Consider the following 57671-nt stretch of genomic DNA (forward strand, 5'->3'; position numbering starts at 1 on the left):
CGCAGCTTGCAGGCGTGGAGCTCGTGGGGATTTGCCTTTACCCGATTATTGACCGACCCGACTGGGAGAACAGCACGCTCTGGCACCACTCGGGCTTATGGGATTTGTCGCCAGAAAAAGAGAGGCAGCTTAATGCCGTTTATGCCCGTGCGCTTAAACAAACCCAGTCCCGACTGGAACACTTTCAACACTTAACTGGCGTCAATATTTGCACCAGCAAAGAGGTATCAGGCATGGAAAAAATTTATGTTTTTAGTCACCTGCGCTGGGATTTTGTTTTTCAGCGCCCGCAGCATCTGCTGACGCGGCTTGCTGAGCACTATCAGATTGTATTTATCGAAGAGCCGCTCTGGTCAGCGGGTAAAGCGGAGCTGAAGATGACCCAGCCCGCGCCTAACGTGACCGTCATCCAGCCGCATACGCCGTCTACAGAACCGGGTTTTCACGATGAGCAAATCGCCTGGCTGGAAACGCTGCTGTCAGAGATCCGCGATGAAGGTGAAACCCCGGTCGTCTGGTTCTACACGCCGATGGCGCTCCCCCTGCTGAAAGTCTTTACCCCGGCCGTCGTGGTGTACGACTGTATGGATGAACTGGCCGCCTTTGAGAAAGCGCCCCGACAGCTTCTGCAGCGTGAATCAGCCCTGCTGACGCGCGCGGATATCGTCTTTACCGGCGGGCCGAGTCTGTATGCCGCCAGGAAAGATCGCCATCCGAACATTCACTGTTTTGCCAGTAGCGTGGATGCGGTGCATTTTGAACAGGCGCTGGATCGCACGAATCACCATCCGCTGCAGGATGACATTCCCCACCCGCGGCTGGGCTATTACGGCGTGATTGACGAGCGGATGGATTTAGGGCTTATCGCAACGCTCGCGGATGCGCATCCTGAGTGGCAAATCGTGATGGTCGGGCCGGTGGTAAAGATCGACCCGTCGACCCTGCCGCAAAGAAGCAATATTCACTATCCCGGCATGCAGCCTTACCAGGCCCTGCCCCACTTCCTTGCCGGCTGGGACGTCTGCCTGATGCCGTTTGCGCTGAATGAGTCCACGCGCTTTATAAGCCCAACGAAAGTGCTGGAATACATGGCCGCGCAGCTGCCGGTAGTCAGTACCGCCATTGCCGATGTCGAAAAACCTTATGGCCACGTGGTTGCCGTCGCCCGGGATCATGCTGCCTTTGTCGTGGCCTGCGAACAGGCACTGGCGTTATCAGAGGAAGAACGCGCCTCGCAGCGCGAGATCATGCAAGAGATTATCGCCAGTACCTCCTGGGATAAAACCGTGCAGAACATGCATGAGCTGATTGAACAGGCGTTTGCCCGCCATCAGGCCCGGTCGACAGTCGCAGCGGAGGCCGCCAGCGACGACCTTTCTTCCCCGCCGGTTTTACGGCTGATCCCACCGGCCAGAAGCGGTGCAGAAGCCGAACGCTGTTTAATTCTGGGAGCCGGGCCGACGGGTCTTAGCGCGGCCTACCATTTTGGCGAAGGGGCAACCTTGCTGGAGCGCAATGAAACAGTGGGAGGCCTGTGCCGCTCGGTTCAGGACAAAGGATTTACCTTCGACTATGCGGGGCACATTATGTTTTCCGCCGATGAGGAGGTGCTGGCGCTGTACAACATCCTGCTGGGTGACAATATCCACTGGCAGATCCGCGAAGCCTGGGTCTATACCGACGGCGTGTATACCCGCTACCCCTTCCAGGGATCGCTTTACGGCCTGCCCGCGCCGGTGATTAAAGAGTGCATTCTGGGTGCCATCGAGGCGCGATATGGCACGGGTTCTGAGGTGAAAAGCATGGCCCCGACCTGCAGTAATAGCGCCCGTCACCATCATGACTGCTGTGCCGATGGCGCAGTGCCAGACTACACCAGCACAGGCCAGCAGACGCCGCCAGAAGGCAGCTTTGAAGCTTTCATCTATGAAACCTGGGGCAAAGGGATCGCCCGCCATTTTGCTATTCCCTACAACAAAAAATTATGGACGGTGCCGCTCTCGGAAATGGAGACCTCGTGGCTGGGTGGACGCGTCCCCCTGCCGGATCTGGATCAGATTATCGAGGGTGCGCTGGGTGAAACCGCGAAGCCAATGGGGCCCAATGCGCGTTTCGGCTATCCCCTGAAAGGCGGTTTCCAGGCGCTGATGTCCGGGTTTGTGCCGCATATTAAGGGCCGCATCGAGACGGGCGCGGAGGTCAGCAAAATCTACGTTAACCAGCATATCGTGGTGCTCTCTGACGGCAGACAGTATCGCTATGAACAGATGATCAGCACCCTGGTGTTGCCGGAACTTATCCGCCTGATGGGCGACGAAGTGCCCCCGGATGTTCGCAAAGCCGTAAAAGGGCTGCGTCATGTCTCTGTGCGCTGCGTCAACCTGGGGATTAATCGCGACAATCTGACCGATAAACACTGGATCTACTACGCCGGTAAGACGGTATTTCATCGTATTTTTGTGCAGGGCAACGCCAGCCCGTTCTGTAGCCCGGCGGGCGCATGCGGCCTGACCTGTGAGATCAGCTACTCCCCGGATAAGCCTCTGCCAGCCGACGGCCAGGCGCTGATCGACAGATGCATTCAGGAGTGCATCGACGTGGGGATCATCTCGCAGAACGATGAGATCGTCACCACCAATCAAATCGACATCCCTTACGCCTACGTTATCTATGACCAGCAGCGCAAAGAGAATGTCGAAACGATCAGGAAATGGCTGTTGCTGCACGGCATTACCCTTGCCGGACGATACAGCGAATGGGAGTACTACAATTCTGACCATGCATTTATCGCCGGAAAAGTGGCGGTGGAGAAGGTCAGGCAGTCTGCGTACCGGCACTCCGTTTCGTAGTGGTCTACACTCTCGTGCATAAAAAACAAAGAGCGCGGGATAAATGGAGAGTGTTTTGAACGATCGCGAGCTGAACCTGTTCTCGCAGCTCGTATGGCAACTCGGTGCTGGCCAGGGCAGCAACGTCCTGCGCCAGCAGACGCTTGAGAATGTGTGCGCCCTGCTGCAGGCCGACTTTGCGGCGTCGTGCATCTGGTCTCCCGCCTCTAATACGTCCTCCCATGGCGTCAGCTGGAACATTGATGAACGGGCAATGCGGGAACATGCCAGCACCTGGCAGTACATCGACCCCATCACGCCGCTGCTGCGGGCAAAACAGCGTCCCACCCTGGTGGACGAGGTAATGAGTGCGCGCGAGCTTAAAAAGAGCGCCTTTTATAATGAGTTCCTGAAACCCTGTGGCATGCATCACGGGGTGAACGTCTACTTTTTACGTGACGGCGAAGATGTGGGGGATCTGCGCATCTGGCGAGCTAAAGGCGCCGCACCGTTCGGGCAACGGGAGTTGCACCTTCTGCACTTGCTGGAGCCCTGGTTCGCCAGAGCCTTACCGAAACGGGATAAAACGCCGCTGCTCACCGCCCGGGAGCAGGAGGTGGTTGATCTGGTCTGCAAAGGACTGGGTGATAAAGAGGTTGCCCGGCTGCTGAACATCGGGTTTACCACCGTGCGCACGCATCTCAATCACGCCCTGAAAAAGCTCGACTGCGCCAACCGGACGGAGCTGGCCTCCAGACTTAAGCATTAATCTCTCCTCAATCCTGAGGATGGCGCGCTAATTGCCGATTTGCCTAAATGTTCCGGACTACCACCGTCCGGAAATAGCCTAATGAAAACAATAAACGACCTGACACAACTGCACACCCTTACCGCCACCGACGCGGCACAACTCATTCAGGAACAGAAGGTGTCGAGCGAACAGCTTGTTCGCGCCTGTTTAGCCCGTATAGACGCCCAGCCTCACCTCAACGCCTTTATTACGGTGAACGCGCAGCAGGCGTTAGCCCAAGCCAGAGCCTGGGACCAGCATCTCGCCGACGGCGGCGCACCGTTGCCTCTCGGCGGTGTACCTATTGCGGTGAAAGATAATATTCACGTGGCCGGATTGCCCAATACCGCCGGTACACCTGCCCTGAAGGACTTCGTGCCCACCACCACCGCGCCGGTGATCCAACGGCTGATCGACGCGGGGGCCATCGTGATTGGCAAATGCAATATGCACGAGCTGGCCTTTGGCGTAACCGGCTATAACGCGGCATATCACTCCCCGGACGTTAAAGGGGTGCGCAACGCCTGGGATGCCAGCCGGATTGCGGGCGGTTCGTCGTCGGGCAGCGCAGTGGCCGTTGCCGCCGGAATGGTACCGGTGGCGATGGGCACCGATACCGGGGCGTCGGTTCGCCAGCCCTGCGCCCTGAACGGCTGCGTCGGTTTTCGGCCTACCACGGGCCGCTACTCTCAGGCGGCGATCACCCCGATTTCCCACACCCGGGATACCGCAGGCCCGATGGCCCACAGCGTGGCCGATATCACTCTTCTCGACAGCCTGATTACCGGTGCCGCGATATTGCCCGCCAAACCCGCCAGTGAGATCCGCTTAGGGCTGGCGGACTATTTCTGGCAAACGCTGGATGACGAAGTCAGCGAGGAAGCCCACGTCGCGCTCGCCAGGCTGCGCGCCGCCGGGGTGACGCTGGTGCCCGTTGAGATGCCCGGGCTTGAAGAGGCCAACGCCGCCGTCTCGTTTCCGGTGGTGATGCACGAGGGGAAAGAGGATTTGCAGGCTTACCTGGAAGCGCACAACACGCAGGTGAGCCTGGAGGAGGTTGTCTGGCACATCGCCAGCCCGGACGTGCGCGCCATCTTTGAGCACGGCATTGTGCCGGGGCTGATCCCCGATCGCGATGGCAACCCTGTTCCACTCCAGCCGCTCTACGACCGGGCACTGTCTGAAGGGCTTCCGCGCCTGCTGAACGTCTATGAACAGACGTTCCGGGAGAATCAGCTGGATGCTTTAATCTTCTCGACCTCACCGGTGGTCGCCCCGCTGGCCAATGATGAGGTGAGTTCGGCGGAGAACTTTGCCCGCCTGATCCGCAATGTCGATCCGGGCAGTAACGCCCGCCTGCCGGGGCTGACATTGCCGGTCGGTTATGGCGCCACCAGCCAGCTGCCGGTGGGGCTGGAGATCGACGGCCTGCCGGGCAGCGACGCATTGATTCTGGCGATTGGCGCGACGCTGGAGCAGATCCTGACGCGTTAACGGATCTTGCCGCTGAATAACCGAAATCCCCAGGTGTTATACAGCAGCGTCACCGGGGCCAGCAGCGCAAAGCTTATCAACAGAAACTGTTGCGTCTCCGGGGGCGCTGCCGCCTGATGAACCGTTAGCGTGGTCGGCACAATCCACGGATAGAGGGTAAAAACCAGCGCGCCAAACGCGGAACTCACCAGCAGGAGGATCGCCGCCAACGGTAAAAAGTCATAGTGCCGCACCAGGCTGAACCACAATAAAACAGAGCCTGCCGCCACTGCCCCCGCAAACGGCAACCACACCCGGGGGTTTTGCAGATGCTGGCGCCAGGCCTCCTGTAACTGCATGCTCCAGAAGAGCAGCCCAAGCAATAACACCAGCGCTACCCCTGCCAGCCAGGGGATCGCCCGTCGTGCCCGGGACGCCAGCGCCCCGGTCCCCCGCCAGTTCAGCCAGCCCTGCCCCATCAGGCAATACGCGACCACCAGCGTCAGCGCGCAAAATAGCGGGAACGGGCTGAACCACTCCCATCCGGTACCGGTAAACTGTTGACCATCACTGGGGATCGTCTGGATCAGACTGCCGACAATCACCCCCTGCGCAAGGGTGGCTAACAACGACCCGACTATCAGTAGCCTGTCGAACAGGTGCGGAGCGTAATGACGATACTCAATTGCCATCCCGCGCACGACAAGCGCCAGTATCAGGGTAAACACCGGCACATATAACGCGCTCAGAATAATGGCATACGCCACGGGAAACAGGCCAAAAAGGCTGCCCGCCGCCAGCACCAGCCAGGTTTCATTGCCATCCCAGATGGGTAATAGCGACAGCACAATCTTATGCCGGGACGCCTCATCGCGCTGAAAGGCGCATAACATACCGCTCCCCAGATCCGTCCCGTCCAGCAGAACATAGATCCACAGGCTCAGCACCAGAGACGCCGCCGACAACGCCTGTAAGATCGGCAACCCCATCACTTCATGCATCCTGTTCCCCTTTGCCCGTCCGGCGGGCCACATCAGGTTCTGCCCCCTCTTCGTCTGGTGCTGGCGGTCTGGCGAGCAGACGCAGCAAAAACCACAGACCCAGCCCGAACAGCGCCAGATAAAGCGTGACGACCAGGATAAACGAGCCGAGAACGAATTGCGGTCCCAGAGGAGAGAGGCTCTCTGTGGTACGCAGCAGGCCGTAGACCGTCCAGGGCTGCCGCCCGGCTTCGGTAATCACCCACCCGGCCAGCATGGCAACAAAACCGGCGGGCGCCATCAGCACCATCAGACGCAAAAGCCAGCGTGTCTGCCATAATCCTCCCCGCAGCCGCACGACCAGCCCACCGACACCTGCCGCCAGCATCAGCAGTCCAAGCCCGACCATGATACGAAACGCCCAGAACACCAGCGGCACCCACGGCAATTCATCCGGCGGATATTGATTAAGACTGTGGATAGTCCCCTGCAGGTTATGGCGTAGATAAAGAGAGCCGATATCCGGGATCGCCAGCTCATAGTGATTACGGTGCTGCGCCATATCGGGGATCGCAAAGAGGCGCAAGGGTTCGCCATGACCCGGTGGCGGCGGATCCCAGCTTCCCTCCATCGCGGCCAGCTTCACCGGCTGGTGATCGCGGGTATTTTCCCCATGCAGATCCCCCAGCACGATTTGCAGCGGGGCCATTATTACCAGCGCCCACATTGCCAGCGAAAACATACGCCGTGCCGCCGGATGCCGGGGATCGCGCAGCAGATGCCATGCCCCGCAGGCCGCCACCAGACAGGCGGTACCCAGCATCGCCGCTCCGACCATATGTGCCATCCGCCACGGGAAAGAGGGATTGACGATCGCCGCCCACCAGTCGACGGGACGAAAGCGGCCGTCGGCGGCAATCAGATAACCATCCGGCGTCTGCATCCATGAATTAGCGGCGAGGATCCAGAAGGCGCTAAAAAACGAGCCCAGCGCCACGATACAGGTCGCCATAAAGTGAATGCCCGGACGCACCTTGTTCATCCCGAACAGCATCACCCCCATAAAACCCGCTTCCAGAAAGAAGGCCACCAGCACTTCCATATACAGCATCGGCCCCAGTACCGCACCGGTGCGGCCAGCAAGACTGCTCCAGTTGGTACCGAACGAGAACTCCATCACTACCCCGGTCACCACGCCCACCGCCACATTCAGGGCAAACACCTTGCTCCAGTAGCGCCAGAGGCTGAGCCAGACCTGCTGCTTACGCCATAGCCAGAGCCCTTCCAGCACCATCAGAAACTGCGCCAGCCCAAGGGTGAACGCCGCCAGCACGATGTGAAAACTGATGGTAAACGCAAACTGACTGCGCGCCAGCAAAAGCGCGGTCTCCGGACTCATGGCAACGCGTACGCCATCAATGAATCACCGGAACGGGTACCGAGCCCGCCATGACCGCCAGCGGCAATGACAACGTATTGCTTGCCGTCTCCGGCCTGATAGGTCATTGGCGTGGCCTGCCCGCCTGCAGGCAGTCGGGCGCGCCAGAGCTCCTGGCCGCTGGCCTCATCAAAGGCTCGCAGGTAGTCATCCGCCGTGGCCCCGGTGAAGATCAGCCCGCTTTGGGTGATCACATTTCCGCCCATCATAAAAATGCCCGTTGGCAGCGGCACGTTGGTATGGGTGCCGAAAATGTTCATATCCCGGGTGGTGCCCGCCGGGCGCTCCCAGATGATTTTTTTACTCACCAGATCGATGGCATAGATTTTCCCCCACGGCGGTGCATTACAGGGGGCATCCAGCACGCTTAGCCAGGGTTTGACGATGGCCGCCCAGGGCGTGCCGTATTGCGGCCCGACGGCGAACTCTTTTGGTTTTGGATAGGGTTGTCCGCTCTGCCAGCCCGCCCACGTTTTCATGAGTCCTTTCTGAATAGCCTCTTCGCTTTTCATGATCTGCATGGTGAAGGGGATATAGCTGGTGTTGGCAATCAGCACGTGGTGAAGCGGATCGACAGAAGCGCCGTACCAGTCAATCACCCCATCAAAGGCAGGATAAGCAATAGAGGTTCCCTCGGCGGGTGGGGTAAATTTCCCCTGATAGCGATACTGGTGAAACTGGATCCGGCACAGGAGCTGGTCAAACGCGGTGGCACCCCACATATCCGTTTCCCGCAGATCGGCAGGGGAAAGATCCGGCATGCCAGCAGAATCTGGCTGAACGGGGGAAAGCCTTTCCCCGGGAAGTGACGGCGTCACAGCAACCGATTTTTCATTGACGGCGGCAAGGGGTTTTCCGCTTCGCCGATCCAGCAAAAACAGTTGCCCCATCTTGGTGGTTTGCACCAGCGCCGGGGTTATCCCCCCATTACCATCGGGCAGATCGACAAGCGTGGGGCCGATGGGAACGTCATAGTCCCAGACGTCGTGATGCACGGTCTGATAGTGCCAGCGCTCTGCGCCGGTCCGGACATCCAGCGCCACAACCGCACTGGAGTAAGTTTCGTCAAAGGGACGCCGCTGCGCCCCGTAATAGTCCGGCGTGGCATTGCCAAGAGGAATGTAAACCAGCCCCAGCGCGGGATCGGCGGTATAGGTTCCCCAGCCGTTAGGGGTACCCCGCGTATACTCTTCGCCGGGTTTCAGCGGCGCATTGGCGGGATTGCGCCCCATGTCCCAGGCCCATGCCAGGTTACCGCTTTTGGTGTCATACGCCCGCACCACGCCAGAGGGTTCGCCAGTGGACTGGTTATCATAGATCCAGCCCCCAAGGATGATACGTCCGTCCATGACCATCGGCTGTGAGGTGATGAAATGGAAACCCGGGGGAACCTCGCCCATATGGTCCGTGAGGCTGACAAATCCCTGCTTACCAAAGCTGGCGCAGGGTTTGCCCGTCTCCGCATTCAGCGCCACCAGCCGGGCATCTGCGGTGGTGGTGATCACTTTTTGCGGACAGTCCTTGTCAGTGGCGTCGTCGCTCCAGGCCACACCCCGGCAGGCCAGATACTCGTTCGCCGAGGTATCGTTTTGCGGATCGAATGTCCACAGCGCTTTACCGGAGGTGGCGTTCAGGGCGATAACCTGACGATGCGGGGTGCAGATATAAAGCACATCGCCCACCTTCACCGGCGTGACTTCGAGGTTAAATTCACGCCCGGCTTTGTCCTCCCCCTCGCGTTTCACATCACCTGAATCAAAACGCCAGGCCAGTTTCAGTTGGCTGACGTTCTGGGGAGTGATTTGCATCAGCGGCGAAAAACGCTGCCCGTCGGCGGTACGGCCATAATATTTCCAGTCACCATCGCTTTGCGGCATTTGCGCCGCCTGCGCAGGTGGGAATGGCTGATGATGGATAAACCGCGTGCCGGAGATATGCCAGCCAAAGAAAAGCATTGCCGCAATAGCCACGACGTAGATCCCGCCTGCGGCCACTCCCTTCCGCCTGGCTGAGGGAACCAGGGTCAGCTGGCGGATCACCCACGGCATGCTGATCCATACACCCAGCACCGCGACCACCAGCAGGCGGGGCATCAGTTGCCAGCCATCCAGGCCGACCTCATACAGCGCCCAGCCAGCGCAGGCCAGGAACATCAGCAGATAAAGCCAGACGCCGGAAAGCCGCTGGCGGAACAGCAGTATACCGCTGATAAAAAAGCCGACGCCCAGCAGGATAAAGACAAAGGTCCCCCTGACGAATGCCAGCCAGCCGCCCAGAACACAATATGCAATCCCCACCAGCGCGACCAGCAAGCCAGTTAACACGGCCCAGAGACGAGATGTTATCTGTGGCATAACCCACCCTTTTGTAAAGACACGTCAATAAAGTTTAAGAAACCTTTGGGATGACGCCTTAAGAAAGTGGCTATAAAGACAGCCCGGGAAAGGGAATGAGACGTAACAGGATAAACAAAGCGTAGTTCGTCACGATATGGCTTTTGTATGATGCCTTTGTCGTCATTAAAACCTTACTGACGAGATTGACTTACCTCCGAATAGAACGACAATAAATGTTCCCGGCGAAAATTGTATAACTGGAGCTTATCATCATCGCCTGTTCACCTCCTTCTCAGCCAGCCACCCACCTTAAACGTTCCGGCATGCTTATCGCATGGGCGCTTTTACTGGTCAGTTGCAGCTCAACCCCACCCAAATCCCTGGTCACCCCGCTGCCGCCCGTAGCGAAACAGCCGCTGCCTGAAAAAAACGCGCGCCACCAGCCGGTGCGCGGCGTCTGGCTGACGACCGTTTCTCGTCTCGACTGGCCGCCGCAGGCATCCGTGAACGGCCGTAGCGCCGAATCGCGGATCGCCATGCAGCAAAAAGCCCTGACCGACAAGCTGGATAACCTGAAAAGCCTCGGCATCAATACCGTGTTTTTCCAGGTGAAACCGGACGGCACGGCGCTGTGGCCGTCAAAAATACTACCGTGGTCAGATATGCTGACCGGCAAAATAGGTGAAGATCCGGGCTACGATCCGCTGCAGTTTATGCTTGATGAAGCGCACAAGCGCGGGATGAAAGTTCACGCCTGGTTTAACCCGTACCGCGTGTCGACCAATACCCGCCCCGGCACGGTCGCAGAGCTGAATCGTACCCTGACGCTGCATCCGCCGAGCGTTTACGTCCTGCATCGGGAGTGGATCCGCACCGCGAGCGATCGTTTTGTTCTCGACCCCGGTATTCCGGAAGCCCGGGACTGGATCACCAGCATCGTGGCGGAAGTGGTGTCGCGCTACCCGGTCGACGGGGTGCAGTTTGATGACTACTTCTATGCCGAGTCCGCGGGTTCGAAGCTGAACGACAATCAGACGTACCGCCAGTATGGTCAGGGATTTGACTCAAAAGCCGACTGGCGACGCAACAACACCCAGCAGCTGATTACCCAGGTATCGCGCACCATTAAGCAGTTAAACCCGAACGTGGAGTTTGGCGTGAGCCCGGCAGGCGTCTGGCGTAACCGCTCTCACGATCCGGCCGGCTCCGAAACCCGGGGCGCGGCGGCATACGACGAGTCCTTCGCCGATACCCGTCGATGGGTGCAGCAGGGTTTGCTGGACTACATCGCCCCTCAGCTGTACTGGACTTTTGCCCGGGATGCGGCGCGCTATGACGTGCTGGCAAAATGGTGGGCCGACGTGGTGAAGCCGACCCATACGCGCCTCTATATTGGCGTGGCGCTGTATAAAGTGGGCGAACCCTCGAGCAAAGAGCCCGACTGGACGGTAAACGGCGGCGTGCCGGAGCTGAAAAAACAGCTCGATCTGAACGAATCCGATCCGCATATTGACGGCACGATTTTGTTCCGCGAGGACAACCTGAACCAGCCCCGGGCGCAGGATGCGGTGCGGTATTTGCGCACGCGCTGGGGGTCGTAAAGGGAAACGCTCACTGTTTCAGAAAGAGCTGCAGCCTGGGATAACGTTCCAGCCATCGCTTTGAGTCGATACGTTGTTTAAACACATTCAATTTATCGCGCTCAAATGCAGGTGTTGGACGCAGGCGCAGCTCGAACAGATCGCCGAGCCCATAGGGTGCAATTATCTCAATACGTTGATTATCACCTAATCTGACCGCTACAGCCGTAGCGGTTTCAGGCCAGTGCCGCAAGGCGTGTTCTGTCGAGAGGTAGGGATTATCACCGTTTCGCAGATGCATTCTGGCTTGATTCTTTACCGACCAGTCGAAGGAAGGCATTTGTTGTCTGAGTCTCTCTTCCAGAAAACCATCATGTTCCGGACTGCAACGTTCTGAATCGAACCAGACCACATCCACATCACCCGAAACAGGGCGTTGACCCGAACCGTGTAAATGATCCCATACGGCATCTCGTACAAACCCCGCCCCGATCCAGCCGTCATTGAGTTTTAGTGCCCTCACTGCGAAGAGCACATCCATTCTGCCAGGATCATCAGACACTATTTTCTGCAATGACGTTAAATATTCCACAGGTGCCTCTGTCAGAAAACGAATTAAAGGAGTTCAACCACCTCAAACTCTTCCGCAATCAGCTCCATATCATCAGAAAAAGTCCCTTCCTGGGTAAAGAATCGCTGATGCTCTTTGCGCCAGTGTTCGAGGCTTAAATCACCTTCACCCTCTTTGCGGGCAAACTCAGCGGTGACATCACAAAAGCGCACCAGACGCGCCGAAACCACCCTGACTACGCATGCCGGTACCTCCTGCCCGTCAAGAACGATGACGTAACCGCCAATTCTGGATGCGGCACCTTCTTGTTGGTAAGAGGCTAAGGAACCACAGGTGGCTGTTTTAATTCCTTTTCTGATCAGGTCCGCAAGCTCGCTTGCCAGCGCCGGGCTGTCCCCCATCTGCCAGACATCCGCACCGGGAAACTTCATTTTTAATCCATCAAGCGTATGCATAAAAAACCTTATAAATTGTTATACGCAAAATGCCGGGGGCGCTTCGCTTGCCCGGCCTACATTCTCTTACCTGTAATACTTATCTGGTAGTAGCAACAAGGGTATCGTTCATTTAATGTGGATGAAATAACAATCCTGCAGGAATAATGCGCTATGGATAATGCCTTACTTCAAAAAGCCGTTGTTGCTTTTATTGTGGTGCTGTGGGTAATAAGTGAATTCAGGACCAGGGCAAAAAAACAACATGCTGACCCCGCAATTGCAGCAGCAGACGCCAGAGAACGACATGCATGGCGCTACGTCAGATGGGGCTACCGGGCACTACAGATTACAATAATGGTGTATCTGTTCAAATCGCTGATTCAATATTTAGTGGCATAGCTCCAGCACAAAGGTAAACATCCAGAAGGGTTTTCAACATGAGTGAACTGGTAAGAAAGAACTATCCGGAGTTAGGGGAAGTGAAAGCCCCGTATGTCCATTCAGTCAGGCATGGAAACACGCTCTACATTTCCGGGTTAACCGCGTTTGGCACACCCGCGCAACACCAAGGCATCGCGGAGCAGGCCGAAGAGATATTCAGTCAGATACGGAAAATTATCGCAGCAGAAGGCGCTGATTTTTCGTCACTCATCAAAGTGACTATCTTTATCACCTCGTTCGCGGAGATCAACGCGCTGCGGGAGGTGCTGTACCGTAATTACGGGAACCATTTGCCTGCCAGTTCGCTGGTAGAGGTCAGCCGCCTCTTTTCGCCGGACCTCTCTGTCGAAATTGAGACGATTTTTGCCCTGTAATATCGACGGGTAACGTTGCTGGCCCCTGGCTTTTCTTGTAACCTTCCCCGCTTCCAACACTGGCCTGATAATACGGACGCTTATGACCGCTCACCCTTCCAAAGATCCTCTGCATGGCGTCACGCTTGAAATGATGGTTAACGCCCTGGTGGCGCGCTACGGCTGGGCGCAGCTGGGAAAGCTGATTAAAAATAACTGCTTTAACAGCGATCCCAGCGTGAAATCCAGCCTGAAGTTTTTGCGCCGCACGCCCTGGGCCCGTGCCGAGGTCGAAGCCCTGTATCTGGACTCGCTGGAGGAGACCGCGCCGGACAATGCCGACGACGACTCCACCAGCCCGTGGGCCAGAGCGCGAGCCAACCGTTAAGGTCGGCGTAACAGCACGATACTGCGGCCCGCCAGCGGGAAGTCCGTGTCCGGGGTAACGGCCCGGGCCAGGTTGTCATCCTCCACCGTACTCAGCTCCAGCACCCAGCCACCTTCCCCGCATTCCGGGATACGGAACGGGACGGCGGCCTCGTACGGGTTGATCAGCAGCAGCACCTCCTGCCACACCCCGTGTTGACCCTGCAGATCGGCCCGGGTGAGATAGAGCCCCAGCGTGGTGCCCTCATCCCAGTGCTCCGGCAGCTGAGGTCCACCGCCCGCGTTGTACCACTGGATCTCCATACCGTCGCGCCAGCTTTCACGGCGTAACAGCGGCTGACTGGCCCGCAGCTTGATAAGATGACGGGTGAAGTTGCGCAGCGCGTCAGCGCTGGCGGGCAGATTCTCCCAGTGCACCCAGCTGATCTCGCTGTCCTGGCAGTAGCCGTTATTGTTCCCCAGCTGGCTGCGGCCAAACTCATCCCCGGCCAGCAGCATTGGCGTCCCGTGTGAGAAGAGCAGCGTGGTCAGGAAGTTGCGCTTCTGCTGTTCGCGCAGAGCATTAATCTGCTCGTCGTCGGTCGGCCCTTCAGCACCATAATTTGATGAACGGTTATCATTGTGGCCGTCGTTATTATCCTCGCCGTTAGCCTCGTTATGCTTCTCGTTGTAAGAGACCAGGTCGTTTAGGGTGAAACCGTCGTGAGCGGTAATAAAGTTGATGCTGGCCCACGGGCGGCGACCGCGCTGATCGTACAGGTCGCCGGAGCCGAGCAGTCGCGCGGCAAAGTCCGATGAGACGTTATCCCCGCGCCAGTATTCACGCACGGTGTCGCGGTATTTATCGTTCCACTCGCCCCAGCCGGGCGGGAATCCCCCCACCTGATAACCGCCGGGGCCGATATCCCAGGGTTCACCGATCAGTTTCAGCCGTGAGAGCAGCGGGTCCTGCATCATGGCGTCGAAAAAGCCGCCGCGCTGGTCGAACCCTTCCGGCTCGCGCCCGAGAATGGTGCCGAGATCAAAGCGGAAGCCGTCGATATGCATTGATTCAGCCCAGTAGCGCAGGGAGTCCATCACCATCTGCAGCACCCGGGGATGCGAGGTATTCACGGTATTGCCAGTGCCGGTGTCATTTACATAGTAGCGGTGCTGACCGGCAATAGTGCGGTAGTACGAGAAGTTGTCGATGCCTTTGAAGGACAGGGTCGGGCCGAGCTCGTTACCCTCGGCGGTGTGGTTATAGACCACGTCGAGGATCACTTCGATACCCGCATCGTGGAAGGCGCGCACCATGTCGCGAAACCCCTGAATGCCGTTCGGGCCGTAATAGCGCGACGCCGGAGAGAAGAAGTTCAGGGTGTTATAGCCCCAGAAGTTTTTCAGGCCTCTGTCCAGCAGATGCTGATCGTCCGGGAAAGCGTGCACCGGCAGCAGTTCCACCGAGGTGATGCCGAGGCTTTTGATGTAATCGACAATCGCTTTATGCCCCATCCCTTCAAAAGTGCCGCGTAACTCAGGCGGGATCGCCGGGTGAAGCTGGGTAAAGCCCTTCACGTGGGTTTCATAGAGAATGGTTTCAGACCAGGGCACCGTCGGGCGATGCGGATCCTGTCCGTCGAACACCCGCGGGTCGATCACCCGGCATTTCGGCGTGAAAGGCGCGCTGTCGCGGGTATCAAAGCTGAGATCGAGGTCGTCATGCCCCAGTTCATAACCAAAATGGGCAGCGTTCCACTTCAGCTCTCCGGTCAGGGCGCGGGCATAGGGATCGAGCAGCAGTTTATGCGGGTTAAAGCGATGGCCGTTTTCCGGATCGTAAGGGCCATAAACGCGATAGCCGTACAGGGCACCCGGTTTCAGATCCGGAACGTAGCCGTGCCACACTTCGTCGGTGTACTCCGGCAGCTCCAGGCGGGCGATTTCATGCTGACCCGTCGGGTCAAAAAGGCACAGCTCAACGCGCTCAGCGCAGGCTGAAAAGAGCGCAAAGTTAACGCCCTTGTCGTCGTAGTTTGCGCCGAGCGGGTAGCTCTGCCCCGACTGAATTTCATAGGATTTTGCATTTGCCATAAAAGTCTTTCCCTCGAACGTTAATCATTAGCTGCAGGCGATTAACACCCGCCAGCAATCCTGTGCATCATGTAATCTCAGGCTTTCGCCTGGCATAACGATTTCACCGCTAAAACAGTCCTGATAGCGGCGTCCAGCCAGTTCGGCAGGCAGAACGACCTCTGTCTCCCCCCACAGGGCCGCTCCGTTCACCGGGAACGCATCCGCAGCGCTGGCAAACGCCAGTCGCGGCGCCACCACAATCAAGGCGTCATCATCATCCATGCGGGCAAAGGCGATCGCCTTATCCGCCCTTTCGCCACGGGTCAGCAACGCCACATAGCTCCCCCAGCGGAACAGCGCCGGTTTGCGCTGGCGCAGGTGCAGCAGCGTGCTGGTCACATAGACCTTTAGCTGTCCGTCCAGCCAGCTTGCCTCCCGGGAGGCGGTGTGGTGGTCGGCGCTCTGGAGCTGCTGGCTCAGCTGCGTGAAATCCGGCTCGCGACGGTTATCCGGATCGACGAGGCTGAAGTTGAGCCCTTCGCTGCCCTGATAAACATCCGGCACGCCAGGCGCCGTCAGTTTGATCACGGTCTGGCTCAGGCTGTTCACCAGGCCTGCACGGATAAACGGGCGTAACGAGCGGGTAAAGTCGCGCAAGAAATCCTGATTTTCCGGCGACAGCAGATGGCGGGCGTACTCCAGCACCACCGTCTCGTAGGCTTCGTTGCTGTCCACCCAGTCGGTACGCAGCTTGGCTTCGCGCAGGGCTTTCTCCACGAAGGCGAGGAAACGCTCTTCCAGCGCCTTTAGTCCCGCCGCGTCCTCAGGTCCAAGCTCAGGTGGCCAGACCCCCGCCAGCGCCTGATACAGCATCCAGGTGTCGGCGCCTCTTGGTGCCGTACCGTCGTTCAGAAAACGGACATGGGTCTGATTAAGCTGCTGCCAGCGGGCCACGCACTCCGCCCACATCTCCGGGGCTTCGGTCAGGGTGTAGAGCCGGGCGCGGGCATCTTCCCCGCGCTTGGTGTCGTGGGTGGAGGTGCCGGAGAGCGCATCCGGCTGACGCTCACGCCGGGCCGCCATTTCGCTGTGAAAACGCGTCAACGAGAAGGCGCGCGGCACCGGCTCGGCTCCCACCTCGTTGAGCGCCAGATCCATGTGCTGGCGGAAGAACAGCGTGTCTTCGACCGATTTCGCCATCAGCGGTCCGGTCAGCTGCTGGAAGCGGGTGCGGAACTGGCTGGCGGCGTCGCGGGCCGCATCGCAGACCTCGCCGGTCAGAATGCGGGTCAGCAACTCAAGAGACGGCTGGTCGGCACTGACGTGCGCCAGCACGTTCTGGAGCAGGCGCACGTCCGCCGGGGACATCCCCTGCTGCGTACCGTAGGTGCGATACACCGGGAAGGCCACCAGCAGTTCGCGCAGCGCCAGGCGCAGCGGCTCTTCTTCAAGGGCAATGCCTTCCGTCTGCGCAAGGTCTGTTGCCAGCTTCACCAGGGTAGAAAACTCTCCGGCGAAATTGCGATCCACCATCAGCAGGCGCGCCGCCCGCAGTTCGGCATCCATATCCACCGGGCTGCCGATCACCGTGTCGTAGGCCTGGCGCAGACGGTCAATTTTGTCGTCATCCACCAGCACTTCAGAGAGCGAGGCGATAAATTCGTACCCGGTGGTGCCGGAGATCGGCCAGTCTTTGGGAAGGTTCTCGCCTTTGCTGAGGATCTTCTCGACGGTGATATAGCACTCGGGGCCAGCCTCCTGGCGCAGACGCTGCAGATAGGTGCGCGGGTCGGCCAGGCCATCCACGTGGTCGATTCGCAGCCCGTCCACCGCCCCGGAACGCACCAGCTCCAGGATCAGCGCATGGCTGTCATCAAAGACCGCGTCATCCTCAACCCGCACGCCCACCAGGCCGGTGATCTCGAAGAAGCGCCGCCAGGAGAGGTCGTGCGGAGCATCGCGCCAGCTGGTAAGACGCCACGGCTGCTGGTCATGCAGACGGGTTATCGCGGCGGGCTCGCGCAGGCTCAGCACCTCCTCTTCGCGTCCCATCCAGCTGTCGGGGGTGAGCGGATAAAAATTATCGTAAACGGCCAGCGCCGGTTTGCCGGTATCGGGATCGCGCTGCACGCTGATGTCGCCGTTTGCCAGCACCACCTCAAAGTCATCGCCTAAAAACGGCAGCGTCAGGCGGCGCGACCAGTCGATATCAAAATGGCGGGCATAGCGGCTCTTCTCGCCGTGTTCAATCACATCCCGCCACCAGGCGTTTTCCAGCGAGGTGGACATGTGGTTGGGGACGATATCGAGGATCAGCCCCAGGCCAGCCGCCTTCAGGGCGCTGACCATGCGTTCAAATCCAGCGCGACCGCCAATAGTCGGGTCGATCTCATTGGCATCGGTCACGTCGTAACCGTGGGTCGAATCACGGGCAGCGGTAAAAATCGGCGAGGCATACAGATGGCTGATGCCGAGCTGTTGCAGATAAGGCACCAGACTGGCGGCACGATCGAAGGTCATGCCATTACGAAACTGAATACGCCAGGTCGCTGTGGGGATCATTAATGTGTTTCTCCAGGGGCAAGTCGGACAATAAGGGTGTCGGGCCGTAATTCGGTGTGGATCTCAGGCCAGGCAAAGAGGGTTTCTCCCGGCAGGTCGGGCATCTCCTCCGTATGGCCGCCGACGTTAAACGCCAGCGACAACGTCCCCCGAGGAAACGTCCAGGTCACTGCCACGCAGCCGGGTCCTGTTTCCAGCACTTTGCCCCCGCCGCTGCGCGCCGTAGCCAGCAGCGGCACAATCGCCTGCTGACGCAGCTCCAGCAGATGACGGGTAAAGTTCAGCCAGCTCTCGCCCTCCGGCTGGTTGAGTTTGTCCCAGTCGAGTTTCGACCGATTGAAGGTCTCCGGCGAATTCGGATCGGGCACCCCTTCTTCCTGATGGCTGGCATGATCGGCAAACTCTTTCGCCCGTCCTTCCCGTACTGCGCGGGCCAGCTCGCCGTGGAAATCGGTAAAGAAGAGGAACGGCCGGGTTTCGCCATACTCTTCGCCCATGAACAGCAGCGGAATGTGCGGCGACAGCAGCAGCGCGGCCAGCAGCACTTTGGTGCGCTTCTCCCCGATAAGGGAGAGCAGACGATCCCCGTGGGCCCGGTTGCCCACCTGATCGTGGTTCTGGATAAAGTCGACAAAGGCCACCGGCGGCTGGTCGATACTTTTCACCCCGCGCGGCTCGCGGTGCCGGGGCGTGATTTCCCCCTGATAGGAGAACCCTTCCGCCAGCGCCCGGGCGACCCATTTCTCCGGCTGATGCGCGAAGTCGCGGTACCAGGCGTGGGTTTCGCCACTCGCCAGCACGTGAATGGCGTTGTGCAGATCGTCATTCCATTCGGCGGTGAACAGCTCCGGCGTGCCGTCCTCCCGGTAAGGATGCAGGGAAATAATGTTACGACTGTCTTCGGTGGTGAGATGCACCGGACGGTCGGTAATCTCCTCCCGAATGCGTTCAGCAATTTCTTCCAGAACGTGTTTTTCAGACGAATCTGTAATGTGATCGATAGCGTCGAAGCGCAATCCGTCGAAGCGGAACTCTTTCAGCCAGTACAGCGGCACGTCGGTAATAAACTGGCGCACGGGAGCCACATCATAAGCAATCCCGTTCCCCCAGGGGGTCATCCGCTCAGGATGGAAAAAGTCCGGCGACAGGCGCGGGAGGTAGTTTCCTTCCGGGCCGAAATGGTTCAGCACGATGTCCAGCACCACCGACAGCCCCAGCCCGTGGGCGGCATCGACGAAGGCCTTCAGCTCGTCCGGCGTGCCGTAGGCGCTGTGCGGGGCATAGAGCAGAACACCATCGTAGCCCCAGCCGCGATTGCCCCCGGCCTGCGACACGGGCATCAGCTCAATCATGGTGATGCCCAACGACGCCAGATACGGCAGCCTCTCGGTGGCCGCGCGGAATGTGCCCTCAGGGGTGAAGGTCCCGATATGCAGCTCATAGACCACGCTCTCTTCCCAGCGTCGGCCTCGCCACTGGGTATTGCGCCAGACATAGCTGTCGGGATCGCACACCAGCGATGGGCCATTCACATCCCCTTGCTGGGCGCGGGAAGCGGGATCCGGCACGGCGGTGCCGTCAGACAGGATATAACTGTAGGTCGAACCGGGTTTGACGTAATCAACCGTCAGGTCGAAGCCGCCGTCACCGGTCGGGTGCATCGCCAGGGTTTCGTCGTTCAGGCGCAGGGAAACCTGCTCCTGGCCGCTGGCCCATAAATGAAAGCGAACCGTGTTCGCATCAACGTGTTCACAACCCCAATACGTAATAGATTTTGCTGTCATTCCACCACCTCGTTTGACCCGTGTTCCTCGGGTTGCTTAACGTTGAACGTTACGCAGAGGGAAAAAGAGAAAGTGCGGCGGCAATCCACCGCGCATGAACATCAAGCATAGACCAGGAAATTTAATGTGAGATGGGTCACGACGAAGCGGTTGAGGGGAGTAACGGTGCGGGGTTGCCGGGTGGCGGCTGCGCCTTACCCGGCCTACGGATGGATGCTGCGTTCGGCATTGCCGGGTGGCGGCTGCGCCTTACCCGGCCTACCGTAGGCCCGGCAAGCGGAGCGCCGCCGGGCAAGCAAACGGTACCCGTTCTTACGCCGGTTCCGGCAGGCGGAAGCTGGCGATACTTTGTGTGAGGTGTCTGGCCTGCTCTTCCAGCGACGCCGCCGCTGCCGCTGACTCCTGAACCAGAGCGGCGTTCTGCTGGGTCACGCCGTCCATCTCGGTCACCGCCTGCCCGACCTGCCCAATGCCGCGGCTCTGCTCTTCGGAGGCGACCTGGATCTGCTCCATCAGCGCATTCACCTTATTCACCGACGCGATGATGGCATTGATCACCTCACCCGAACGGTTCACCAGCTGCGAACCGTTTTTCACGCTGGAGACCGACTGGGCGATCAGGTTCTCAATGTCCTTCGCCGCTACGGCGCTTTTCTGCGCCAGGGTACGAACTTCGGTCGCCACCACCGCAAATCCACGACCCTGCGTCCCGGCGCGGGCGGCTTCAACGGCGGCGTTCAGCGCCAGAATATTGGTCTGGAACGCGATGCTGTTAATCACGCTGGTGATATCTTCGATGCGCTGGGAGTTAGCGGCAATGGTGTTCATGGTCTCGATCACCTCGCGGGTCACCGCCTCCCCGGTGCGGGCATTGGTCACCGCATCCTGCACCAGCTTACCGGCCTGGTTGACGTTATCGGTGTTGTTGGCAACCGTGGCGCTCAGCTGTTCCATGCTGGCAGCGGTTTCCGTCAGGGCCGACGCCTGCTGTTCAGTGCGGGACGCCAGGTCGATATTGCCGGAAGCAATCTCCTGCGAGGCGTAGTTCACGGTACGACAGGCTTCACGCACCTGAGAGATGGTATCCAGCAGGGCCAGACGCATCTGCTCCATCGAGCCCATCAGCAGGTCGATCTCATTTTTCGACCCGGCTTTCTGCGGCACCGCTTCCGTCAACTGACCGGCGGCAATCTGGCTGCAGTGCTCGCGCGCCAGATTAATCGGGGCGAACACGAAGCGCTTCATCAGGACGCTGACCCCGATAATCACCACCACAAACAGCGCGGCAAAGGCGGCAATAATGATTAAGCCAGAGGCAAAGTGGGAACGCGCATCGTCGTTGAGCTGTTTCGCGTATTTCTGGTGCACAGAGAGCACCTGGTCGAGGATGATTTCATACTGACGGTCGAGACCGGAGATCTGCGGGATCAGGGCATCAAACTTTGCCTTGTCGTGGGCGGCGGCCGCGTCAATCAGCGGGGCCAGGCCGCGATCGCGGTAGGCCAGCCAGGCCTCGTCGTAGTCTTTCACTAACGGCGCTTCATCCGCCAGACGCGGTGCAGCATTAAACGTCGCAAACGCCCCGTCCGCTTTGGTCAGCGCCAACTTAACGGAGGCCAGCTTTTCGTCGAGACCGGTGGTATCCCCGCTCTCCACCTGCTTCATATACTCCATGACCCGCACCCGCAGGGTACGGCTGTGGTTGATAGGATCGATAATGGATAACACCACCTGAATCTCTTTATTGACGTTATCCAGGGAGTTATTGCTCTTAATCGCCAGCCAGACGTTGGTTGCGGCACTGGCGACAAAGAAGAACAACAGGGCAAGAAGAATCGCAAGGGAAGATTTTTTTAACGACATAAATACCTCAGAAACAATACGGTCTGAGGTATTATCGGCAGCGAAAATTTAAGATTGAGTTAAAGTTATTTATTTATAATAAACCCACACAATAATTAAATTTATTAAAATCACGGCATTACAAAATTATTGCTAATATTTTAACCCGTGATGCATTGAAAATATTCAACTATTTATTCGAATCTGCTTGCCGACTATTTAATCGCTCAAATAAGCAGCGCTGGAAAATTGCGGCCAGTGAATATCGCCCACCCCGTTTAATTTAGGTCGGGAGAAGAGAAAACCCTGAAAACGCTTGATGCCTGCCGATTCCAGCCAGCACCACTCCTCGATTTTCTCGATGCCTTCGGCCACCAGCGCAATCTCCAGATCGGTGCAGCAGCTGACTATCGACTTAACAATCGCCTGCTTGGGGCCGCTCAGGTGAATATTGCTGACAATCTCGCGATCGATTTTAAGTTTATCCGGCTGGAAACGCGTCAATAACGAGAGCCCGGCATAGCCTGAGCCAAAATCATCAATCGCCAGACCAATACCCGCCGCCCGCAACTGCTTGATGGCGCTGTTAAACTGGTTGAAGCCGGAGATCATTTCGTTTTCGGTCACTTCAATCACCACCTGCTCCGGCTGCAGGCCATGGATAAGGATCTGGTCCATCAGATAATCGACGGCGCCCGGGACGTTCACCAGCGACATCGGCAGCAGGTTAATGGCGATTTTATGATCGCCAATGCCGATTTTCTCGGCCAGCGCAAAGGCGTAGGCCTTGGTCTGTAGATCCACTTCGTACACTTTGTCCTGATCGATGGCATTAAAGAATCGCTCCGGGCTTCCGCCGTCGTTACCGCGGATCAGCGCCTCGAGCGAGGAGATTTTCCCTTCGCCAGGCTGCACAATCGGCTGCAGGGCAAACTGACAGACCTGGTTATCAATCAGCCCGTTGATGGAATTACCAAATGGGGCATGTTCCGGGGTCAGGGTCCATTTATCCGGCAGGAAGGCCGAGCCATTGCTCGTCTGTTTCTGCTGGGTAATAAACGACTGAATAAATTTAAATACCCTGTCTTCCGCCGCCAGATAATTATCCAGCTTGCTGTAGCGCAGGACGGACGACCGCACCGATTTTGCCGTATCGATCCGCAGATCGAACAGCAGCATGCCGACGTTCTCGAAGCGGCGGCGCGGGGCGTAATCCCGCATCAGCTCCACCACGCCGAAGTGGCGCTTGTCCTGGCCTATCTTCACGAACAGATTTTCAATGACCTCTTCCGACCCTTCGAGGATCTGCAAAAAATCAAGGCCGTTAAACAGCAGAATGCCCGTCACATCCAGCGCGGCATTGCTGTATTTGGCTTTTTCAACAAGTGAGAGAAGGGATAAAGATTTGCAGGATGGATTTAACTGGCTTTTGTAAATGAGAGTTGTCAGCACAGCCATTGTTCTCGGTCGAATGTGAAGTCTTATAAGCTATTGTTTAGCATAAATTACATTTGTCGACTAATAGTATTAAAAGGATATATCAGGAAAGAAGCGATTCGGCTCAAAAATAAGCTGGATGAATGTTTACGCACAGGCAGCTGAAACGTCCATGTTGCTGTGAGCTATCCAGCCGTCCGTGGCAGAATTTAGATTAAATCTGCGCCATCCCGCCATCGACAAACAGCTCAACAGCGTTAATAAAGCTGGCAGCATCTGAGGCGAGGAACGCAACCGCTTTGCCCACCTCTTCCGGTTCACCGATGCGGCCCAGCGGTACCGTGGCGGCTAACGCATCGAACAGACCCTGACGCTGATCTTCCGGCACCAGCTCGCCCAGCCCTGGCGTTTTAATCGGGCCCGGGCTGACCACGTTCACCCGGATGCCGCGCCCCTGTAAATCCAGCGCCCAGGAGCGGGCAAAGTTTCTTACTGCCGCCTTGCTGGCGCTGTAGACGCTAAAGTTGGCGGTGCCTTTAACCGAGACCGTGGAGCCGGTCAGGATCACCGAGGCTTTATCCGCCAGCAGCGGCAGCGCCTTCTGCACCGTAAACAGCACGCCGCGCACGTTGGTGGCAAAAATACGGTCGAAGTGCTCTTCGGTAATCGCCCCCAGGGGCTGCATGTCGCCGCCACCGGCGTTAGCGAACAGCACGTCCAGCCGCCCGGACTGTTCGGCGATTTGCGCATAGACCGTATCAAGATCCGCCAGTACCGAGGCGTCGGCGCGAATGCCGGTGACCTGCCCGCCGAGGGTGGCGACGGCCTTGTCCAGCTCCGCCTGACGGCGACCGGTGATATAGACCTTCGCCCCCTGATCCTGCAGCTCTTTAGCCGTTGCCAGACCGATACCGCTGGTGCCGCCGGTAACCAGAGCGACCTTACCTGTTAATGTTGTATTCACGTGATTTTCCTTCCGCGTTGTGGGTGTGGATGCACTGTAGCGCTTGCGGGATTACGGAAAAATCAGCAAAAATGGAAATCACTTTTTCTCTGGGGAAATAATCCCCGTTTCGCTGAGTGCCTCTATGGATCAATTACTGGCCATGCGCGCCTATACCCGCGTAGTGGAAACCGGCAGTTTTACCCGGGCGGCGGACTCGCTCAACATGCCCATCGCCACCCTCAGCAAGCTGGTCAAGGCGCTGGAGGCGCATCTCGACGTACGCCTGTTGCAGCGCACCACCCGGCGGGTGACGGCAACCCCGGAGGGACAGGAGTATTACGAAAAGGCCCGCCGGGTGCTGATTGATATCGAAGATATCGACACCTCGTTCAGCTCGGTAAAACAGCAGCCCCAGGGGCATCTGCGCATTGACGTCGGCGGCTCAACGGCGCGGGACGTGCTGATCCCGGCCCTGCCGGATTTTATGCGCCGTTACCCTGAAATCCGTATCGATCTCGGCGTGGCCGACCGGCCGGTGGATTTAATCAGCGGCAATGTGGATTGCGTTATCCGCGGCGGCGCGCTGGAGGACTCCTCCCTGATTGCCCGGCACATCGGCAATGCGGAGATGGTCACCTGCGCCACGCCGGGCTATCTGAAGCAGTACGGCCTTCCCGCCTACCCTGAAGAGCTTCGCAACGGCCATAAGCTGGTCTGTTATCTCTTGCCGGTGACCGGGCGCGCCGTGCCGTTTCGCTTTACCCAGGAGGGTGAGATCCGCGAGATTAACCTGGTGCATCGTATCGGGGTAAACGAGAGCAACGCGCACCTGGCGGCCGCGGTAGCTGGAATGGGGATTGTTCAGACGTTTCGGTACTCCGCAGGCGCCCTGCTGGAAGCGGGAACGCTGGTAGAGATCCTCGATAAATGGCGTCCGCCACACTACCCGTTTTACGTGGTTTATCCGCAAAACCGGCATATGACGCATCGTCTGAAGGTGTTTATCGCGTGGCTGGCGGAGGTGTTTCCGGACGCGGTGAAGGGATAGCCGGGCGTAGCGCCCGGCTGGACGGTCAGTTCAGCTTATAGTCGAGGGTGATTTCAGCTTTCAGCAGCTGTGACACCGGACACCCGGCTTTCGCTTTCTGAATGATGCCGTCGAACTGCTGCGGGTCGATCCCCGGAACGGTCACTTTGCTCTGCAGGGCCACTTTGCTGATGGCAAAGCCGCTGTCGGTTTTATCCAGCGAAACATCCGCCGTGGTATCGATAGAATCCGCGGTATAACCTGCTTCACCCAGCATCAACGACAGCGCCATGGAGAAACATGCCGCATGCGCCGCACCGATCAACTCTTCCGGGTTGGTACCCTTCTCCCCTTCAAACCGGGTATTGAAGCCGTAGGGTTGCTGATTAAGAACGCCGCTCTCGGTAGAAACCGTCCCCTTGCCGCGCTTGATATCGCCAGACCAGTGTGCTGAACCGTGCTTATGAATTGTCATTATTGCTCTCCTTTTGGCTTACAAAGCCTTCAGTATAGACCACGCAGCGAGGGCAGCCCGAAATAGTGAAATAACAAGAAAATTCTGTGACGCCAGAGAGGTTAGACGTATTGCAAATCCTTTTTTTCCGTGTAATTTAAATTCGTCTTCGGCAATATTTATTTTCGGGTAACCGAATGGCATAAAGATATATTCAAAGGTTATGGAGAATATATTCTGCTTTTTAAGATCATGAAAAAGCATGATTTTATGACACTAATATTTCTGAGACGATTCTTAAACACAGCGGCATAAATATTTGCCATTCTGAATACCACTGATGTTTTTGCGAGCCGGACCATTAAACAGAAAACGACACGGAGGCAACATGTTTAATTATTATTCTGCAAATACAACATCCGCACAGCCGGAGCTGGTTAACGCTATTGCACAGGGTCTGCGCGCTGAAATGGGCGCTGTCACTGAAGATGACATTTTGATGGAACTGACAAAGTGGGTGGAAGCCTCAGATAATGACATCCTCAGTGATATCTACCAGCAGACCATTAACTACGTTGTCAGCGGCCAACACGCCAGTTTCTGAAAACCTGCTATGCTGGATCAGCAACCTAAGGGGTTACATTTCGTTCGCCTTATCAACATCAACAGGATGGAGGAGTCAATATGAAATCGAACCGTCAGGCACGCCATATTCTGGGACTGAACTACAAGCTGTCTAACCAGCGCAAAGTGGTGATTGAGGGTGACAGCGAAACGCAGGTCACCAATGCCACCGGCAGAAAACGCCACGAACCGAAGTAAGTTCGCCAGTGAGATACCGACACCACCGCTTAGCCGGTGGTGTTTTTGTTTGTATGTTGCGGTATTTAACATTCACCTCATTTATACTACCCGCCTGACCCCCCCTAAGGGCACGACAGCAACGATGATTAACAACAGTGCCAGGGACGGATATGCACAAATTAAGTGAGTAACATGGACAACAAAGCCAAAAAACATCGCTCCCTCTATATTCCTTACGCCGGTCCGGTTCTGCTGGAATTCCCTCTCCTGAACAAGGGCAGCGCCTTCAGTATGGAAGAGCGCAGCAGTTTCAACCTGCTGGGTCTGTTGCCAGAAGTGGTCGAAACCATCGAAGAGCAGGCCGAACGCGCGTGGATCCAGTATCAGGGATTCAAAACCGAGATCGACAAGCACATCTACCTGCGCAACATCCAGGACACTAACGAAACCCTCTTCTACCGCCTGGTGCAAAACCACCTCGACGAGATGATGCCGGTGATTTACACCCCAACCGTCGGTGCCGCCTGCGAACGTTTCTCGGAAATTTATCGCCGTTCCCGGGGCGTGTTTATCTCGTATCAGAACCGTCACAACATGGACGACATCCTGCAGAACGTCTCCAACCACAACATCAAAGTGATCGTGGTGACCGACGGCGAGCGTATTCTCGGTCTTGGCGACCAGGGGATCGGCGGGATGGGAATTCCAATCGGTAAACTGTCGCTGTACACCGCCTGCGGCGGCATCAGCCCGGCGTACACCCTGCCGGTGGTGCTGGATGTCGGGACCAACAACCAGCAGCTGCTCAACGATCCGCTCTATATGGGCTGGCGTCACCCGCGCATCACCGACGACGAGTACTATCAGTTCGTGGATGATTTCATCCAGGCGGTGAAGCATCGCTGGCCGGACGTGCTGCTGCAGTTCGAAGATTTCGCCCAGAAAAACGCCATGCCGCTGCTGAATCGCTATCGCGATGAAATCTGCTCCTTTAACGACGACATTCAGGGCACTGCGGCGGTCACGGTCGGCACGCTGATTGCGGCCAGCCGCGCGGCAGGCAACCAGTTAAGCTACCAGAAAATCGTCTTCCTCGGTGCAGGCTCCGCCGGGTGCGGTATCGCCGAGCAGATCATCGCCCAGACCCAGCGCGAAGGCTTAAGCGAAGAGCTGGCCCGTTCCCGCGTCTTTATGGTGGATCGCTTTGGCCTGCTGACCGACGCCATGCCGAACCTGCTGCCGTTCCAGACCAAACTGGTGCAAAAGCGCGAGAACCTGAAAAACTGGGATACCGACAGTGAAGTGCTCTCCCTGCTGGATGTGGTGCGTAACGTGAAGCCGGATATTCTGATTGGCGTCTCCGGCCAGACCGGGCTGTTCACCGAAGAGATCATCCGCGAGATGCATAAATACTGCGCGCGTCCGATCGTGATGCCGCTCTCTAACCCGACCTCGCGTGTGGAAGCGACCCCGCAGGACATCATCGCGTGGACCGAAGGTAACGCCCTGGTCGCCACCGGCAGCCCGTTTGCACCTGTGGTCTGGAAGGACAAAATCTATCCGATTGCCCAGTGCAACAACTCCTATATCTTCCCGGGTATCGGCCTTGGGGTTATCGCCTCCGGCGCGTCGCGCATCACCGATGAGATGCTGATGTCCGCCAGCGAAACTCTGGCGAAGCACTCTCCGCTGGTGAACAACGGCGAAGGGCTGGTCCTGCCGGAGCTGAAGGATATCCATGTGGTGTCGAAAGCCATCGCCTTTGCGGTGGGGAAAATGGCCCAGCAGCAAGGCGTGGCGGTAAAAACCTCTGCCGACGCCCTGCAGCAGGCAATCGACGAGAACTTCTGGAAGCCGGAATACCGCAGCTACCGCCGGACGTCTATTTAACTCCTGCAACGCCGGGCGGCGCTCGCGCTTGCCCGGCCTACAAAATCGTCACGCCAGGCCGGGTAAGGCGAAGCCGCCACCCGGCAACACCGCACCGAACCCGTAGGCCGGGTAAGTCAAAGCCGCCACCCGGCAAAACACCGCATCGAACCCGTAGGCCGGGTAAGGCAAAGCCGCCACCCGGCAAAAAACCGCATCGAATCCGTAGACCGGGTAAGGCGCAGCCGCCACCCGACAACACCGCACCGAACCCGTAGGCCGGGTAAGGCGAAACCGCCACCCGGCAAGACCGCACCGAACCCGTAGGCCGGGTAAGGCGCAGCCGCCACCCGGCAACACCGCACCGAACCCGTAGGCCGGGTAAGGCGCAGCCGCCACCCGGCAACACCGCACCGACCCCGTAGGCCGGGTAAGGCAAAGCCGCCATCCGGCAAGACCGCACCGAACCCGTAGGCCGGGTAAGGCAAAGCCGCCACCCGGCAAAACACCGCACCTTACCTCCCCCGCGTCGCCCACCAGAACACCAGCGCCAACAGGCTGACAGACGATCCCAGCAGGCACACCCCCTGCCAGCCGAAATGGGCATAGGTTATGGTCGTACCGATCGCCCCCAGCCCGCTGCCCACCGCGTAAAACAGCATATACAGCCCCACCAACCGGCTATGTGCCTCTGGTCGGGTGCGGAAAATCAGGCTCTGGTTTGTAACATGCAACGCCTGGCCGCCAAGATCGAGCAGCACGATGCCGATCGCCAGCGCCCACAGCGACACGTCCATCAGCGACAGCGGCCACCAGGCCAGCAGCAGCATCGCCAACGCCATTGCGCTGGTGCGTTGCGCCAGCCCCTGGTCCGCCCACTGCCCGGCCCGTGATGCGGCCAGGGCGCCAATGACCCCCACCATCCCGAATGCGCCAATAGCGGTATGGGAAAAGTTATAGGGTGGCGCGCTCAGGGGCAGCACCAACGCGCTCCAGAAAATATTAAAGGCAGCAAACATCAGCAGCGCGAGCGTGCCCCTGACCTGGAGCACCTTTTCCTCCCTCAGTAGCGTCAGCATTGAAGCGAGCAGGCGCGGATAAGTGAGCGAACCGGCAGGCGGCAAGGCAGGCAGTCGTCGCCAGAGCGGGATCGCTATCCCCAGCATCAGAAATGCGGCGCAGAAATAGACCCCGCGCCAGCCCGCCAGATCGCTGACGCCCCCGGCAAACACTCTCGCCAGCAGCAATCCGATAAAGACCCCGCCCTGCGCCACTCCTACCACCCGCCCCTGTTCATGAGGGGCAGCGGCGCTTGCCGCGCAGGCTATCAGCCCCTGGGTCATCGCCGTACCGAGCAGGCCAACGGCAAGCATACCCGCCAGCAGCACCGGGGCGGATTGCGCCGTCCCCACCACCATCAGCGCGGCAACCAGCGCCAGTAGCTGTATCGCCATCAGTCGACGACGATCGACCCTGTCTCCCAGCGGCACCAGACACAGCAGAGCCAGCGCACATCCGATTTGGGTTGCGGTAACAACGCCGCCGATTGCCGCCTGACTGATGGCAAAATCCTGCGCCAGCGCATCAAGCAGCGGCTGCGCGAAATAGACATTTGCCACGCTCATGCCGCTGGCGATGGCGAAGAGCCACACCAGGCTGCGTGACAGACCTGCGGATATCGCCTGGTCAGGCAGTAACGTCAGTTGTGCTTTCATGCTCCCAAAACTCCTGTGACGGTTTCAAAATAAAACCACTTTAAGGCTAGGTCAGGTAGTTTTAAAATGCAACCAAATAGCTTACCTTGCTGAAAGCGCGCTTCCCCGCTAAACTCGCTTCATCCATCAACCTACTGAATACTAAGGAGGCTAATTATGCTGTGCTGTGAAATTTTTGATATTTCACTTCACCTTGGTGATCGCATCTGCTCAAGCGTTATCGGTTTCGTGCTGCGATAACTTCGGCTTGAGCGAAGACACCTAAGACAATCCCTTCTCTCGGGCTTACCGGGTTATCGTCAGCGTTGATTGACGAGGCGTTTTTACGTCTGTAACTCTTGAGTAAGCAAATGAGCACATTACTGACTGCACAATTTTTACGTGTTGATACCGCCTTCGACACCCTGTACGACAACCTCTCCTTTAGCCTGAAAAAAGGGGACCGCATCGGTCTGCTGGGCGATAACGGCTGCGGCAAAAGTACCCTGCTGAAGATCCTCGACGGCACCGATACGCCCCTTTCCGGCACGGTGGCGCTGGCCGGTCATTGCCTGATGGCGCGGGTGGAGCAGCATCTTCCTCCTGAGATCTACCCGTTGACCATGCTCGACGCGGTTCTGGCGCAGCTGCCGGTTGCCGAGCGTGAGAGCCAGCGCTGGCGGGCGGAGACCCTGCTGGCGAACATGGGTTTTACCCCGGAAGACACTGCCCTGCAATCGGCCACCCTCAGCGGCGGGCAGCACACGCGACTTTTACTGGCGCGGGCGCTGATTAGCGAGCCGGATCTGTTGCTGCTGGATGAACCCAGCAACCACCTGGATCTGCCCACGCTGCTGTGGCTGGAGCAGTTTTTACAGAGCTGGTCCGGCAGCTTTGTGCTGGTGTCCCACGACAGGCAGCTGCTGGATGCCGTCACCAACGGCAGCTGGATCCTGCGCGACAAAACGCTGCACTACTTCGCCCTTCCCTGCACCCGGGCGCGTCAGGCCCTGGCGGAGAAAGACGAGAGCGACGCGCTGCGTCATAAAGCTGAGCAAAAGGAGATCGACCGGGTCACCGCCAGTGCAAAACGGCTGGCGACCTGGGGAAAGGTCTACGACAACGAGGATCTGGCCCGTAAAGCTAAGCAGATGGAGCGCCAGGTGGAACGTCTGAAGGAGAGCCAGACGTCGCTGACGGCGGGCAGCCCTGGACCTTAACCCTGCGCGGCGATGCCCTGCGGGCCGACCGGTTGCTGGAGATCGCGTCGCTCGACGTGGCCCCAGCCCCGGGCCTGCCGCCGTTGTTCTCGGCGGAAAACGTCCGTCTAAAAAGCGGCGACCGGGTGGCCATCGTCGGGCGCAACGGCTGCGGCAAATCCTCGCTAATGCGGCTTATCTGGCAGCAGTTTATTGCCGCGGAAAGCCACGCCGGATTAACCCTCCACCCTCGCGTCGCGCCTGGCTACTACGACCAGACGCTGCACCAGCTGGCGGATGAAGCCACGATGATCGACGCCCTGGAGCCGTTCGCCCCGAACATCCAGGATCGCAAGATGGCGCTGATCTCCGCCGGGTTCGCCTGGGCGCGGCACGGTCAAAAGGTCAGCACCCTGAGCGGCGGCGAGCGTTCGCGGCTGCTGTTTATTGGCCTGACGCTGGCGCGCTTCAGCCTGCTGATGCTTGATGAGCCAACTAACCATCTGGATATGGAAGGCAAAGAAGCGCTGGCGGAAACGTTACAACAGTTTGAGGGCGGCGTGCTGCTGGTCAGCCACGATCGGCAGTTAATCAGCCAGAGCTGCAACCGCTTCTGGCTGATTGACAATGGCGTGCTGAGCGAATGGCATGACGCGGATTCGGTATTTGCCCGCCTGCGCGATGACAGCGATTTGCGTGACCAATCGGCAAAGGCTGTGACGAAAGCAGGCCAGGCAGAACCCGCTGAGGATCTGTTAGAGCGGCTGATTATGCTGGAGAAACTGCTGGAAGAGGATCGGCTGCGTAAGCCTAAACATCAGAAGCCTCAGCTTCAGGCGCAGTGGCAGGAGGAAATTGCCGCGCTGACGGCGCAGCTGTAAGGCAATGCCCGGCGGGTAGCCGCCGCCGGGCAATTGTTTATTTCGGTTGCTGCGTTTTCCAGGCATCCCATGCCTGTTTAATTTCCTGCTTCGCGGTGGCGGCATCGTTGAAGCCGTTCAGCTCCACCGATTTGCGCCCTTCCGGCAGCTGTTTATAAACGCGGAAGAACGACTCCAGGCGCTGCTGTTCAATTTTCGGCAGGTCGCTTAACTCTTTAATGTCGTCATAGGTCGGATCGATTTTGCTGGCCGGCACGGCAACGATTTTGTCGTCCTTCTCGCCGCCGTCGATCATCTTCAGTACGCCAATGGCGCGCAGCTTAATCAGGGTGCCCGGTGCCATCGGCGCGCGGGTATAGAAAATCACGTCCAGCGGATCGCCATCGCCCGCAAGGGACTGGGTCAGCGAGCCGTAGTTGGCCGGATAAGCCACCGGCATCGACTGGAAGCGGTCGGCTACAATAAAGCCGGTTTTGGCGTCAGTCTCGTACTTAATAATCCCGCCCGCAGGAATTTCGGTAACGGCGTAGAACTCTTCCGGGTTGTTATCAGGCTGTGGGAATTCGAGGATGTTTTGCGCCTGTACGGAAGCAGACAGAAGAACGCTCACTGCAAGAAGTTTTTTTACCAGATGCATTGTCTTTTTAACTCTTCGGTTATTGAGAAGACAACACCTTACGGGCTGGTTATGTCAGAAACATGACATATTTGCTGCAGAAATAATAACCACACAATTACTGAAACCATTAATTTTCATGCGCGACCGAAGCCGCAAAATAGCAATTAAATTATTACATTATGTTGCTGCGACCTTGTCACATCCATTAAAAAACTTAATCCTTAATAGGTATATCGTCTTATCTAACCTGCATTGCAGATCCGCAATATGAAAATGGAGAAACATATGAAAGCTGCTGTCGTAACCAAAGACCATCAGGTAGAAGTGACCGAGAAAACCCTGCGCCCGCTGAAACACGGCGAAGCGCTGCTGAAGATGGAGTGCTGTGGCGTGTGCCACACCGATCTTCACGTAAAGAACGGCGATTTTGGCGATAAGACCGGGGTGATCCTCGGACATGAAGGCATTGGTGTGGTGCAGGAGGTAGGCCCTGGCGTCGTCTCCCTTAAACCGGGCGATCGCGCAAGCGTGGCGTGGTTCTTCGAAGGCTGCGGTCATTGCGAATACTGCAACTCCGGCAACGAAACCCTGTGCCGTACCGTGAAGAACGCGGGCTACTCGGTGGATGGCGGTATGGCAGAAGAGTGCATCGTGACTGCCGATTATGCGGTAAAAGTGCCGGACGGACTGGACTCCGCAGCGGCGAGCAGCATCACCTGTGCCGGGGTGACGACCTATAAAGCCGTCAAAGTCTCTGAGATCAAGCCGGGCCAGTGGATCGCTATTTATGGCCTGGGGGGTCTGGGTAACCTGGCGCTGCAGTACGCGAAAAACGTGTTTAACGCCAAAGTTATCGCTGTTGACGTGAATGACGAACAGCTGAAACTCGCCGAAAGCATGGGTGCCGATCTGGTGGTTAACTCTCGTAACGAGGATGCCGCTAAATTCATTCAGGAAAAAACCGGTGGTGCCCACGCTGCGGTGGTCACGGCGGTGGCGAAAGTGGCCTTTAACTCCGCGGTGGATGCCGTTCGCGCCGGTGGCCGCGTGGTGGCAGTCGGCCTGCCGCCGGAAGCAATGAGCCTGGATATTCCGCGTCTGGTGCTTGACGGCATTCAGGTAGTGGGTTCGCTGGTCGGCACCCGTCAGGATCTGACCGAAGCCTTCCAGTTTGCCGCCGAAGGCAAAGTCGTGCCGAAAGTGGCGCTGCGTCCGCTGGGCGATATCAATGCCATCTTCAAAGAGATGGAACAAGGCCAGATCCGTGGCCGTATGGTGATTGATTTCCGTTCATAACGATCTTCCCTCTTCCCTATGGGGAGAGAGCGAACATCGCGGAATCAGCATGCATTACGCCGATCCGCTGGCAAAATTCGTTTAGCCCCACAAACCGCGCCACTCCCGGCGCGGTTTTTTATTGCCACTTTCCGCAAATCCTTAGCTCATTTCCTTTGTTCCCTTCTTTTCGGCCCCACCCGAAGATGCATTCGACGCTAACAAGAAGATTACAAAGGAATTCACCATGCAAACCCCATTTCGTCTGCCGCTGCTGACGGCTTTAATTCTTGCGACGACGGCGGCTTATGCTGCCGATACGCCGGTTAAGGGCGGCACGCTGGTCTATCTGGAGCAACAGGCCCACACCAACCTTTATCCCCCGGCGGGCGGGTTTTACCCCAACGGCGGGATCCTGAATCAGATTACCGACAAGCTCACCTGGCAGAACCCAAAGACGCTGCAGGTTGAGCCGTGGATCGCCGAAAGCTGGACCACCAACGCCGATAAAACCGAATACACCTTTAAGCTTCGCCCCGGCGTTACCTTCTCTGACGGCACGCCGCTGGACGCGAACGCGGTGGCGAAGAACTTCGATACCTACGGCAAAGGCAATAAGGCCCAGCGCCTGCCGGTGTCGGAAGTGATCAACAACTACGACCGCAGCGAAGTGATCGACCCGCTGACCGTGAAGTTCTACTTCAAAAAGCCCTCGCCGGGCTTTTTACAGGGTACCGCGACCATCGGCTCCGGTCTGGTCTCTCTGAGCACCTTACAGCGTAACTTCGAGGAGCTGGGCGACGCGCGCCATATCATCGGCTCCGGCCCGTTCGTGGTGAAGGATGAGAAGCCCGGCCGGGAAGTGAATCTCCAGGCGCGTAAAGATTACGCTTGGGGCCCGAAAAATCTCGCCCAGCAGGGCCCGGCGAATCTGGACGGCATTACTTATCTGGTCACGCCGGAAGACAGCGTTCGTGTCGGCGCGCTGCTGGCGGGCCAGGCCGATTTTATCCGCCAGGTGCAGGCCTATGACGAAAAACAGGCCACCGACCAGGGGTATCACATCTACGCCGCCCCTACCCGCGGGGTGAACGACAGCATTAGCTTCCGCCCGGATAATCCGCTGGTCGCCGACGTGCGGGTGCGCCAGGCGCTGCTGCATGCCACCAACGCGAAGCAGGTCGTCGAGACCCTGTTCTCGCCCAACTATCCGCAGGCCAAATCGGTGATTGCCGACTCTGCCGCAGGCTATGTCGATCTGAGCGACAAACTGACCTTCGATCCGGCCAAAGCCAGCGCCCTGCTGGATGAAGCCGGGTGGAAAGCGGGCAGCGACGGCATTCGCGCCAAAGACGGCCAGCGTCTGGCCCTGACCATCTATGAGTCCCTGCCCCAGCCGCAAAACAAAGAGGTGTTACAGCTGGTCGCCCAGCAGTGGCGTCAGGTGGGCGTCGCCCTGAGCGTGAAGGCCGGTGACGCTGGCAGCCGCGTTATCGACAACCTCGACCCGCTGAAAACCCCGCTTACCGTGTCGGAAGTGGGCCGCGCCGACCCGGACGTGGTTAAGAGCATGTTCTACCCCAATAACCGCGACGCTCTGCTGCAAAAAGGCGGCTCCAGCGACAAGGTAAACAGCTTCCGCGACGACAAGCTCAACGAGCTGCTGGTGAACATCTCCGCTGAAGTGGATCCGCAAAAGCGCCTCCAGCTGACCGGCGACGCCCAGCGCTATCTGCTGGATAACGCCTATGTGATCCCGATTTTCGAAGAGCCGCAGGTCTTTGCCGGTGCGCCGTGGCTGAAAGGGGTGAGTTTTGAAGCGGTCGGTCGCCCGTCGTTCTACGGCGCGTGGCTTGAGAAACACTAAGGAGGCAACGATGAGCCACTATCTGCTGCGACGGGCCGGGCTGGGGCTGCTGGTGTTATGGGCGGCGTTTACCCTGTCGTTTGTGCTGCTTCAGGTGCTGCCGGGGGATGCGGTGCTGATCAAGTTCCAGAACCCGGATCTGGGCCTGAGTCCGGCGCAAATCGAAGAGATGCGCATCGCCTACGGGGCCGACAGCCCGCTGTGGCAGCAGTATCTGCACACCCTGGGGGCGATGCTGCGCGGCGATTTTGGCTTCTCGGTGCAGGCGGGGTTGCCGGTGAGCGAGCTTATCATCACCAACCTGCCGGACACCCTGAACCTGGCGCTGCCCGCCTTTGCGCTGGCGGTTGCACTGGCCTTTGCCCTGGCGCTGGCCTCTCGCCTGCCGGGGCTGCGCTTTTTGAGTAACGCCATTCAGTCCCTGCCGGTGCTGTTTATCTCCCTGCCGACCTTCTGGTTGGGTATTGCCTTGATTCAGCTGTTTTCATTCCAGCTGAGGCTGATCCCGGTGATTAACCCAGGCCCGCTACAGGGGCTGATCCTGCCGATTATCACCGTCGCCATTCCGATCTCCGCCCCGCTGGCGCAGATCCTGATGCGCAGTCTGGATCAGGTCGCCGCCCAGCCGTTTGTAGCGGTAGCACGGGCCAAAGGGCTGAGCGAAACCGCCGTTCTCTGGCGTCACGTTACCGGCAATGCCCTGCTGCCGGTGCTGAATATCGCTGGCCTGCTGCTGGGCGAGCTGATCGCCGGGGCGCTGATCACCGAAACCGTCTTTGGCCGCAGCGGGCTGGGGATGCTGACCCAGCAGGCGGTCAATAACCAGGATATCGCCGTGTTACAGGCGGTGGTGATGATCTCCGCCCTCGGCTTTGTGTTGATTAACCTGCTGGTGGATCTGCTGATGCCGCTGTTCGATCCCCGGCTGAAAACCGTTACCGGAGGTGCTGTATGAGCCTTGTCGATTACGCTGCCGCAGCGCGCAGACGCGTGCCTGCCTGGGGGGCATTTCGCTGGCAGCCGGGGCTGTGGTTTGCCTGGGCGATTATTGCCGTTGCCGCGCTGGCGGCTATCGCACCGGACCTCTTTACCCACTTCAGCCCGATTGAAGGCATTCCCGGCGCGCAGCGCCTGGCACCGCAGGCCGGGTACTGGCTCGGCACCGATCAGTTGGGACGCGATCTGTACACCCGCATCATCTATGGCGCGTCCCACTCGCTGAGCGCCGCCCTGGTGGCCGTGGCGATGGGGCTGATCGTGGGTACCGCCATCGGCGTGATTGCCGGGGCGTTTGCCGGGCGGGTGGAGTCTGTGCTGATGCGTCTGGTGGACGTGCTGCTCGCCATCCCTTCGCTGCTGCTCTCCCTGACGGTGATTATTTTGCTCGGCTTTGGCACGGTGCATGCCGCCATCGCCGTTGGGGTGGCGTCCATCGCCAGCTTTGCCCGACTCGCGCGCGGTGAAGTGGTGCGCATCCGCCACACGGACTACGTCGAAGCGGCGTTTGGCAGCGGCGGCACCTTCTGGACGGTGCTGTGGCGTCACATTCTGCCCAACTCCCTGACCGCGGTGCTGGCCTTTGCCACCCTGCAGTTTGGTCAGGCGATCCTCGCCCTCTCGACCCTGAGCTTCCTCGGCTACGGCACCCCGCCGCCGATCCCGGAGTGGGGATTGCTGATTGCCGAAGGACGTAACTATCTCTCTACCGCCTGGTGGCTGACCACCTTCCCCGGCCTGGTGGTGATCGCCGTGGTGCTGGCCACCAACCGTATCAGTCGTCAGTTAAGCGGAGGTCGCTCATGACGGTTCTCTCTGTTGAAAATCTGACTATCAGCTACCGCACGGGCCGCCAGTGGCGCGAGGTGGTGCATAACGTCAGCTTTACCCTCGGGCGCGGCGAGATGCTGGCCTTTGTTGGCGAGTCCGGCTCCGGTAAAACCACCACCGCCCAGGCGATTATCGGCCTGCTGGCGGACAACGCCCGGCGCGACGGCGGCAGCATCCGTCTGAACGGCGAAGATCTCAGCCAGTGGTCGGCGAAAAGGCTCAACAATCTGCGCGGGGCGCGCATCAGCCTGGTGCCCCAGGATCCGGGTAACTCCCTCAACCCGGTGAAAACCATCGGTGCCCAGGTGGGGGAAATCATTCGCCTGCACCAGAAAATCAGCCCCGCCGCGTGCGACCAGCAGGTGCTGGCTCTGCTGACCAAAGTGGGTCTCAGCCATCCGGAACAGCGGATGAAGCAGTTTCCGCACCAGCTCTCCGGCGGGATGAAACAGCGGGTGTTGATTGCCATCGCCATCGCCCTGCGACCGGATGTGATTATCGCCGACGAGCCCACCAGCGCGCTGGACGTGACGGTGCAAAAACGCATTCTCGATCTGCTGGACGTGCTGCGCCGGGAGTCGGGTACGGCGGTGCTGTTTGTCACCCACGACCTGGCCCTGGCAGCCCAGCGCGCCGACCGGCTGCTGGTGTTTCGCCACGGCGAGGTGCAGGAGCACGGGGCTACCGCCGACGTGGTACGAGCCCCGCAGCACGCCTATACCCGCCAGCTGCTGAGCGATCTTCAGGGCCAGCGGTTAACCATTGCCCCGGTGGCGGGTCGTCGGCTGGCCTCGCCCGCAATCCGCGCCATTGATATCAGTAAACGCTTTGCGCTGGGCAAAGGCCATCAATTGCAGGCGCTGGATAACGTCAGCTTCGCCGTGCAGCGCGGCAGCACCCACGCGCTGGTTGGCGAGTCCGGCTCAGGCAAAACTACCCTTGCCCGCATCCTGCTGGGCTTTGAGCAGGCCGACCGGGGTCAGGTGATCATCGATGATATCGACGCCACCACCCTCAGCCAGGAGGCGCGGCGTCAGCTGCGGCAGAAGATCCAGTTTGTCTATCAGAACCCCTTTGCCTCGCTGGATCCGCGCCAGACGCTGTTTGAGATCATCGAGGAGCCGCTGAAAAATTTTGCCCCCGTCGACAAAGCAGAGCGGGCCGCCCGGGTAGAGAACGTTGCCCGGCGGGTGGCCCTGCCGCCGGAGCTGTTAAGCCGCACCGCGCGGGAGCTGTCGGGTGGGCAACGCCAACGCGTGGCTATTGCCCGGGCCTTAATTCTTGAGCCGACCATTCTGGTGCTGGATGAAGCCACCTCGGCGCTGGACGTCACCGTACAGGCGCAGATCCTCGCCCTGCTCCAGCAGCTTCAGCAGCAGCTGGGCCTGACCTATCTGTTTATCACTCACGATCTGGCTACCGTCCGGCGGATTGCCCACAGCGTGACGGTATTGCGCAGCGGCCAGGTGGTTGAACAGGGCGCGGTCGACACGCTTTTCGCCGCGCCGCAGGACAACTACACCCGCGAGCTGATCGACGCCATCCCCCATTTTTCACAGAAGGAGTACGCATGACGCGTAAACGCCTGGGTTTCTTCACCCGACTGCTGGACGATGCCCCAGCCAAAGAACGTTATCGCCTGGCGACTGAGCAAATCCGCCATGCCGAGCGCTACGGTTTTGACAGCGCATGGATTGCCCAGCACCATTTCCACGAGCATGAAGGCGGCCTGCCGTCGCCGCTGGTATTTCTCGCCCACGTAGCGGCGCACACCACCCGCATTCGCCTGGGCACCGCCATTATCACCCTGCCGCTGGAGAACCCGCTGCGGGTGGCGGAGGACGCGGCGGTGCTGGATCTGTTGGCCGACGGGCGGCTGGAAGTTGGGTTTGGCTCCGGCGGCACGCCCACCTCGTTTTTGCCGTTCGGGCTGACCATTAACGAGCGGGCGGCGACCTTTGCTGACAACCTGCATCTGATCCAGAGCGCCTGGCGCGGGGACTCCCTGACCCATCCGGATAACCATCTCTATCCGCCCGCGCCCGGGCTGACGGAGCGGGTGTGGATCGCCACCTTTTCGGTGGAGGGCGCAGTACGGGCCGCACAGCAGGGTCACGGCCTGATGCTCTCCCGCACCCAGCCGCGCCCGGTGGATAACCTCTCCCTGACGCTGGATCAGATCCAGAACCCGATTATTGATGCCTATCTCGACGCCCTGCCGTCCGGCGTGGCCCCGCGCATTCTGGCCTCGCGCACCGCCTTTGTCGCCGACAGCGATGCCTATGCCCTGAAGGTGGCCGAACCGGGCCTTACCCGTCAGGCGCAGCAGCACGTGGCCGCCGGACACGCGCTCACTGGTGACACTGTCACGGATTATAGTCGCCAGTTCGATGCGCACATCGGCGCGCCGCAGACGGTGCTTGCCTCGCTGGCGAAGGATTCGGTGCTGGGGCGCGTCACCGATATTTCATTCCAGGTGCATTCCGTAGAGCCGCCGCACCAGGACACGTTACGTTCGATTGAGTTAATTGCAGAGCAGATCGCCCCTCATCTTCTATAAGGAGTCACCATGGCATTAAGTCAGGATATTCTCGCCGAACTGGCGGAGATTGCCCCCGGTTCCCCACTGGAACAGGCGCGACAGACCCGGGATGCGGCAACGCGTCACGCTCAGGGGAGCTACGAAACGTTATTCAGTCAGCAGGACGCCGACTTCGCGCTGGACGAGCGCTTTGCCGTGGCGGCAAAAGTGGCAAAATGGCACAACGCCGACGCGCTGGCAGCCCATTACGCCGGGTTTGGGCTGGCGGATCCCACATCGGTGCGCCTGACGCCCGCCCTGACCTTTGCTCGTCTGCTCACCTTCTCGCCAGTCCAGGCGACGCCGGGGGCGATCAACGCCCTGACCCTGGCAGGCTGGAGCAAAGAAGGGATAGTCACCCTGGCGCAGCTGATCGCCTTTGTCAGCTTCCAGAGCCGCCTGATCGTAGGGTTACGTCTGCTCAATGACAAACCGGTGGTGGCAAGCGACGTCCCCGTGGTGGCGGGCCACTGGCACACCGTGCCGCTGACGAAAAACGGCAAAGCGGCGCCGGTGCAATTCACCCAGCAGGAGCTGGGCTGGGAGCCGTGGCTGGCGCCAAAACCGCTGACGGAATTTAGCGCCGAGGAGCAGGCGATCCTCGAGAAATTCGGCCATACCGATTCCGACTATTTCCGCCTGCTGGGGCGCAATCTGCCGGTGCTGGAGCAGCGTACGCTCACGGATAAAGGGATTTTCTATACGCCAGGCGGGCTGTCACGCGCCGAGCGGGAGCTGGCCGCCGCGGTCACCAGCAAGATCAACGGCTGCATTTACTGCGCCTCTGTCCATGCGCGTAAAGCCAGCCAGCTTTCTAAGGATAATGATGCGGTGGAAACGCTGCTGGCGGTGCAACCCGGGGAGTCGCTGAGCGCCGGACAAACGCCGCGCTGGCAGGCAGGCATTGATTTTGCGGCCGCTCTCTCGGTGACGCCGCCTGCGGTAACGCCTGGGCATCTCGCCGGTCTGGAACGCGAGGGGCTGGATACCCTGGCCCAGCTGGACCTGGTGCAGTCCGCAGCGTTCTTTGCCTGGGCTAACCGCCTGATGTTAACCCTGGGGGAGCCGTCGCTTCCGTGAGGGGGTTTATGCCGGGTGGCGCTGCGCTTACCCGGCCTACGCGACGGATCATGTTGTGCTCGCATTTTTGCCGGGTTGCGCTGCGCTTACCCGGCCTACGCAATGGATTGTGTTGTGCCCGCATTCTTGCCGGGTGGCGCTACGCTTACCCGGCCTACCAAACCCGTAGGCCCGTGCAAGCGCAGCGCCGCCGGGCAATTAGCGTGCTCGGGCTAATCTCTGCGCACCATCATCATTGCTACGGGCTTTCAAATACCCGTAAATCAACAGCGACGACATTGCCAGGAACGACAGCAGCGCCGCCGGTAACGTAACGTAACTCCAGCTGAAGCCGAGGGTAATCATCATCCCGCCAAAGTACGCCCCAATGGCGCTACCGAGGTTAAACGCCACCTGCCCACCGGCCGCGCCAAGCATCTCCCCGCCTTTAGCATTTTGCAGCAGCAGGATCTGCAGCGGTGCCGACAGCGCGAACAGCCCGGCGCAGCAGATAAAGCCCATCCCCAGCGAGGCCGCAGGCATATCGCCAAAAGCAAACAGCAGCAGCAGCGACAGCACAATCACCAGGTCGGTCATCGCCGCAATCCGCAGCGGGCTGTAGCGACCGGACAGCTTGCCGCTGAACAGGTTGCCCAGCACCATGCCAAGGCCCATCAGCATCATGATCGCGGTCATCATCCCTTCGGAAAAGCCGGACACGTTGAGCATAAACGGCTTCACAAAGCTGAACCACGCAAAGACCCCCGCGTTACCGAACATGGTGGCGGCAAAGATGAACCAGGGCTCCGGCTTTTTCAGAAAGTGAAACTGTTCACGCAGGCGGGTCTGCGATTTGTCGAACGTCTGCGGCACCCACAGGACGACAGAGAGCAGCACCAGCAGGTTAAACGCAGCGATCAGTGAGAAGGTATAGCGCCAGCTGAACTGGTGTCCAAGCCAGGTGCCCAGCGGCACGCCCGCCAGATTGGCCACCGTCATCCCGGCGATCATCCCCGCCACCGCCAGGGTCACTTTGCCCGGCGGCACAATGCGGGAAAGGATAATGGTGCCGACACCGAAGAACGCGCCGTGCGGAAAGCCAGAGACCAGCCGTCCAATCGCCAGCATGGTGTACGAAGTTGAGAAAGTGAAAATCGCATTGCCGATAAGACAGAGCGTCACCAGGAACAGCAGAATGGTTTTCAGCGAGAACTTGCTGGAAAAGATCGCAATAATCGGCGCGCCAATCACCACCCCAAAAGCGTAAAACGAAATCATATTTCCGGCCGAAGGAATGGAGATCCCCACGTCCCGCGCCAGCTCGGTGAGTACGCCCATAATGCCAAACTCGGCCATCCCCAGACCGAAGGTACCCAGTGCTAACGAAAAGACCGTCTTTTTCATACCACAACCACTTGTTAAAAAATTGCGACAGCCATTATTGAACAATCTTGTATGGTGAGCCAGTTCAAATCACCTCCCTGGCAGCTTCATCCATTATTTCGGGTGGGGTGTGAATATTTTCCACCACTCCGCCCAGCCCTGATTACACTTCAAAGTGTTATGTCACACCGTCCCGGCAGAATCCCTGAAAGGAACGCATCATGGCAGATAAAAAGAAGAGCAAAACCGTTGCGACGACCACGCCTCCCGCCCCTCTTAAACGCACGGAGTATGAAAAAGAGCTGCATCGCCTGCATGTGGAGCTGGTTAAGCTTCAGCGGTGGGTGGTCAGTAAAGGCCTGAAGGTCTGTATCGTTTTTGAAGGTCGCGACGGCGCGGGCAAAGGCGGCACGATTAAGGCCCTGACCGAACGCGTCAGCCCGCGCGTATTCCGGGTGGTGGCGCTGCCGGCCCCAACCGAAAAAGAGAAAAGCCAGCTCTATTTCCAGCGCTACGTGCCGCACCTGCCTTCAGCAGGAGAAATCGTCATTTTCGACCGCAGCTGGTACAACCGCGCGGGCGTGGAACGCGTAATGGGTTTCTGTACCGAAGAGCAGGTTGAAAAGTTCCTCGACGGAGCCCCTATCATCGAACGGGCGATGGTCGATGCGGGCATTATTCTGATCAAATACTGGCTGGAAGTGACGCCGAAAGAGCAGGAGCGCCGCCTGCGCGACCGCATCAATGACGGGCGCAAAACCTGGAAGCTCTCCCCGATGGATATCAAATCCTTCACGAAGTGGGATGAGTACACCGAAGCGCGGGATGCCATGTTCGCTGCCACCGATACCGCCTGGGCCCCGTGGTTTGTCGCCCGCTCGGAAGATAAAAAGCGCGTGCGGCTGAATATTATCTCGCACCTGCTGTCGCAAATTCCCTATAAAGACCTACCGGAAGAAGAGGTTAAATTACCGAAACGCAAAATCGGCAAAATTAAACCAACGGCTTATCCGTTCCGTTATATTAAAGAGAAGTTCTGAATATACCCCTCCCGATAAATTGTCGGGAGGATTATTCATGTTTATTATTCAGATTTTCATAGCGTTGCATTTACCTGTACGCCGCCTCGCATTTTTTCAATTACCAGGCGGAACAGTATTGTTTTTAATTGTTGGTGATTGATAATGACTGCACCAACAGAGGAGACAATGACAATGAAAGTGGATGCCCCGCAAAAAACCGCCGTTAAAGAGCACTTAACCGGCGTCACGCCGCGCCCGGTATTAACGCCGGAGGAACGAATCGAACAACGGAAACGCGATAAGGAGTTCATGCGAGCTATGAATGAGTTTGTCGCGAAAGCAGGGTTGCTATCTGACGATCCTTTTTTCGGAGGGATCTAATGTGCTTCCAGTTTGACGTTTACCGTAATCCTTCGGCCAGAACCAGTGAATTACACCCTTATCTGATGGTGATTCAGCATGATTATTACGATGACCTGTCAACCCGTTTAATTCTGCCATTAAGTTACAGGAATAATCTTTCAGGACATATTAATCCGGCTTCTGCCGTCATTAATATCGATTTCCTGACGCTATTCATGAATACGCCTGGTATTACCAGCGTTGAGAAAAAGAAACTTACCAGTAAATATTATGTGACTAACATGCAGAGTGCGAGAACCCGGGTTGTTGCTGCCATTGATGCCTTAATCACCAACACCTGACCTCCCATAAAACCCGCTCCGAACCACAGCCCGGAGCGGGGGAACCTGACCCGTAGGGCCGCGCAAGCGCAGCGCCGCCGGGCACAACAGGCGATGGGATTACTTCATTCCTTCACGACTCTCTTTCTGCGCTTCCATACGCTCTACGTCCCGGTACCAGCGGGGATGGTGCTTCTGCGCCCAGCGGCGGCTCACCTTCCCTTCGATCATCCCTTTAATCGAGCCCTTAACCCAGAAAGCCATATACATATGAATAAGAATGGCGTGGATCAAGATAATGGCCGACGTGGCGTGGATCAGCAGGCTGTAGCGCACCACCTGCATCGGGAAATACTGCGCAAAGTACGGACGCCAGATAATCACCCCGGTCACCAGCAGCACAAAGATCATGCTCATGATGGTCCAGAACATCATCTTCTGCCCGGCGTTGTATTTACCGACTCTGGCGACTTTATGCTCGTTGCCCTTCAGCACTTCAACAATGCCCTTCACCCAGGGAATATCCTGTTTATCAGGAATGTTGTGATGCACAAAACGCACAAACATAAACATCAGCGCCACGAAGATCAGCACGCCAAAGAACGGATGCAGAATACGTCCCATCTGCGGGGTGCCGAAAGTCTCCGTCAGCCACTGCAGGGTCGGGAAAAAGAACGAAATCCCCGACAGCGACACCAGGAAGAAGCAGATCACCACCGTCCAGTGACAGGCGCGGTCGATAAACTTCGTGCGCACAATCATCTTCGACTTACTCATGGTGCTCCTCCTCATCGTCATCCACCTCTTTGTTCGGCCCAATCCCAATGTAGTGATAAATAAGCCCGGCAAAGGTGGCGATAAAGCCCGCCGCCGAGAGCGGTTTCAGTGCCCCTTTCCACAGATTGATGGAGGTATCGATCGCCGGATCCTTCGGCAAATTGTGATACAGCTCCGGCTGGTCGAGATGGTGCAGGACATACATCACGTGCGTCCCCCCCACGCCCTGCGGGTTATAAACCCCCGCACTGGCATAGCCGCGCGCTTTCAGCTTGTCGACGCGCTGCTGCGCCACTTCCAGCATCTCTTTCTTGGTACCGAAGTGAATGGCACCGGTCGGACAGGTTTTCACGCAGGCCGGCTCCTGACCGACGCTGACGCGATCCACGCACAGAGTGCATTTGTAAACCCGGTTATCCTCTTTGCTGAGGCGCGGCACGTTGAACGGACACCCGGCGATGCAGTACCCGCAGCCGATGCAGTTATCCTGCTGGAAATCGACGATGCCGTTGGCGTACTGAATGATCGCCCCGGCGGACGGACAGGCTTTCAGACAGCCCGGGTCCTCGCAGTGCATACAGCCATCTTTGCGGATCAGCCACTCCAGCTTGCCGTTCTGCTCGGTTTCGCTAAAACGCATCACCGTCCAGGATTTGGCGCTCAGATCGGCCGGGTTATCGTAAACCCCGACGCAATGCCCCACCTCGTCGCGGATATCATTCCACTCGGAACAGGCCACCTGGCAGGCTTTACAGCCCACGCAGGAGGAGACATCGATAAGCTTTGCCACTTCCGCTTTGTAATCCCGCGCACGAGGCGCGGGGGTAAAGCCGTTGGTGGCGGAGCGTTTGATGACGTCTTGTGTTTCCATCGACATGTTTTCGCTCCTCAGGCTTTCTCGATGTTGACCAGGAACGCCTTGTACTCCGGCGTTTGCGAGTTGGAATCCCCGACTGCAGGCGTCAGGGTGTTGGCGATATAGCCCTTCTGCGCCACCCCTTCAAAGCCCCAGTGCAGCGGAATACCGACGGTTTCCACCTGCTGGCCGTGAACGTTCAGGGCCTGCAGACGACGGGTCACCACCGCCACGGCGCGAATAAATCCACGCTGGCTGCTGACCTTAACGCGATCGCCGTTGGCAATGCCTTTGGCCTGCGCCAGGGTTTCGCTTATCTCCACAAACTGCTCCGGCTGGGCGATGGAGTTCAGTCGCGCATGCTTGGTCCAGGTGTGGAAATGCTCGGTCAGGCGATAGGTGGTGCCGACGTACGGGAATTTATCTTTCTTACCCATGCGCACAGCGTCTTCCTGGTACACACGTACTACCGGACTTGAGACTACGTTCGGGTGCAGCGGGTTAGTCCCGAGCGGCGTTTCCATCGGCTCGTAGTGTTCCGGGAACGGCCCTTCCGCCAGCTTGTCGATGGCGAACAGACGTCCCAGCCCTTCCGGCTGCATGATAAACGGCCCGGTGTTGCTGCCCGGCGCGGCGGTGTTGTAGTCCGGAATATCGTTCCCGGTCCACTTGCTGCCGTTCCACTGGATCAGCATCCGTTTCGGATCCCACGGCTTACCGTTGACGTCCGCCGAGGCGCGGTTGTAAAGCACGCGACGGTTCAGCGGCCACGCCCAGGCCCAGCCCAACGTATTGCCCAGCCCTGACGGGTCGGCATTGTCGCGGTTAGCCATCTGGTTGCCCTGTTCGGTCCAGCTCCCGGTGTAGATCCAGCACGACGACGCGGTAGTACCGTCATCACGCAGATGGGCAAAGCTGCTCAGCAGTTGGCCTTTCTTCGCAATCAGCACACCGTTGGCATCAAAGAGATCGGCCAGCGCACAGCCGTTGTTCTCTTTTGCCACCTCTTCGGACTCCGGGTGATCCGGCTGTTTGTAGTGCCAGTTCATGCGCAGCAGCGGCTCGACGCCTTTGCCGCCTTCGGTGCGGTACATCTCCCGCAGGCGATGGTAAATCCCGGCGAGGATTTCGCCGTCGTTGCGCGCTTCACCCGGCGCGTCCTGCCCCTTCCAGTGCCACTGCAGCCAGCGGCCGGAGTTGGCGATGGAGCCGTCCTCTTCCGCGAAACAGGTCGACGGCAGACGGAACACTTCGGTCTGAATCGAGGCGGGATCCACGTCGTTCATCTCGCCGTGGTTCTGCCAGAAGGTTGAGGTTTCGGTCACCAGCGGGTCGATCACCACCATGTATTTGAGCTTGCTCAGGCTGGCGACAATCTTGTTCTTATCCGGGAATGACGCCACCGGGTTAAAGCCCTGGCAGATGTAGCCCGTCACCTTGCCCTTCGCCATCATGTTGAAATACTTGATGACGTCGTAAGACTGATCCCATTTCGGCAGCCAGTTAAAGCCCCAGTCGTTCTCCTTCTGCGCCGCGTCGCCATAGAAGGATTTCATCAGGCTGACGAAGAACTTCGGATAGTTGCTCCAGTAGTTCACCTGGTCCGGCAGCGTCGCTTTCGGCGTACTGGCCGTCAGGTAGCTCTGCAGATCGGTCTGTTTCTCCGACGGCAGGGTCAGATAGCCCGGCAGGCTGGTCGACAGCAGCCCCAGATCGGTTAACCCCTGAATGTTGGAGTGACCGCGCAGGGCGTTCACCCCGCCACCGGCCATGCCCATGTTGCCGAGCAGAAGCTGGATCATCGCCATGGTGCGGATGTTCTGCGCACCCACGGTGTGTTGCGTCCAGCCCAGCGCATAGAGGAACGTGGTGGTTCTGTCCGCGACACTGGTGGAGGCCAGCACTTCGCACACTTTCAGGAAGTCGGCTTTTGGTGTCCCACAGATGTTCTCCACCACCTCTGGCGTATAGCGGGAGACGTGCTTTTTCAGCAGATTCCACACGCAGCGCGGGTCGGTCAGGGTTTCATCGCGTTTCGCGTAACCGTTCTCATCGAACTGATAGTTCCAGGTGGACTTATCGTACTGGCCTTTTTCGGCGTCATAGCCGCTGAACAGCCCGTCATCAAAGGCAAAGTCTTCCCGCACCAGCAGGTTAGCGTTGGTGTAGTGCTTAACGTACTCGGCGTTAATTTTATTGTTTTCAATCAGGTACAGCAGCACGCCGGAGAGGAACGTAATGTCCGTACCGGAGCGTATCGGCGCATAGATGTCTGCCACCGACGCCGTGCGCGTAAAGCGCGGATCGACGACGATCAGCGTCGCATCGTTGTTGTTTTTCGCTTCCATCGCCCAGCGGAATCCCACCGGATGGGCTTCAGCGGCGTTACCACCCATCACCACCACGACGTTAGCGTTTTTGATATCAACCCAGTGGTTGGTCATCGCACCGCGACCAAATGTTGGAGCAAGACTTGCTACCGTTGGTCCGTGTCAGACGCGCGCCTGGTTGTCTACTGCCAGCATGCCGAGTGAGCGCACAAATTTTTGCGTCAGCATGCCGGTTTCATTACTTGCCGCAGAGGCGCACAGCATCCCGGTTGAGAGCCAGCGGTTCACCGTCACGCCCTGCTCGTTGGTCTCGACGAAGTTGGCGTCGCGGTCGGCTTTCATCAGCTTCGCGATGCGCGTAAAGGCCTCATCCCAGGAGAGCCGCTGCCATTTGTCGGAGCCCGGCGCGCGGTATTCCGGGTAACGCAGACGGTTATCGCTGTGGACATAATCCAGCAGGCCGGCCCCTTTCGGGCATAATGCCCCGCGGCTGACCGGATGATCGGCGTCGCCTTCAATATGGTAAATCGACTCTTTAGCGTTCTTCGCGCCATCACCCAGGCTATACATCAATAGCCCGCATCCCACGGAGCAGTATGTGCAGGTGTTACGGATCTCTTTGGCACGCAGCAACTTATAGTTGCGCGCCTGAGCCAGCGCCATTTTGGGGGCAAACCCCAGAGCAGCGACTGTTGTTCCGGCCATACCGCCCGCGCAGATTTTAAAAAACTGTCTGCGACTGACGTCCATCGTTGTCCTCGTTAGAAATTGAGAAGTCCGGCGGAAAACTAACAGCAAAGCCCCTGTTTTTTTTGCGGCAAATCAATATCGCCGATCTTCGCCCTCTTAATAGTCAGCGCTGGCGGCTTTTACTAACGCTAAAGGGTTACTGCAGCGCAGATTAATTCGCGGAAGGTACTGAAACAGTGCTATAAATTTGCCCCTGAAATGTTTAGCCAGTGGAAAGATGATGGACAGAAAAAGAGCCACCCTGATCGGTCTGGCCGCGATTGTGCTCTGGAGCACGATGGTGGGTCTGATCAGAGGTGTCAGCGAGGGGTTGGGCCCGGTCGGGGGCGCAGCGGCAATCTATACGCTCAGCGGATTACTCTGTCTGGTGACGGTGGGCTTCCCCAACCTGCGCCGTTTCTCGCCCCGCTACCTGATTGCCGGCAGCGCGCTGTTTGTCAGCTACGAGATCTGCCTCGCCCTGTCGTTAGGCTATGCTGCCACCCGCCACCAGGCGATTGAAGTGGGAATGGTAAATTATCTCTGGCCTAGCCTGACCATCGTGTCTGCCATTTTATTCAACGGCCAGAAATCGACCCTGTGGGTGATCCCGGGTCTGATTATCGCCCTGCTGGGCGTCAGCTGGGTTTTGGGCGGCGAAAACGGGCTCGACCCGGCGGATATTGCCCGCAACCTTGTCTCTAACCCGCTGAGTTACGGCCTCGCCTTTGCGGGGGCCTTTATCTGGGCGGCCTACTGCACCGTTACCAGCAAATACGCCAACGGCCAGAACGGGATCACGCTGTTTGTGCTGCTGACGGCGCTAACCCTGTGGCTGAAATACGCCTTCAGCGATCAGCCCGCGATGGTGTTTAGCGTGCCGGTGGTGATCAAACTCCTGATGTGCGGCGTGGCGCTGGGGTTTGGTTATGCGTCGTGGAATATTGGTATTTTACACGGCAACGTGACGCTGCTGGCGGCGGCGTCCTATTTTACCCCGGTGCTGTCGGCAGCGCTGGCGGCCGTGCTGCTCAACGCCCCGCTGTCGTTGAGTTTCTGGCAGGGTGCGATGCTGGTGTGTGCGGGGTCGCTGTTGTGCTGGTATGCGACCAGGTCGCGGGTGGGTTGACGTTTCTGCGGCCTGCAACGCCGGGCGGCGCATGCGCTTGCCCGGCCTACAGGTTTCGTAGTTTCGTAGGCCGGGTAAGGCGAAGCCGCCACCCGGCGTTTTACCCCGGCATTCCCGGTCACAGATAATGGTCCCTCTTTCGTAGGCCGGGTAAGGCGTAGCCGCCACCCGGCAAGGGGGCAACGCCGGGCGGCGCATACGCTTGCCCGGCCTACATTACGGTGTATCTATTCCTGCTCCGCCGCCCGCCTCAACCAGCTCTGCAACAACTTCCCGTCCTGGGTCATCTCCCCGTCCTGGCGCACGCACAGGTAATAATCCCGGCCATCATCAATCGGCATATCGAAAATCTTCACTAGTTCGCCGCTCTCCAGATATGGAGCGATCAGCGGCTCGCGCATCAGGGCGCAGCCCAGCCCTGCCTGAACCCCCGCCAGGGTTAAAAGCCCATCCTCGAACATCGGGCCGCTGCGGCGCGGCGGGCGTTTTACCCCCTGCTGAACAAACCACTGCTGCCAGGTCACACGCTCCTCATCGTGCAGCAGTGGCATCTGCAACAGTTGTTCCGGGGTGTCGATATGGCCATGCAGGCGCAAAAACGCCCGGCTACAGACCGGCACCATCTGCCCGGAGATCAGCTTTTCGCTCTGGTATCCCGCCCACTGACCGTTGCCAAAGCGGATGGACATGTCCGAGGCGTCGCTCAGATAGTTGCGATGATTGGCGTAAACCACATTAATCTCGGTCTGCGGGTTAGCGCGCATAAAGGCAGGCAGACGCGGGATAAACCACCCCATCCCAAACAGCGGGATCAGGCTGATAGTGACCTGGCGGGTCTGTACCTGCTCCACCAGATGCTCTGTGGCCTGGCGCAGCACGTTAAACGCCGCGCGGATCGAGCGGTAATAGTCCCGGCCCTGCTGGCTGAGGATCAGCCTGCGCCCCTGCCGCTCGGTCAGCGGCATCTGTAAGTACCCTTCCAGCACCTTCAGCTGATGGCTCACCGCCGACGGCGATATCGCCAGCTCCTGCGCCGCAAGCGTCACGCTACCCAGCCGGGCAATCGCCTCGAAAGCCCGTACCGCCCGCAGGGGTGGATCGTTCGCCAGTCGGCTCTCGGCAAAGGCCGGTAAACCCATTGATTGTTCTGTTTTATTCATATGTTGATCTGTTGTGGATAATCAGGTGAATCAGCCATTTATCATCATCTTTAAAATCAATCAGATAAAGCAAGCTCCAGATGTCATAAGAAAGAATATATGCGTATTTCACAATTTAATTCAATTAATAGATGTTATCCGCTGAAAAGAGCAATTTGTCGGGTAATAACGTTGGACACACTCATACAACAACTGATCAACGGCGTGATGCTGGGCAGCATCTACGCGCTGATCGCGCTGGGCTATACCATGGTGTATGGCATCTTGCGCATTATTAACTTCGCCCATGGCGATATTTTGATGGTCGGCGCGCTGACCACCCTGTCGGGGCTGAACGTGCTCAACAGCCATTTCCCGGCCATGCCTCAACTGCTGCAGCTCGGCTTTGCGCTGCTGATCGCCATGGCGGTCTGCGCCCTGCTGGCGATGGCCGTTGAACGCTTTGCCTATCGTCGCCTGCGCAACGCGCCGCGACTGGCGCCGCTGATCTCCGGGATTGGGGTGTCGGTGCTGCTGCAAACCGTGGCGATGGTGATCTGGACGCGTAACCCGCTGATGTTCCCGCAGATCCTGCCGATGGACCCGATTGCCGTCACCGCGGGCAGCGAGGCGCATCCGCCCGCCATCATTACCGTTACCGGCATCGTCACCGTGGCGCTGGCCCTGATCGTCATGACCGCGCTCTGGCTGCTCGTGGAGTACACCCGCCTCGGACGCGGCATGCGCGCGGTGGCCGAAAACCCGCGCGTCGCCACCCTGATGGGCGTCAATCCGAACGCCATCATCACGCTCACCTTCGCCATCGGCGGCATTTTTGCCGCGCTCGCCGGGGTGATGATGGCCAGCAACTACGGCAACGCCAGCTTCTCGATGGGCTTCCTGCCCGGCATTAAAGCCTTTACCGCGGCGGTGCTCGGCGGCATCGGCAATATTCGCGGGGCGATGATTGGCGGGATCCTGCTCGGTATTATCGAGGCGCTGGGCGCCGGATATCTCGGCGAACTGACTCATGGCGTGTTCGGAAGTAATTACCAGGACGTCTTCGCCTTTATCGTGCTGATTCTGGTACTGGTCTTCCGTCCGGCGGGCCTGCTGGGCGAGCGCGTGGCGCACAGGGCATAAGGGAAAATCATGATTGCTATTGAAATCAAAACGCCTGCGGCCAGCCGTAAATTCTGGTCCGGCATGACGCTGTTCGTGCTTGCCCTGCTGCTTGCGCCGGTTGTCGCCACCCAGCTCGGCGGCAACTACTGGGTGCGGGTGATCGACTTCGCCCTGCTCTACATCATGCTGGCGCTGGGGCTGAATATCGTGGTGGGCTACACCGGCCTGCTGGATATGGGCTTTATCGCCTTTTACGCCGTCGGTGCCTATCTGGCGGCGCTGCTGGCCTCGCCGCATCTGGCGGAGGTGTTCCCGATCCTCAACGTCTGGTTCCCGGATGGGCTGCATACCTCGTATCTGCTGATTATCCCCATCGCGGCGCTGGTCGCGGCGGTGTGCGGCATACTGCTCGGTGCGCCGACGCTGAAGCTGCGCGGCGATTACCTGGCAATCGTGACCCTCGGCTTCGGGGAGATCATCCGCATTCTGATGCGTAACCTCGACCGCCCGGTGAACATCACCAACGGCGCGAAAGGCATTACCGGCGTCGATACCCTGAACCTGTTCGGCCTCAAGTTCAGCGGGGTTTACCACTGGTTCGGCTTCAAGGTGCCCGCCCTGTGGCTGTGGTACTACCTGCTGATGCTGGTGATTGTGGGGATTATTTTCGTCTGCCTGCGCCTGCAGCACTCCCGCATTGGCCGGGCCTGGCACGCCATCCGCGAAGATGAAGACGTCGCCCGGGCGATGGGCATCAACGTGCGCAACTTTAAGCTGCTGGCCTTTGCCATGGGCGCCTCCTTTGGTGGCGTGGCGGGCGCGCTGTTCGGTGCGTTCCAGGGCTTTGTCTCCCCGGAGTCCTTCACCCTGCAGGAGTCCATCGCGGTGCTGGCGATGGTGGTATTGGGCGGGATGGGCCATATCCCCGGCGTGATCCTCGGCGCGGTGCTGCTGACTGCCCTGCCGGAACTGCTGCGCAGCCAGGCGGCCCCGGTTCAGCAGGCGCTGTTTGGTTCGGTGCTGATTGACCCGGAGATCCTCCGCCAGCTGTTCTACGGCCTGGCGCTGGTGCTGGTGATGCTGGTTCGCCCGTCGGGCATCTGGCCGGTCCGTCATAAGGAGATGAAAGCATGAGCCTGTTAACCGTGCGCAACATGTCCAAACGTTTTGGCGGCCTGACCGCCGTGGACAACGTCTCGCTCTCCATTAATAAGGGTGAGATCTACGGCCTGATCGGCCCCAACGGCGCGGGCAAAACCACCTGCTTCAACCTGATCACCGGCCTCTACCCGGCGGACAGTGGGGAGTTTGCCATTGCCGATAAAGCCTATTTCCCGACGCAGATCGAGAAAGTGACCGCCGCAGGGATAGCCCGCACCTTCCAGAACGTGCGTCTGTTTAACGAGATGTCGGTACTGGAGAACGTGATGGTCGGTCGCCACGTCCGCACCCGCAACGGGCTGTGGGCGGCGCTGAGTCGGCACAAGCGCGCCCGGGAAGAAGAGGCGCAGACGCTTGAGCAGGCCTGGCACTGGCTGGAGTACACCGGCATCGCAAAGTTTGCCCACTACCGCGCCTGCGATCTGGCTTACGGCCATCAGCGTCGGCTGGAGATCGCCCGGGCCCTGGCCACCGATCCGCTTTTGCTGGCGCTGGATGAACCCGCCGCCGGGATGAACGCTGCAGAAAAAGTCGCCCTGGGGGAGCTGCTGACCCGCATTCGTGACGACGGGAAAACGCTGCTGATGATTGAACACGACGTCAAGCTGGTGATGGGCATTTGCGATCGACTGACGGTACTGGATTACGGCAAAACCCTGGCCAGCGGCACGCCGGACAGCGTGCGCCGCGACCCGGCGGTGATCGCCGCCTGGCTTGGAGGCAATGCCCATGTCTGAATTACTGAAAGTGGAACGTCTGGACGTGCATTACGGCGGCATCCAGGCGGTGCGGGACGTCTCCTTTACCCTGCGCGAAGGCGAACAGGCCACGCTGATTGGCGCGAACGGCGCGGGCAAAAGCTCCACCGTGCGGGCCATCACCGGGCTGGAGCGTTTTGGCGGCAACATCGAATTTAACGGCCAGCCGGTACGCAAGCAGAAAGCCGAAGCGCTGCTGCGCGACGGGCTGGTGATGGTCCCGGAAGGACGCGGCATCTTCGCCCGCATGACGGTACTGGAAAACCTGCAGATGGGGGCCTGGCTCCGGCGTGACACTGTCACGGTGAAGCAGGAGATGGCCGAGATTTTCGAACGCTTCCCGCGCCTGGGCGAACGCCAGCACCAGCTGGCCGGGCTGCTCTCCGGCGGGGAGCAACAGCTCTTAGCCCTTAACCGCGCCCTGCTCAGCCGCCCGCGCCTGCTGATCCTCGACGAACCCTCGATGGGTCTCGCGCCCAAAATGGTCGAGAACATATTTGCCGTCATTGCCGGGCTGCGCGAGCGCGGCGTGGCCCTGTTGCTGATCGAGCAAAACGCCCGGCTGGCACTGGAGGTGACCGACCAGGCCTGGGTAATGGACAGCGGCAGCATCGTCCATCACGGCGCGTCAAAGGCGATGCTCGACGACGACCAGATTGCACAGATTTATTTGGGCGAAATGCCCGCTTAACACACCAACCAATATCAGGGAAAAACAATGAAAAGCATAAAAATCAGTGCGCTCAGCGCCGCCATTCTGCTCAGCGGGTTTGCTTCAACCGGCACCTGGGCCGCCGACAGCGAAACCGTGGTGATCGGCCTGGCGGGCCCGCTGACCGGCCCGTCTGCCCGTATCGGTAAAGATCTGGAGAACGGTGCGCAGCTGGCGATTGACGACATCAACAAGCAGCACCCGACCATCGGCGGCAAAGCGGTGACCTTCAAGCTGCAGTCGGAGGATGACCAGTCGGATCCGCGCACCGCAGTGGCCGTGGCGCAGCGCCTGGTGGACAGCGGCGTGGCGGGCGTGGTCGGTCACTGGAACACCGGGACCAGCATTCCGGCGGCGCGTGTCTATCACGATGCCGGTATCGCCCAGGTCGCGCCGGTCGCCACCGGTCATGCCTATACAAAACAGGGCTTCGACACCAGTTTCCGCGTGATGGGCCACGACGATGATGGCGGCCAGTTTGCCGGGCAGTACGCCATCAACACCCTGAAAGCGAAACGCATCGCGGTGATCGACGACCGTACCGCCTTTGGTCAGGGTCTGGCCGACGAGTTTATTAAATCGCTGGAAGCGCAGGGCGTGAAGATTGTCGACCGTCAGTACGTTGACGACAAGACCGTCGATTTTAGCGCCGTATTGACCGCCATTCGCAGCAAAAACGCCGACCTCATCTTCTTCGGCGGCGTGGACAGCCAGGCAGCACCGCTGGCGCGTCGTATCAAGCAGCTGGGCATGAACACCACCCTGATGGGCGCAGGCGGCTTTGTCAGCCAGACCTTCCTCCAGCTGGCGCAGAAAGAGGGTGAAGGCGTTGTCGCGCTGGAGCCGGGCCTGCCGGTGGATCAGATGCCGGGCGGCAAAACCTTCGAGCAGGCGTATCAGTCCCGCTACCACACCCATATCGAGCTCCACGCTCCGTTCGCCTACGACGCAACCCGCGTGCTGGTGGCGGCAATGGAGAAAGCTGACTCGGTTGATCCTTCAGAGTACCTGCCTGCCCTGCGCGCCATCAGCTACTCCGGCGTTACCGGGCAGATCGCCTTTGACGCTCAGGGCAACCTGAAAGCGCCGTCGTTCACCGTCTATAAAGTGGTCGATGGAAAATGGCAGCCGCAAACCGTGCTCGGCGGCGCAAAAGCTAAATAACGCAGTGAGGCAATGTGATGAGTGATAATAATGAGCTGGGCATTCTCGCCCGCCGCAAAATTGAAGCAGAAATTATTAAGCCAATTTACGAGATTCTGGTGCGTGAGATCGGTAAGACCCGCGCCCAGGCAGTGATTGGCGAGGCCATTGAGCAGGCCGCTATTAACGCAGGGAAAGAGTTTGCCAGCAAGGAGCCGGACGGCGCGGACGTGAAGAGCTTTATCGCCCTGCAGTATCTGTGGGAGAAGGATAACGCCCTCGACGTGAAGGTGATCGACGCCGACGACCAGCAGTACAACTACAACGTCACCCGCTGTCGCTATGCTGAGATGTACCACGAGATGGGCCTCGGCGAAATCGGCCACCTGCTCTCCTGCGCCCGCGACGAGAAATTTATCGTCGGCTATGCCCCGGACGTGGAGCTAACCCGCACCACCACCATTATGCAGGGCGGCGCATGCTGCGACTTCCGCTATCGCAGCACCAGGGACAAAGCATGATCCGCGTTAACGCAGACCGTCTGTGGTCGACGCTGGAGATGATGGCGCAGATCGGTGGCACGCCCGCGGGCGGCGTCACCCGTCTGGCGTTGAGCGAGGAAGACCGCATTGCCCGCAACCTGCTGCGCGACTGGGCGCTGGAGGCCGGTTTTACCTGCGAGGTGGACAGCATGGGCAATATGTTTATCCGCCGCGCGGGTAAAAACCCGGCGCTTGCCCCGGTGATGACCGGTTCGCACGTGGACTCCCAGCCGCTCGGCGGCAACTATGATGGGATCTACGGCGTGCTGGCCGGACTGGAGCTGCTGCGCACCCTGAACGATCGTCAGGTCGAAACCGAGCGCGATATCGTGCTGGTGAACTGGACCAACGAAGAGGGCGCGCGCTTTGCTCCGGCGATGCTCGCCTCTGGCGTCTGGGCGGGTCAGCTTAGCGAAGAGTTTGCTTACGCCAGGATGGACAGCAAAAAGGTCACGGTGCGCGATGCCCTTGAGGCCATCGGCTATCGCGGCGAGCGCCCTGCCCGCGCCTTCCCGATCCACGCCTGTTATGAGCTGCATATCGAACAGGGACCGATTCTGGAAGATGAAGCCATTGATATCGGGCTGGTGCGTGCGGCGATGGGCCAGCGCTGGTTCACCATTACCCTCGACGGCTTTGCCGCGCATGCGGGCACCACGCCGATGCACAGCCGCCGCGATGCGTTGACCGCCTTTGCGGAGCTGGCGTTGAAGGTGGAAGAGATTGGCTATCAGCATACCCCTGATGGCCGGGCGACCATCGGCATGGCGAACGTGACCCCAAATT

At 58.9% G+C, this 57671-nt stretch carries 48 protein-coding genes and 1 pseudogene (2 of these 49 only partly in view); 30 read left to right on the forward strand and 19 right to left on the reverse strand.

The annotated features are described in order from the left end of the window. From ACOYA6_RS06815 to iaaH, 3 genes are all read left to right on the forward strand, one after another. A protein-coding gene (locus ACOYA6_RS06815; RefSeq protein ID WP_422654329.1) for an NAD(P)-binding protein crosses the window boundary here: on the forward strand, positions 1 to 2849 show its 3' portion. The gene continues 931 nt to the left of window position 1, outside the view; only the last 2849 of its 3780 coding nucleotides appear in the window; the start codon falls outside the window, past its left edge; it ends in the stop codon at positions 2847 to 2849. Between the two features lie 43 nt (positions 2850 to 2892). Continuing rightward, on the forward strand, positions 2893 to 3597 hold the full coding sequence (locus tag ACOYA6_RS06820; protein ID WP_422654330.1) for a response regulator transcription factor: 705 nt from the start codon (positions 2893 to 2895) through the stop codon (positions 3595 to 3597). 81 nt (positions 3598 to 3678) lie between these two features. Further along, a complete protein-coding gene (gene iaaH, locus ACOYA6_RS06825; RefSeq protein WP_422654331.1) occupies positions 3679 to 5112 on the forward strand; it encodes an indoleacetamide hydrolase in 1434 nt (477 codons plus the stop codon). Here iaaH and ACOYA6_RS06830 read toward each other — a convergent pair. The 3 genes from ACOYA6_RS06830 to ACOYA6_RS06840 are packed head-to-tail and all read right to left on the reverse strand — an operon-like array spanning position 5109 to position 9863. Beyond that, positions 5109 to 6092: a cytochrome d ubiquinol oxidase subunit II gene (locus ACOYA6_RS06830; RefSeq protein ID WP_422654332.1), complete on the reverse strand. Its 984-nt coding sequence runs from the start codon at positions 6090 to 6092 to the stop codon at positions 5109 to 5111. The two genes, iaaH and ACOYA6_RS06830, sit on opposite strands and share 4 nt — an antisense overlap. Continuing rightward, positions 6085 to 7470: a cytochrome ubiquinol oxidase subunit I gene (locus ACOYA6_RS06835; RefSeq protein WP_422654333.1), complete on the reverse strand. Its 1386-nt coding sequence runs from the start codon at positions 7468 to 7470 to the stop codon at positions 6085 to 6087. The genes ACOYA6_RS06830 and ACOYA6_RS06835 overlap by 8 nt, the downstream gene beginning before the upstream one ends. Continuing rightward, positions 7467 to 9863 (reverse strand): membrane-bound PQQ-dependent dehydrogenase, glucose/quinate/shikimate family, encoded by a 2397-nt coding sequence (locus tag ACOYA6_RS06840; RefSeq protein WP_422654334.1) that lies wholly within the window; start codon positions 9861 to 9863, stop codon positions 7467 to 7469. Before ACOYA6_RS06840 ends, ACOYA6_RS06835 begins: the two co-directional genes overlap by 4 nt. A gap of 305 nt (positions 9864 to 10168) precedes the next feature. Here ACOYA6_RS06840 and ACOYA6_RS06845 point away from each other — a divergent pair, with 305 nt between their 5' ends. After that, positions 10169 to 11446: a glycoside hydrolase family 10-like protein gene (locus ACOYA6_RS06845; protein ID WP_422654335.1), complete on the forward strand. Its 1278-nt coding sequence runs from the start codon at positions 10169 to 10171 to the stop codon at positions 11444 to 11446. Positions 11447 to 11456: 10 nt separating this feature from the next. Here the strand turns inward: ACOYA6_RS06845 and ACOYA6_RS06850 are convergent, their stop codons facing one another. Further along, positions 11457 to 12017, reverse strand: a complete 561-nt coding sequence (locus ACOYA6_RS06850; protein WP_422654336.1) for a nucleotidyltransferase family protein — start codon at positions 12015 to 12017, stop codon at positions 11457 to 11459. Between the two features lie 23 nt (positions 12018 to 12040). Then, on the reverse strand, positions 12041 to 12451 hold the full coding sequence (locus tag ACOYA6_RS06855) for an ASCH domain-containing protein (RefSeq protein WP_422654337.1): 411 nt from the start codon (positions 12449 to 12451) through the stop codon (positions 12041 to 12043). Between the two features lie 153 nt (positions 12452 to 12604). Here ACOYA6_RS06855 and ACOYA6_RS06860 point away from each other — a divergent pair, with 153 nt between their 5' ends. From ACOYA6_RS06860 to ACOYA6_RS06870, 3 genes are all read left to right on the forward strand, one after another. Then, complete coding sequence (locus ACOYA6_RS06860) at positions 12605 to 12832, forward strand: hypothetical protein (RefSeq protein WP_138368958.1); 228 nt, start codon at positions 12605 to 12607, stop codon at positions 12830 to 12832. A gap of 38 nt (positions 12833 to 12870) precedes the next feature. Then, on the forward strand, positions 12871 to 13248 hold the full coding sequence (locus tag ACOYA6_RS06865; protein ID WP_138368959.1) for a RidA family protein: 378 nt from the start codon (positions 12871 to 12873) through the stop codon (positions 13246 to 13248). An 82-nt stretch (positions 13249 to 13330) separates the two neighbouring features. Continuing rightward, on the forward strand, positions 13331 to 13615 hold the full coding sequence (locus ACOYA6_RS06870) for a VF530 family protein (RefSeq protein ID WP_422654338.1): 285 nt from the start codon (positions 13331 to 13333) through the stop codon (positions 13613 to 13615). On the opposite strand, the gene glgX is transcribed toward ACOYA6_RS06870, so the two are convergent. The 6 genes from glgX to ACOYA6_RS06900 form a co-directional block, all read right to left on the reverse strand. Then, on the reverse strand, positions 13612 to 15687 hold the full coding sequence (glgX, locus tag ACOYA6_RS06875) for a glycogen debranching protein GlgX (RefSeq protein ID WP_422654339.1): 2076 nt from the start codon (positions 15685 to 15687) through the stop codon (positions 13612 to 13614). The genes ACOYA6_RS06870 and glgX overlap by 4 nt on opposite strands. Before the next feature lie 27 nt (positions 15688 to 15714). Continuing rightward, the gene (treY, locus tag ACOYA6_RS06880) at positions 15715 to 18231 is read right to left on the reverse strand and encodes a malto-oligosyltrehalose synthase (protein ID WP_422654340.1); all 2517 of its coding nucleotides are present in this window, start codon (positions 18229 to 18231) and stop codon (positions 15715 to 15717) included. Further along, entirely contained in the window at positions 18231 to 20015 is a 1785-nt protein-coding gene (treZ, locus tag ACOYA6_RS06885) for a malto-oligosyltrehalose trehalohydrolase (RefSeq protein ID WP_223074023.1), read from the reverse strand. The genes treY and treZ overlap by 1 nt, the downstream gene beginning before the upstream one ends. Positions 20016 to 20327: 312 nt before the next feature. After that, entirely contained in the window at positions 20328 to 21878 is a 1551-nt protein-coding gene (locus tag ACOYA6_RS06890; RefSeq protein WP_422654341.1) for a methyl-accepting chemotaxis protein, read from the reverse strand. A gap of 198 nt (positions 21879 to 22076) precedes the next feature. After that, complete coding sequence (locus ACOYA6_RS06895; RefSeq protein ID WP_039028870.1) at positions 22077 to 23309, reverse strand: diguanylate phosphodiesterase; 1233 nt, start codon at positions 23307 to 23309, stop codon at positions 22077 to 22079. A 199-nt stretch (positions 23310 to 23508) separates the two neighbouring features. Next, positions 23509 to 24258, reverse strand: coding sequence for an SDR family oxidoreductase (locus tag ACOYA6_RS06900; RefSeq protein WP_139565100.1), 750 nt, complete (start codon positions 24256 to 24258; stop codon positions 23509 to 23511). Positions 24259 to 24382: 124 nt separating this feature from the next. Here ACOYA6_RS06900 and ACOYA6_RS06905 point away from each other — a divergent pair, with 124 nt between their 5' ends. After that, positions 24383 to 25288: a LysR family transcriptional regulator gene (locus ACOYA6_RS06905; protein WP_422654342.1), complete on the forward strand. Its 906-nt coding sequence runs from the start codon at positions 24383 to 24385 to the stop codon at positions 25286 to 25288. 25 nt (positions 25289 to 25313) lie between these two features. Here ACOYA6_RS06905 and ACOYA6_RS06910 read toward each other — a convergent pair whose 3' ends face one another. After that, positions 25314 to 25742, reverse strand: coding sequence for an OsmC family protein (locus ACOYA6_RS06910; protein ID WP_003857069.1), 429 nt, complete (start codon positions 25740 to 25742; stop codon positions 25314 to 25316). 367 nt (positions 25743 to 26109) lie between these two features. Between ACOYA6_RS06910 and bdm the strand changes: the two genes are divergently transcribed. The 3 genes from bdm to ACOYA6_RS06925 all read left to right on the forward strand — a co-directional run bounded on the left by bdm (position 26110) and on the right by ACOYA6_RS06925 (position 28415). After that, the gene (gene bdm, locus ACOYA6_RS06915; protein WP_039028747.1) at positions 26110 to 26325 is read left to right on the forward strand and encodes a biofilm-dependent modulation protein; all 216 of its coding nucleotides are present in this window, start codon (positions 26110 to 26112) and stop codon (positions 26323 to 26325) included. Between the two features lie 80 nt (positions 26326 to 26405). Continuing rightward, complete coding sequence (gene sra / locus ACOYA6_RS06920) at positions 26406 to 26543, forward strand: stationary-phase-induced ribosome-associated protein (RefSeq protein WP_039028746.1); 138 nt, start codon at positions 26406 to 26408, stop codon at positions 26541 to 26543. A gap of 174 nt (positions 26544 to 26717) precedes the next feature. After that, positions 26718 to 28415 carry an NAD-dependent malic enzyme gene (locus tag ACOYA6_RS06925; RefSeq protein WP_039028745.1) on the forward strand — a complete coding sequence of 566 codons (1698 nt, stop codon included), beginning with the start codon at positions 26718 to 26720 and terminating at the stop codon, positions 28413 to 28415. A 494-nt stretch (positions 28416 to 28909) separates the two neighbouring features. Here ACOYA6_RS06925 and ACOYA6_RS06930 read toward each other — a convergent pair whose 3' ends face one another. Then, positions 28910 to 30109 carry an MFS transporter gene (locus ACOYA6_RS06930; protein WP_422654343.1) on the reverse strand — a complete coding sequence of 400 codons (1200 nt, stop codon included), beginning with the start codon at positions 30107 to 30109 and terminating at the stop codon, positions 28910 to 28912. Between the two features lie 350 nt (positions 30110 to 30459). Here ACOYA6_RS06930 and ACOYA6_RS06935 point away from each other — a divergent pair. Next, a pseudogene (locus ACOYA6_RS06935) lies at positions 30460 to 32168 on the forward strand (ABC-F family ATP-binding cassette domain-containing protein). A gap of 37 nt (positions 32169 to 32205) precedes the next feature. Here the strand turns inward: ACOYA6_RS06935 and ACOYA6_RS06940 are convergent. After that, positions 32206 to 32805 (reverse strand): inorganic diphosphatase, encoded by a 600-nt coding sequence (locus ACOYA6_RS06940; RefSeq protein WP_138368968.1) that lies wholly within the window; start codon positions 32803 to 32805, stop codon positions 32206 to 32208. A gap of 267 nt (positions 32806 to 33072) precedes the next feature. Between ACOYA6_RS06940 and adhP the strand changes: the two genes are divergently transcribed. From adhP to ACOYA6_RS06975, 7 genes are all read left to right on the forward strand, one after another. Continuing rightward, positions 33073 to 34083: an alcohol dehydrogenase AdhP gene (gene adhP / locus ACOYA6_RS06945; protein WP_039028741.1), complete on the forward strand. Its 1011-nt coding sequence runs from the start codon at positions 33073 to 33075 to the stop codon at positions 34081 to 34083. A 226-nt stretch (positions 34084 to 34309) separates the two neighbouring features. Further along, positions 34310 to 35929 carry a TIGR04028 family ABC transporter substrate-binding protein gene (locus ACOYA6_RS06950; RefSeq protein ID WP_138368972.1) on the forward strand — a complete coding sequence of 540 codons (1620 nt, stop codon included), beginning with the start codon at positions 34310 to 34312 and terminating at the stop codon, positions 35927 to 35929. 10 nt (positions 35930 to 35939) lie between these two features. Beyond that, entirely contained in the window at positions 35940 to 36884 is a 945-nt protein-coding gene (locus ACOYA6_RS06955) for an ABC transporter permease (RefSeq protein ID WP_039028739.1), read from the forward strand. Beyond that, the gene (locus ACOYA6_RS06960; protein WP_139565112.1) at positions 36881 to 37732 is read left to right on the forward strand and encodes an ABC transporter permease; all 852 of its coding nucleotides are present in this window, start codon (positions 36881 to 36883) and stop codon (positions 37730 to 37732) included. The genes ACOYA6_RS06955 and ACOYA6_RS06960 overlap by 4 nt, the downstream gene beginning before the upstream one ends. Then, positions 37729 to 39330: a dipeptide ABC transporter ATP-binding protein gene (locus ACOYA6_RS06965; RefSeq protein WP_422654344.1), complete on the forward strand. Its 1602-nt coding sequence runs from the start codon at positions 37729 to 37731 to the stop codon at positions 39328 to 39330. The genes ACOYA6_RS06960 and ACOYA6_RS06965 overlap by 4 nt, the downstream gene beginning before the upstream one ends. Further along, positions 39327 to 40316 (forward strand): putative FMN-dependent luciferase-like monooxygenase, encoded by a 990-nt coding sequence (locus ACOYA6_RS06970; protein WP_422654345.1) that lies wholly within the window; start codon positions 39327 to 39329, stop codon positions 40314 to 40316. The genes ACOYA6_RS06965 and ACOYA6_RS06970 overlap by 4 nt, the downstream gene beginning before the upstream one ends. A 9-nt stretch (positions 40317 to 40325) precedes the next feature. Further along, the gene (locus ACOYA6_RS06975; RefSeq protein ID WP_422654346.1) at positions 40326 to 41417 is read left to right on the forward strand and encodes an alkylhydroperoxidase domain protein; all 1092 of its coding nucleotides are present in this window, start codon (positions 40326 to 40328) and stop codon (positions 41415 to 41417) included. Positions 41418 to 41615: 198 nt separating this feature from the next. Here the strand turns inward: ACOYA6_RS06975 and araJ are convergent, their stop codons facing one another. Beyond that, complete coding sequence (gene araJ / locus ACOYA6_RS06980; RefSeq protein WP_422654347.1) at positions 41616 to 42800, reverse strand: MFS transporter AraJ; 1185 nt, start codon at positions 42798 to 42800, stop codon at positions 41616 to 41618. A 200-nt stretch (positions 42801 to 43000) separates the two neighbouring features. Here araJ and ppk2 point away from each other — a divergent pair, with 200 nt between their 5' ends. From ppk2 to ACOYA6_RS06995, 3 genes are all read left to right on the forward strand, one after another. After that, positions 43001 to 43819, forward strand: a complete 819-nt coding sequence (gene ppk2 / locus ACOYA6_RS06985) for a polyphosphate kinase 2 (protein WP_039028733.1) — start codon at positions 43001 to 43003, stop codon at positions 43817 to 43819. A gap of 174 nt (positions 43820 to 43993) precedes the next feature. Then, positions 43994 to 44182: a type II toxin-antitoxin system CcdA family antitoxin gene (locus ACOYA6_RS06990; RefSeq protein WP_422654348.1), complete on the forward strand. Its 189-nt coding sequence runs from the start codon at positions 43994 to 43996 to the stop codon at positions 44180 to 44182. Continuing rightward, on the forward strand, positions 44182 to 44505 hold the full coding sequence (locus tag ACOYA6_RS06995; RefSeq protein WP_138368981.1) for a CcdB family protein: 324 nt from the start codon (positions 44182 to 44184) through the stop codon (positions 44503 to 44505). The genes ACOYA6_RS06990 and ACOYA6_RS06995 overlap by 1 nt, the downstream gene beginning before the upstream one ends. Positions 44506 to 44604: 99 nt before the next feature. On the opposite strand, the gene fdnI is transcribed toward ACOYA6_RS06995, so the two are convergent. Genes fdnI through fdnG form a run of 3 tightly spaced genes read right to left on the reverse strand, consistent with a single transcriptional unit; the run spans position 44605 to position 49197 of the window. Next, a complete protein-coding gene (gene fdnI, locus ACOYA6_RS07000; protein ID WP_039028730.1) occupies positions 44605 to 45261 on the reverse strand; it encodes a formate dehydrogenase-N subunit gamma in 657 nt (218 codons plus the stop codon). Then, positions 45254 to 46138: a formate dehydrogenase subunit beta gene (fdxH, locus tag ACOYA6_RS07005; protein WP_138368982.1), complete on the reverse strand. Its 885-nt coding sequence runs from the start codon at positions 46136 to 46138 to the stop codon at positions 45254 to 45256. Before fdxH ends, fdnI begins: the two co-directional genes overlap by 8 nt. An 11-nt stretch (positions 46139 to 46149) precedes the next feature. After that, positions 46150 to 49197 (reverse strand): formate dehydrogenase-N subunit alpha, encoded by a 3048-nt coding sequence (gene fdnG / locus ACOYA6_RS07010; RefSeq protein WP_422654349.1) that lies wholly within the window; start codon positions 49195 to 49197, stop codon positions 46150 to 46152. Between the two features lie 220 nt (positions 49198 to 49417). On the opposite strand from fdnG, the gene yddG reads away from it, so the two are divergent. After that, positions 49418 to 50305 (forward strand): aromatic amino acid DMT transporter YddG, encoded by an 888-nt coding sequence (yddG, locus tag ACOYA6_RS07015; protein WP_422654350.1) that lies wholly within the window; start codon positions 49418 to 49420, stop codon positions 50303 to 50305. 227 nt (positions 50306 to 50532) lie between these two features. On the opposite strand, the gene ACOYA6_RS07020 is transcribed toward yddG, so the two are convergent. Continuing rightward, entirely contained in the window at positions 50533 to 51465 is a 933-nt protein-coding gene (locus tag ACOYA6_RS07020; protein ID WP_139565120.1) for a LysR substrate-binding domain-containing protein, read from the reverse strand. Positions 51466 to 51636: 171 nt separating this feature from the next. Here ACOYA6_RS07020 and ACOYA6_RS07025 point away from each other — a divergent pair, with 171 nt between their 5' ends. The 7 genes in view from ACOYA6_RS07025 to ACOYA6_RS07055 are tightly spaced (at most 27 nt apart) and all read left to right on the forward strand, a layout consistent with a single transcriptional unit that may run on beyond the window. Continuing rightward, on the forward strand, positions 51637 to 52587 hold the full coding sequence (locus ACOYA6_RS07025; RefSeq protein WP_039028724.1) for a branched-chain amino acid ABC transporter permease: 951 nt from the start codon (positions 51637 to 51639) through the stop codon (positions 52585 to 52587). 9 nt (positions 52588 to 52596) lie between these two features. Next, on the forward strand, positions 52597 to 53703 hold the full coding sequence (locus ACOYA6_RS07030; RefSeq protein ID WP_422654351.1) for a branched-chain amino acid ABC transporter permease: 1107 nt from the start codon (positions 52597 to 52599) through the stop codon (positions 53701 to 53703). Then, entirely contained in the window at positions 53700 to 54467 is a 768-nt protein-coding gene (locus ACOYA6_RS07035; RefSeq protein ID WP_138368987.1) for an ABC transporter ATP-binding protein, read from the forward strand. The genes ACOYA6_RS07030 and ACOYA6_RS07035 overlap by 4 nt, the downstream gene beginning before the upstream one ends. Beyond that, complete coding sequence (locus ACOYA6_RS07040; protein WP_422654352.1) at positions 54460 to 55179, forward strand: ABC transporter ATP-binding protein; 720 nt, start codon at positions 54460 to 54462, stop codon at positions 55177 to 55179. The genes ACOYA6_RS07035 and ACOYA6_RS07040 overlap by 8 nt, the downstream gene beginning before the upstream one ends. Positions 55180 to 55206: 27 nt before the next feature. Continuing rightward, complete coding sequence (locus ACOYA6_RS07045) at positions 55207 to 56364, forward strand: branched-chain amino acid ABC transporter substrate-binding protein (protein WP_138368989.1); 1158 nt, start codon at positions 55207 to 55209, stop codon at positions 56362 to 56364. A gap of 17 nt (positions 56365 to 56381) precedes the next feature. Beyond that, positions 56382 to 56864 carry an L-2-amino-thiazoline-4-carboxylic acid hydrolase gene (locus ACOYA6_RS07050; protein ID WP_039028719.1) on the forward strand — a complete coding sequence of 161 codons (483 nt, stop codon included), beginning with the start codon at positions 56382 to 56384 and terminating at the stop codon, positions 56862 to 56864. Then, on the forward strand, positions 56861 to 57671 hold the 5' portion of the coding sequence (locus ACOYA6_RS07055) for a Zn-dependent hydrolase (protein WP_422654353.1). Its footprint extends 416 nt past the window's final position; 811 of the gene's 1227 nt are visible here — the first part of the coding sequence; it begins with the start codon at positions 56861 to 56863; its stop codon lies beyond the right edge, outside the window. Before ACOYA6_RS07050 ends, ACOYA6_RS07055 begins: the two co-directional genes overlap by 4 nt.

Source organism: Leclercia barmai (genome assembly GCF_049312895.1).
Lineage (GTDB): Bacteria > Pseudomonadota > Gammaproteobacteria > Enterobacterales > Enterobacteriaceae > Enterobacter > Enterobacter barmai.

Bases quoted from the DNA above. Each gene is read 5' to 3' on its own strand.
- ACOYA6_RS06820 (WP_422654330.1), top strand. From the start codon at position 2,893: ATGGAGAGTGTTTTGAACGATCGCGAGCTGAACCTGTTCTCGCAGCTC.
- iaaH (WP_422654331.1), top strand. From the start codon at position 3,679: ATGAAAACAATAAACGACCTGACACAACTGCACACCCTTACCGCCACC.
- ACOYA6_RS06830 (WP_422654332.1), bottom strand. From the start codon at position 6,092: ATGCATGAAGTGATGGGGTTGCCGATCTTACAGGCGTTGTCGGCGGCG.
- ACOYA6_RS06835 (WP_422654333.1), bottom strand. From the start codon at position 7,470: ATGAGTCCGGAGACCGCGCTTTTGCTGGCGCGCAGTCAGTTTGCGTTT.
- ACOYA6_RS06840 (WP_422654334.1), bottom strand. From the start codon at position 9,863: ATGCCACAGATAACATCTCGTCTCTGGGCCGTGTTAACTGGCTTGCTG.
- ACOYA6_RS06845 (WP_422654335.1), top strand. From the start codon at position 10,169: ATGCTTATCGCATGGGCGCTTTTACTGGTCAGTTGCAGCTCAACCCCA.
- ACOYA6_RS06855 (WP_422654337.1), bottom strand. From the start codon at position 12,451: ATGCATACGCTTGATGGATTAAAAATGAAGTTTCCCGGTGCGGATGTC.
- ACOYA6_RS06860 (WP_138368958.1), top strand. From the start codon at position 12,605: ATGGATAATGCCTTACTTCAAAAAGCCGTTGTTGCTTTTATTGTGGTG.
- ACOYA6_RS06865 (WP_138368959.1), top strand. From the start codon at position 12,871: ATGAGTGAACTGGTAAGAAAGAACTATCCGGAGTTAGGGGAAGTGAAA.
- ACOYA6_RS06870 (WP_422654338.1), top strand. From the start codon at position 13,331: ATGACCGCTCACCCTTCCAAAGATCCTCTGCATGGCGTCACGCTTGAA.
- glgX (WP_422654339.1), bottom strand. From the start codon at position 15,687: ATGGCAAATGCAAAATCCTATGAAATTCAGTCGGGGCAGAGCTACCCG.
- treY (WP_422654340.1), bottom strand. From the start codon at position 18,231: ATGATCCCCACAGCGACCTGGCGTATTCAGTTTCGTAATGGCATGACC.
- treZ (WP_223074023.1), bottom strand. From the start codon at position 20,015: ATGACAGCAAAATCTATTACGTATTGGGGTTGTGAACACGTTGATGCG.
- ACOYA6_RS06890 (WP_422654341.1), bottom strand. From the start codon at position 21,878: ATGTCGTTAAAAAAATCTTCCCTTGCGATTCTTCTTGCCCTGTTGTTC.
- ACOYA6_RS06905 (WP_422654342.1), top strand. From the start codon at position 24,383: ATGGATCAATTACTGGCCATGCGCGCCTATACCCGCGTAGTGGAAACC.
- ACOYA6_RS06910 (WP_003857069.1), bottom strand. From the start codon at position 25,742: ATGACAATTCATAAGCACGGTTCAGCACACTGGTCTGGCGATATCAAG.
- bdm (WP_039028747.1), top strand. From the start codon at position 26,110: ATGTTTAATTATTATTCTGCAAATACAACATCCGCACAGCCGGAGCTG.
- sra (WP_039028746.1), top strand. From the start codon at position 26,406: ATGAAATCGAACCGTCAGGCACGCCATATTCTGGGACTGAACTACAAG.
- ACOYA6_RS06925 (WP_039028745.1), top strand. From the start codon at position 26,718: ATGGACAACAAAGCCAAAAAACATCGCTCCCTCTATATTCCTTACGCC.
- ACOYA6_RS06930 (WP_422654343.1), bottom strand. From the start codon at position 30,109: ATGAAAGCACAACTGACGTTACTGCCTGACCAGGCGATATCCGCAGGT.
- ACOYA6_RS06940 (WP_138368968.1), bottom strand. From the start codon at position 32,805: ATGCATCTGGTAAAAAAACTTCTTGCAGTGAGCGTTCTTCTGTCTGCT.
- adhP (WP_039028741.1), top strand. From the start codon at position 33,073: ATGAAAGCTGCTGTCGTAACCAAAGACCATCAGGTAGAAGTGACCGAG.
- ACOYA6_RS06950 (WP_138368972.1), top strand. From the start codon at position 34,310: ATGCAAACCCCATTTCGTCTGCCGCTGCTGACGGCTTTAATTCTTGCG.
- ACOYA6_RS06955 (WP_039028739.1), top strand. From the start codon at position 35,940: ATGAGCCACTATCTGCTGCGACGGGCCGGGCTGGGGCTGCTGGTGTTA.
- ACOYA6_RS06960 (WP_139565112.1), top strand. From the start codon at position 36,881: ATGAGCCTTGTCGATTACGCTGCCGCAGCGCGCAGACGCGTGCCTGCC.
- ACOYA6_RS06965 (WP_422654344.1), top strand. From the start codon at position 37,729: ATGACGGTTCTCTCTGTTGAAAATCTGACTATCAGCTACCGCACGGGC.
- ACOYA6_RS06970 (WP_422654345.1), top strand. From the start codon at position 39,327: ATGACGCGTAAACGCCTGGGTTTCTTCACCCGACTGCTGGACGATGCC.
- ACOYA6_RS06975 (WP_422654346.1), top strand. From the start codon at position 40,326: ATGGCATTAAGTCAGGATATTCTCGCCGAACTGGCGGAGATTGCCCCC.
- araJ (WP_422654347.1), bottom strand. From the start codon at position 42,800: ATGAAAAAGACGGTCTTTTCGTTAGCACTGGGTACCTTCGGTCTGGGG.
- ppk2 (WP_039028733.1), top strand. From the start codon at position 43,001: ATGGCAGATAAAAAGAAGAGCAAAACCGTTGCGACGACCACGCCTCCC.
- ACOYA6_RS06990 (WP_422654348.1), top strand. From the start codon at position 43,994: ATGAAAGTGGATGCCCCGCAAAAAACCGCCGTTAAAGAGCACTTAACC.
- ACOYA6_RS06995 (WP_138368981.1), top strand. From the start codon at position 44,182: ATGTGCTTCCAGTTTGACGTTTACCGTAATCCTTCGGCCAGAACCAGT.
- fdnI (WP_039028730.1), bottom strand. From the start codon at position 45,261: ATGAGTAAGTCGAAGATGATTGTGCGCACGAAGTTTATCGACCGCGCC.
- fdxH (WP_138368982.1), bottom strand. From the start codon at position 46,138: ATGTCGATGGAAACACAAGACGTCATCAAACGCTCCGCCACCAACGGC.
- yddG (WP_422654350.1), top strand. From the start codon at position 49,418: ATGGACAGAAAAAGAGCCACCCTGATCGGTCTGGCCGCGATTGTGCTC.
- ACOYA6_RS07020 (WP_139565120.1), bottom strand. From the start codon at position 51,465: ATGAATAAAACAGAACAATCAATGGGTTTACCGGCCTTTGCCGAGAGC.
- ACOYA6_RS07030 (WP_422654351.1), top strand. From the start codon at position 52,597: ATGATTGCTATTGAAATCAAAACGCCTGCGGCCAGCCGTAAATTCTGG.
- ACOYA6_RS07035 (WP_138368987.1), top strand. From the start codon at position 53,700: ATGAGCCTGTTAACCGTGCGCAACATGTCCAAACGTTTTGGCGGCCTG.
- ACOYA6_RS07040 (WP_422654352.1), top strand. From the start codon at position 54,460: ATGTCTGAATTACTGAAAGTGGAACGTCTGGACGTGCATTACGGCGGC.
- ACOYA6_RS07045 (WP_138368989.1), top strand. From the start codon at position 55,207: ATGAAAAGCATAAAAATCAGTGCGCTCAGCGCCGCCATTCTGCTCAGC.
- ACOYA6_RS07050 (WP_039028719.1), top strand. From the start codon at position 56,382: ATGAGTGATAATAATGAGCTGGGCATTCTCGCCCGCCGCAAAATTGAA.